Source organism: Rhodanobacter thiooxydans LCS2, from assembly GCF_000264375.1.
Taxonomy (GTDB): Bacteria; Pseudomonadota; Gammaproteobacteria; order Xanthomonadales; family Rhodanobacteraceae; genus Rhodanobacter; species Rhodanobacter thiooxydans.
Map to the genome: position 1 here is coordinate 55116 of NZ_AJXW01000020.1, position 55005 is coordinate 110120.

The 55005-nt window shown below is 67.6% G+C and carries 54 protein-coding genes and 6 tRNA genes (2 of these 60 running past the window's edge); 42 read left to right on the forward strand and 18 right to left on the reverse strand.

From position 1 onward, the window contains the following. The 5 genes from UUA_RS04615 to UUA_RS04635 form a co-directional block, all read right to left on the reverse strand. A protein-coding gene (locus UUA_RS04615) for a glutathione S-transferase family protein (protein ID WP_008434683.1) crosses the window boundary here: on the reverse strand, positions 1-580 show its 5' portion. The gene continues 65 nt to the left of window position 1, outside the view; only the first 580 of its 645 coding nucleotides appear in the window; its start codon is at positions 578-580; the stop codon falls past the left edge of the window. A gap of 84 nt (positions 581-664) precedes the next feature. Further along, the gene (locus UUA_RS04620; RefSeq protein ID WP_008434685.1) at positions 665-1144 is read right to left on the reverse strand and encodes a VOC family protein; all 480 of its coding nucleotides are present in this window, start codon (positions 1142-1144) and stop codon (positions 665-667) included. A gap of 126 nt (positions 1145-1270) precedes the next feature. Beyond that, positions 1271-2185: a hypothetical protein gene (locus UUA_RS04625; protein WP_008434688.1), complete on the reverse strand. Its 915-nt coding sequence runs from the start codon at positions 2183-2185 to the stop codon at positions 1271-1273. 178 nt (positions 2186-2363) lie between these two features. Continuing rightward, the gene (locus UUA_RS04630) at positions 2364-3125 is read right to left on the reverse strand and encodes a metallophosphoesterase (RefSeq protein ID WP_008434689.1); all 762 of its coding nucleotides are present in this window, start codon (positions 3123-3125) and stop codon (positions 2364-2366) included. A 60-nt stretch (positions 3126-3185) separates the two neighbouring features. Beyond that, on the reverse strand, positions 3186-3650 hold the full coding sequence (locus UUA_RS04635; RefSeq protein WP_008434691.1) for a GFA family protein: 465 nt from the start codon (positions 3648-3650) through the stop codon (positions 3186-3188). A gap of 179 nt (positions 3651-3829) precedes the next feature. Here UUA_RS04635 and UUA_RS04640 point away from each other — a divergent pair, with 179 nt between their 5' ends. Then, positions 3830-4123, forward strand: coding sequence for a hypothetical protein (locus UUA_RS04640; protein WP_008434692.1), 294 nt, complete (start codon positions 3830-3832; stop codon positions 4121-4123). A gap of 12 nt (positions 4124-4135) precedes the next feature. Here the strand turns inward: UUA_RS04640 and UUA_RS04645 are convergent, their stop codons facing one another. From UUA_RS04645 to UUA_RS04655, 3 genes are all read right to left on the reverse strand, one after another. Next, positions 4136-4492 (reverse strand): DUF1428 domain-containing protein, encoded by a 357-nt coding sequence (locus UUA_RS04645; protein WP_008434693.1) that lies wholly within the window; start codon positions 4490-4492, stop codon positions 4136-4138. 107 nt (positions 4493-4599) lie between these two features. Continuing rightward, complete coding sequence (locus tag UUA_RS04650) at positions 4600-5046, reverse strand: SRPBCC family protein (protein ID WP_008434695.1); 447 nt, start codon at positions 5044-5046, stop codon at positions 4600-4602. Positions 5047-5123: 77 nt separating this feature from the next. Next, entirely contained in the window at positions 5124-6914 is a 1791-nt protein-coding gene (locus tag UUA_RS04655) for a DUF885 domain-containing protein (protein WP_008434697.1), read from the reverse strand. Between the two features lie 209 nt (positions 6915-7123). Here UUA_RS04655 and UUA_RS04660 point away from each other — a divergent pair, with 209 nt between their 5' ends. After that, on the forward strand, positions 7124-7603 hold the full coding sequence (locus tag UUA_RS04660) for a YybH family protein (RefSeq protein WP_039953577.1): 480 nt from the start codon (positions 7124-7126) through the stop codon (positions 7601-7603). A gap of 9 nt (positions 7604-7612) precedes the next feature. Here UUA_RS04660 and UUA_RS04665 read toward each other — a convergent pair whose 3' ends face one another. Together UUA_RS04665 and UUA_RS04670 are read right to left on the reverse strand one after the other, a co-directional pair. Continuing rightward, the gene (locus tag UUA_RS04665) at positions 7613-7960 is read right to left on the reverse strand and encodes an ArsR/SmtB family transcription factor (RefSeq protein ID WP_008434701.1); all 348 of its coding nucleotides are present in this window, start codon (positions 7958-7960) and stop codon (positions 7613-7615) included. Next, positions 7950-8420, reverse strand: coding sequence for an SRPBCC family protein (locus tag UUA_RS04670; RefSeq protein ID WP_008434703.1), 471 nt, complete (start codon positions 8418-8420; stop codon positions 7950-7952). The genes UUA_RS04665 and UUA_RS04670 overlap by 11 nt, the downstream gene beginning before the upstream one ends. A 150-nt stretch (positions 8421-8570) precedes the next feature. On the opposite strand from UUA_RS04670, the gene UUA_RS04675 reads away from it, so the two are divergent. Further along, entirely contained in the window at positions 8571-9452 is an 882-nt protein-coding gene (locus tag UUA_RS04675; protein ID WP_008434705.1) for a TolB family protein, read from the forward strand. An 8-nt stretch (positions 9453-9460) separates the two neighbouring features. On the opposite strand, the gene UUA_RS04680 is transcribed toward UUA_RS04675, so the two are convergent. Continuing rightward, on the reverse strand, positions 9461-10294 hold the full coding sequence (locus tag UUA_RS04680; RefSeq protein WP_008434707.1) for an NAD-dependent protein deacetylase: 834 nt from the start codon (positions 10292-10294) through the stop codon (positions 9461-9463). A gap of 156 nt (positions 10295-10450) precedes the next feature. Here UUA_RS04680 and UUA_RS04685 point away from each other — a divergent pair, with 156 nt between their 5' ends. The 6 genes from UUA_RS04685 (at position 10451) to UUA_RS04710 (ending at position 15864) form a co-directional block, all read left to right on the forward strand. Next, positions 10451-11947, forward strand: coding sequence for an amidohydrolase family protein (locus UUA_RS04685; RefSeq protein WP_039953578.1), 1497 nt, complete (start codon positions 10451-10453; stop codon positions 11945-11947). A gap of 105 nt (positions 11948-12052) precedes the next feature. Further along, positions 12053-12430 (forward strand): VOC family protein, encoded by a 378-nt coding sequence (locus UUA_RS18510; RefSeq protein WP_008434710.1) that lies wholly within the window; start codon positions 12053-12055, stop codon positions 12428-12430. A 41-nt stretch (positions 12431-12471) separates the two neighbouring features. After that, positions 12472-13182 carry a GNAT family N-acetyltransferase gene (locus UUA_RS04695; RefSeq protein WP_008434711.1) on the forward strand — a complete coding sequence of 237 codons (711 nt, stop codon included), beginning with the start codon at positions 12472-12474 and terminating at the stop codon, positions 13180-13182. Between the two features lie 107 nt (positions 13183-13289). Then, the gene (locus UUA_RS04700) at positions 13290-13994 is read left to right on the forward strand and encodes a glutathione S-transferase N-terminal domain-containing protein (protein WP_008434713.1); all 705 of its coding nucleotides are present in this window, start codon (positions 13290-13292) and stop codon (positions 13992-13994) included. 43 nt (positions 13995-14037) lie between these two features. Continuing rightward, a complete protein-coding gene (locus UUA_RS04705) occupies positions 14038-15084 on the forward strand; it encodes an SDR family oxidoreductase (protein ID WP_008434714.1) in 1047 nt (348 codons plus the stop codon). A gap of 84 nt (positions 15085-15168) precedes the next feature. Then, positions 15169-15864 carry a VIT1/CCC1 transporter family protein gene (locus tag UUA_RS04710; protein WP_008434716.1) on the forward strand — a complete coding sequence of 232 codons (696 nt, stop codon included), beginning with the start codon at positions 15169-15171 and terminating at the stop codon, positions 15862-15864. Positions 15865-15879: 15 nt separating this feature from the next. Here UUA_RS04710 and UUA_RS04715 read toward each other — a convergent pair whose 3' ends face one another. Next, the gene (locus tag UUA_RS04715; protein WP_008434718.1) at positions 15880-18123 is read right to left on the reverse strand and encodes a penicillin acylase family protein; all 2244 of its coding nucleotides are present in this window, start codon (positions 18121-18123) and stop codon (positions 15880-15882) included. Between the two features lie 230 nt (positions 18124-18353). Between UUA_RS04715 and scpC the strand changes: the two genes are divergently transcribed. The 3 genes from scpC to UUA_RS04730 all read left to right on the forward strand — a co-directional run bounded on the left by scpC (position 18354) and on the right by UUA_RS04730 (position 21380). After that, on the forward strand, positions 18354-19862 hold the full coding sequence (scpC, locus tag UUA_RS04720; RefSeq protein WP_008434721.1) for a succinyl-CoA:acetate CoA-transferase ScpC: 1509 nt from the start codon (positions 18354-18356) through the stop codon (positions 19860-19862). 89 nt (positions 19863-19951) lie between these two features. Then, the gene (locus UUA_RS04725) at positions 19952-20380 is read left to right on the forward strand and encodes a VOC family protein (protein WP_008434723.1); all 429 of its coding nucleotides are present in this window, start codon (positions 19952-19954) and stop codon (positions 20378-20380) included. A gap of 112 nt (positions 20381-20492) precedes the next feature. Further along, on the forward strand, positions 20493-21380 hold the full coding sequence (locus UUA_RS04730; protein ID WP_008434725.1) for a patatin-like phospholipase family protein: 888 nt from the start codon (positions 20493-20495) through the stop codon (positions 21378-21380). Between the two features lie 224 nt (positions 21381-21604). Here UUA_RS04730 and UUA_RS04735 read toward each other — a convergent pair whose 3' ends face one another. Beyond that, positions 21605-23902 (reverse strand): nitric-oxide reductase large subunit, encoded by a 2298-nt coding sequence (locus UUA_RS04735; RefSeq protein WP_008434727.1) that lies wholly within the window; start codon positions 23900-23902, stop codon positions 21605-21607. Positions 23903-24300: 398 nt separating this feature from the next. Between UUA_RS04735 and UUA_RS04740 the strand changes: the two genes are divergently transcribed. From UUA_RS04740 to UUA_RS04765, 6 genes are all read left to right on the forward strand, one after another. After that, a complete protein-coding gene (locus UUA_RS04740) occupies positions 24301-25077 on the forward strand; it encodes an iron-containing redox enzyme family protein (protein WP_008434729.1) in 777 nt (258 codons plus the stop codon). 64 nt (positions 25078-25141) lie between these two features. Further along, positions 25142-27898 (forward strand): putative bifunctional diguanylate cyclase/phosphodiesterase, encoded by a 2757-nt coding sequence (locus UUA_RS04745; RefSeq protein ID WP_008434730.1) that lies wholly within the window; start codon positions 25142-25144, stop codon positions 27896-27898. A 107-nt stretch (positions 27899-28005) separates the two neighbouring features. Further along, entirely contained in the window at positions 28006-28983 is a 978-nt protein-coding gene (gene lipA, locus UUA_RS04750; protein ID WP_039953588.1) for a lipoyl synthase, read from the forward strand. 59 nt (positions 28984-29042) lie between these two features. Then, on the forward strand, positions 29043-29252 hold the full coding sequence (locus tag UUA_RS04755) for a hypothetical protein (protein ID WP_008434734.1): 210 nt from the start codon (positions 29043-29045) through the stop codon (positions 29250-29252). Positions 29253-29282: 30 nt separating this feature from the next. Continuing rightward, entirely contained in the window at positions 29283-29633 is a 351-nt protein-coding gene (locus UUA_RS04760; RefSeq protein ID WP_008434735.1) for a carboxymuconolactone decarboxylase family protein, read from the forward strand. A gap of 1 nt (position 29634) precedes the next feature. Then, the gene (locus tag UUA_RS04765) at positions 29635-30585 is read left to right on the forward strand and encodes a PLP-dependent cysteine synthase family protein (RefSeq protein ID WP_008434737.1); all 951 of its coding nucleotides are present in this window, start codon (positions 29635-29637) and stop codon (positions 30583-30585) included. Between the two features lie 178 nt (positions 30586-30763). Here the strand turns inward: UUA_RS04765 and UUA_RS04770 are convergent, their stop codons facing one another. Further along, entirely contained in the window at positions 30764-32563 is a 1800-nt protein-coding gene (locus UUA_RS04770) for an aminopeptidase P family protein (RefSeq protein ID WP_008434738.1), read from the reverse strand. A gap of 207 nt (positions 32564-32770) precedes the next feature. On the opposite strand from UUA_RS04770, the gene pyrG reads away from it, so the two are divergent. The 8 genes from pyrG (at position 32771) to truD (ending at position 40740) form a co-directional block, all read left to right on the forward strand. Beyond that, positions 32771-34441, forward strand: coding sequence for a CTP synthase (gene pyrG / locus UUA_RS04775; protein WP_008434740.1), 1671 nt, complete (start codon positions 32771-32773; stop codon positions 34439-34441). Continuing rightward, entirely contained in the window at positions 34438-35271 is an 834-nt protein-coding gene (gene kdsA, locus UUA_RS04780) for a 3-deoxy-8-phosphooctulonate synthase (RefSeq protein WP_008434743.1), read from the forward strand. The genes pyrG and kdsA overlap by 4 nt, the downstream gene beginning before the upstream one ends. Positions 35272-35403: 132 nt before the next feature. Continuing rightward, a complete protein-coding gene (gene eno / locus UUA_RS04785) occupies positions 35404-36717 on the forward strand; it encodes a phosphopyruvate hydratase (protein ID WP_008434744.1) in 1314 nt (437 codons plus the stop codon). A 10-nt stretch (positions 36718-36727) separates the two neighbouring features. Further along, positions 36728-37063 carry a cell division protein FtsB gene (ftsB, locus tag UUA_RS04790; protein WP_008434746.1) on the forward strand — a complete coding sequence of 112 codons (336 nt, stop codon included), beginning with the start codon at positions 36728-36730 and terminating at the stop codon, positions 37061-37063. Next, positions 37060-37755, forward strand: a complete 696-nt coding sequence (gene ispD, locus UUA_RS04795) for a 2-C-methyl-D-erythritol 4-phosphate cytidylyltransferase (RefSeq protein ID WP_008434748.1) — start codon at positions 37060-37062, stop codon at positions 37753-37755. Before ftsB ends, ispD begins: the two co-directional genes overlap by 4 nt. Further along, on the forward strand, positions 37755-38228 hold the full coding sequence (gene ispF, locus UUA_RS04800) for a 2-C-methyl-D-erythritol 2,4-cyclodiphosphate synthase (protein ID WP_008434750.1): 474 nt from the start codon (positions 37755-37757) through the stop codon (positions 38226-38228). The genes ispD and ispF overlap by 1 nt, the downstream gene beginning before the upstream one ends. After that, positions 38225-39619 (forward strand): magnesium transporter, encoded by a 1395-nt coding sequence (mgtE, locus tag UUA_RS04805; protein ID WP_008434751.1) that lies wholly within the window; start codon positions 38225-38227, stop codon positions 39617-39619. The genes ispF and mgtE overlap by 4 nt, the downstream gene beginning before the upstream one ends. 104 nt (positions 39620-39723) lie before the next feature. After that, positions 39724-40740, forward strand: coding sequence for a tRNA pseudouridine(13) synthase TruD (gene truD / locus UUA_RS04810; RefSeq protein WP_008434753.1), 1017 nt, complete (start codon positions 39724-39726; stop codon positions 40738-40740). Here the strand turns inward: truD and UUA_RS04815 are convergent. Together UUA_RS04815 and UUA_RS04820 are read right to left on the reverse strand one after the other, a co-directional pair. Then, positions 40723-41331 carry a hypothetical protein gene (locus UUA_RS04815; RefSeq protein WP_153022920.1) on the reverse strand — a complete coding sequence of 203 codons (609 nt, stop codon included), beginning with the start codon at positions 41329-41331 and terminating at the stop codon, positions 40723-40725. The genes truD and UUA_RS04815 overlap by 18 nt on opposite strands. Positions 41332-41404: 73 nt before the next feature. Then, positions 41405-41953: a Smr/MutS family protein gene (locus UUA_RS04820; RefSeq protein ID WP_008434755.1), complete on the reverse strand. Its 549-nt coding sequence runs from the start codon at positions 41951-41953 to the stop codon at positions 41405-41407. Positions 41954-42104: 151 nt separating this feature from the next. Here UUA_RS04820 and surE point away from each other — a divergent pair, with 151 nt between their 5' ends. Genes surE through UUA_RS04840 form a run of 4 tightly spaced genes read left to right on the forward strand, consistent with a single transcriptional unit; the run spans position 42105 to position 45240 of the window. Next, complete coding sequence (gene surE, locus UUA_RS04825) at positions 42105-42902, forward strand: 5'/3'-nucleotidase SurE (protein WP_008434757.1); 798 nt, start codon at positions 42105-42107, stop codon at positions 42900-42902. A 3-nt stretch (positions 42903-42905) separates the two neighbouring features. Beyond that, positions 42906-43586 carry a protein-L-isoaspartate(D-aspartate) O-methyltransferase gene (locus UUA_RS04830; RefSeq protein ID WP_008434758.1) on the forward strand — a complete coding sequence of 227 codons (681 nt, stop codon included), beginning with the start codon at positions 42906-42908 and terminating at the stop codon, positions 43584-43586. Beyond that, on the forward strand, positions 43586-44194 hold the full coding sequence (locus tag UUA_RS04835; RefSeq protein ID WP_008434760.1) for a YqaA family protein: 609 nt from the start codon (positions 43586-43588) through the stop codon (positions 44192-44194). The genes UUA_RS04830 and UUA_RS04835 overlap by 1 nt, the downstream gene beginning before the upstream one ends. A gap of 50 nt (positions 44195-44244) precedes the next feature. Continuing rightward, positions 44245-45240: a peptidoglycan DD-metalloendopeptidase family protein gene (locus tag UUA_RS04840; protein ID WP_008434761.1), complete on the forward strand. Its 996-nt coding sequence runs from the start codon at positions 44245-44247 to the stop codon at positions 45238-45240. A gap of 15 nt (positions 45241-45255) precedes the next feature. Here UUA_RS04840 and UUA_RS04845 read toward each other — a convergent pair whose 3' ends face one another. Both UUA_RS04845 and yhbY read right to left on the reverse strand, forming a co-directional pair. Next, positions 45256-45633, reverse strand: a complete 378-nt coding sequence (locus UUA_RS04845; protein ID WP_008434763.1) for an Mth938-like domain-containing protein — start codon at positions 45631-45633, stop codon at positions 45256-45258. After that, positions 45633-45929, reverse strand: a complete 297-nt coding sequence (yhbY, locus tag UUA_RS04850; protein WP_008434765.1) for a ribosome assembly RNA-binding protein YhbY — start codon at positions 45927-45929, stop codon at positions 45633-45635. The genes UUA_RS04845 and yhbY overlap by 1 nt, the downstream gene beginning before the upstream one ends. Positions 45930-46010: 81 nt before the next feature. On the opposite strand from yhbY, the gene rlmE reads away from it, so the two are divergent. From rlmE to lon, 12 genes are all read left to right on the forward strand, one after another. Beyond that, a complete protein-coding gene (gene rlmE, locus UUA_RS04855; RefSeq protein ID WP_039953579.1) occupies positions 46011-46661 on the forward strand; it encodes a 23S rRNA (uridine(2552)-2'-O)-methyltransferase RlmE in 651 nt (216 codons plus the stop codon). Continuing rightward, a complete protein-coding gene (ftsH, locus tag UUA_RS04860; protein WP_193385121.1) occupies positions 46658-48616 on the forward strand; it encodes an ATP-dependent zinc metalloprotease FtsH in 1959 nt (652 codons plus the stop codon). Before rlmE ends, ftsH begins: the two co-directional genes overlap by 4 nt. 269 nt (positions 48617-48885) lie before the next feature. Continuing rightward, positions 48886-48962 (forward strand) — tRNA-Arg (locus tag UUA_RS04865). Positions 48963-49140: 178 nt separating this feature from the next. Beyond that, positions 49141-49217 (forward strand) — tRNA-Pro (locus tag UUA_RS04870). A 25-nt stretch (positions 49218-49242) separates the two neighbouring features. Then, positions 49243-49319 (forward strand) — tRNA-Arg (locus UUA_RS04875). 14 nt (positions 49320-49333) lie between these two features. Continuing rightward, positions 49334-49410 (forward strand) — tRNA-His (locus tag UUA_RS04880). 20 nt (positions 49411-49430) lie between these two features. Further along, positions 49431-49506: transfer RNA gene (locus tag UUA_RS04885), tRNA-Lys, on the forward strand. A gap of 244 nt (positions 49507-49750) precedes the next feature. Further along, positions 49751-49835: transfer RNA gene (locus tag UUA_RS04890), tRNA-Leu, on the forward strand. An 89-nt stretch (positions 49836-49924) separates the two neighbouring features. After that, positions 49925-51217, forward strand: a complete 1293-nt coding sequence (tig, locus tag UUA_RS04895; protein WP_008434770.1) for a trigger factor — start codon at positions 49925-49927, stop codon at positions 51215-51217. Positions 51218-51250: 33 nt separating this feature from the next. Next, positions 51251-51880, forward strand: coding sequence for an ATP-dependent Clp endopeptidase proteolytic subunit ClpP (gene clpP, locus UUA_RS04900; protein WP_008434771.1), 630 nt, complete (start codon positions 51251-51253; stop codon positions 51878-51880). Positions 51881-51988: 108 nt separating this feature from the next. Next, the gene (gene clpX / locus UUA_RS04905) at positions 51989-53281 is read left to right on the forward strand and encodes an ATP-dependent Clp protease ATP-binding subunit ClpX (RefSeq protein ID WP_008434772.1); all 1293 of its coding nucleotides are present in this window, start codon (positions 51989-51991) and stop codon (positions 53279-53281) included. 167 nt (positions 53282-53448) lie between these two features. Continuing rightward, a protein-coding gene (gene lon / locus UUA_RS04910) for an endopeptidase La (RefSeq protein WP_039953580.1) crosses the window boundary here: on the forward strand, positions 53449-55005 show its 5' portion. The gene runs 918 nt beyond the window's last position; 1557 of the gene's 2475 nt are visible here — the first part of the coding sequence; the start codon lies at positions 53449-53451; its stop codon lies off the right edge, out of view.

Consider the following 55005-nt stretch of genomic DNA (forward strand, 5'->3'; position numbering starts at 1 on the left):
CGCCGCGGGCGACGTAGGCGGCAAGGTTCGGGTAGTCGTCCAGCAGACCCGAGGGCTTCAGCCGCTGCAGCGTGTGCACCATCATGAGATCGCCTGCGCTGAACGCGCCGTCGAGCCAGTCGGCCTCGCCCAGGCGCACGGCAAGCTCGCCCAGCCGGGCGCGGATGCGCTGCTTGATGAGCGGCAGGCGTTCGGCGGTCCATGGCTGGTCGGCTTCGGCAAACTTGGCGGTCTGCAGTTCGAGGATCGGCAGCTCCATCGTGTTGAGCGCGGCGAACATCCACATGATGGCGCGCGCCCGGGCATTCGCCTCGACCGGCAGCAGGCCCGCATGGCGCTCGGCGATATGGAACACGATGGCACCGGACTCGAACAGCGCCAGCTCGCCTTCCTCGTAGGTGGGAATCTGCCCGAACGGGTGCAGCGCGCGGTGCGCGGGGCTCTTCATCGCCTTGAACGAGACGAGGCGAACCTCGTAAGGCTGACCCGTTTCTTCCAGCGCCCAGCGCACGCGCATGTCGCGCGCGAGGCCGCGGCCGCGATCGGGCGAGCTTTCAAAGGCGGTGATGGTGGGGATCATGGGTGGCTCCTGGTGGCTTGATGGGCAACGACGCCCGGCTGGCTTGTTCGCTCTCCCCGAGGGAGCGGCCGACGGCGGCCGTCGTCAGCCGCGCCGTGCCGCCTCGATCGCCGCGATGTCGATCTTCGTCATCTCCATCATGGCGTTGAACGCGCGCTTGGCGACGGCGGGGTCCGGGTCGGTGACCGCGGCCATCAGCGCGCGCGGGGTGATCTGCCACGACAGGCCCCACTTGTCCTTGCACCAGCCGCAGGCGCTGGCCTGGCCGCCATGGTCGATGATCGCGTGCCACAGGCGGTCGGTTTCGGCCTGGTCGTCGGTGGCCACCTGGAACGAGAACGCATCGGTGTGCGGGACGCCGGGGCCGCCGTTCATGCCCAGGCAGGGGATGCCCATCACGGTGAACTCCACCATCAGCACGTCGCCCTGCTTGCCCGCCGGATAGTCGCCCGGCGCGCGGTGGACGGCGCCCACGGCGCTGTCCGGAAACGTGCTGGCGTAGAACGTCGCGGCGTCCAGCGCGGTGCCGTCATACCAGAGGCAGATCGTGTTCTTGCTGCGCATGTCGTTACTCCAGGTCCAAGGGCGGTGAGGGTGCCGTTCATGCCTGCGACGAATGGCGAGCGTGTGGATCGACACGCGCCGCGCGGCCGGGGGCGTGTTCCGACGGCGCAGGAGGGCGGTGTCTGCTCAGTAGAACCGGATGCCCGGCCTGAGCACGAGCTGGAAGATCAGCAGCAAGGCCACGACGGCGGCGAACAGGTAGGCGAGCGGCCAGGCGGTCGCCGCGCCGTTGGCCGCGGTCCCGCGCGTGCGCCCGGCCCCCGCCTGGATCCAGGGTATGCCGGGCAGCACCACCAGCAGCGGCACGAGGACGACCTCCAGCCACTCGCGCGGGATGCGGAACGGGATGACCAGCGCGCTGGCGAGCAGGGCGGGCAGCGTCACGGTCCGGAACACGAACCGCGTGCGGGCGCCGGGGCTGGCGATGGCTGCCGGCGAATCCGCGATCGCGAGCGCAGGCTGGCGCAGCAGCAGGGCAACCAGCGGCATCAGACCGAGCGCGAGCAGGCCGGCGCCGAGGCGTGCGCCGGCGTCGAACTGCAGATAGCCCATCGCCATGCCGACGTCGCTGCCCGGGCTGAGCGCTCCGACGACGACCTGCGGCAGGGCCATGAAGCAGCCGCAATAGGCCAGCCAGAACAGCACCAGCCGGGTGCTGCCCGGCCATGGCCGCGGGCGCCGCAGCAGCCACAGGCAGCACAGGCCGACCGTCAGCGTCGCCAGCGCACCGGTGCCCTGGAACAGGGCGGCGAGCGGGTTCGTGCCTTCCCAGCTGTGGTTGTTGTGGTACAGGGTCGGCTGCAGGCCAGGCGTGAGCGCCTTCGGCAGCACCAGGGCCAGTTCCTGTAGGAAGAACGTCAGGTTGAAGGCCAGCACGTAGAGCAGGGTCGAGGCTGCCGTGAGGCGCCAGCCCGGGGCGGAAGTCGCGGGCGCAGCGTGCGGGGCGCGGGCGTAGATGAACCCGGCCAGCCCGAGCGCCAGCGGGCCGGCGACGATCGTCAGCGCGGCGGTGGCGAGTATCCAGGTCGGTCCGGCAGCCATCTTTGCGCGTCTCCTCGAGGATCGGCAGGCATGGTGCCGACCCCTGTCCGCAGTGTCGATAGGCCGGAAGGCCAGGGGCGATTGCCGGTCGGGCCCGTGGCCGCCCAAGGTAAGGCTGCGCGGACGAGGCCCGGAGCAGGCGCTTGTCCGTCGCGAAAAAGGCGCTCTCGGCACGCTTTTACGCGCCGGTCGCCACCTCGATGCACAGGCACGGATCGAACTGTGGGTTCTCGTTCACCCCGCCGACGCTGTAGCCGCGCGGGTTGCATACCACCCGGGTGCCGTTCGCCATGTAGTCGAAACTGTCGTGGGTGTGGCCGTGGACCCACAATACGGCGCGGCCCATCAACGCGCTGCAGTCGGACACGAAGGCGGCGCTGACCGGCGAAGCGGCAAAGCGCGGATGCACGCTGCGCGGGGTTGGCGCATGGTGGGTGATGACCACGGTCGACCCGGCGAACGGCTCTTCCAGCACGGCCGCAAGCCAGGCGTACTGTTCGGCGAACAGCGCGGCGGCGTCGGCGGGGGTGAACACGCTGCCGTCGGCGTTGCGGATGGCGGCGAAGTCGCGCATGAACTGCGCCGACGCCGTCATCGCAAGGTCCTTGCCCTCGGCGCCGAACAGCTCGAAATCCGTCCACAGGGTAGCGCCCACGAAGCGCACGCCGCCGATCGTGCAGGTGCCCTGATCCAGCAGCTGGACGCCGTGCTCGCGGGCGCTGCGGGCCAGCGCCTGGCGCACGTGCGGGATCGCGCCGCCGTAGAACTCGTGGTTGCCAGGGACGTACAGCACCGGGCGACCCAGGCCGGCCGCCCACTGCATCGCCTCGACCGCCGGGCGCCGGATGTCGCCGGCAAGGATCGTCACGTCCGCCATCACTTCGGGCGGCGGCATACCGTGCACGCTCAGGTGCAGGTCGGACAGGATGTGCAGGCGCATGCGGTGCTCCGTTGTCGACTATCGCGGCGCGCCCGGAGCCGGCAGGCTCGGGCGCGTCGATCAGGCATCCGCGGTCTCGGCGGCGTAGGCCTCGACCAGCGGCTGGTAATTCTCCATCGCCAGGAAACCGGCGTAGCTGTGCTTCGCCGGGGTCGATGCCCAGGGCAGCCGGGCATCGGTGCAGGTTTCGATGAACGGCACGAAGTCGGCGTGTGGGTCGAGCACCGAAGGGCGCAGGTTGACCAGCCAGTCGAGCCCGGCCGGGAGGGTCATCACCCACGACTTGCAGAACGCACAGTACAGGTGGCTGTGTTCCTCCTGCAGGCCGCCGCGGACCAGTTCGCCGGCGATTACCTCCACGCCGTCGGCGGGCAGCGCCAGCGACAGCGAGAACGCGCTGCCGGTCATCTTCTGGCAGCCGTGGCAGTGACACGCCATGCTGAGCATGGCCGGCTTGGTGACGCGCAGGCGCACGCGGCCGCAGCGGCAGGTGCCGGTGGCGGGAAGCGCGGACGGATAGGGCATGGCGGATCCTCGACAGGAAGACAGATGCGGGGCCGTGGTGCATGGCTGGCTGGTTCGCCGGGCCATCGTCGCACCGACGGCTGGCGCGCCGGGTGCTGGCTTCGCCCGCGACGCCATCGTCACGCCGCCTTGGCCCGGGCGCACCTAGGCTGACCTGCATCCTGCCATGAGATGCCGCCATGCCGACACTACGCCTGCGCCTGACCGGAAGCGACGATGACGTCCGGGCCGTGACCAACCTGTTGCAGAGTCTGGACGGCATCGAGCGCGTGGAGGAGGTCGCGGACATGATGGATCGCATGGACGACGCGGATTCCAGCTCCGCGGGCCTGAGCGACACCCACGGCCCCGACGCGCACGAGCTGGAGATCGAGGCACCGAACCCTTCCACCGCGCGCAAGGTGCGCGAGGCGGTCGAGGCGCTGGCGTTCGAGCTGGATGCGCTGGTGGAGTTCGAGGAAGAAGAGGAGTGAGCGGCCGCGCGGCTAGGCGGGCAGGCTGACCACCGGCATGAAGCCGCCGAAGATCATGCGTTTACCGTCGAACGGCATCTCGCTGGCGCCCGGCATGCGCGGGTCCTTCATGATCCGTTCCATGCCGGCGTCGCGGCTGGCCTTGTCGGGCCATTCGATCCAGGAGAACACCACCGATTCGCCCGCCCTGGCCTGCACGGCGCGGCGGAAGTCGGTGAGCTTGCCGTCGGGCACGTCGTCGCCCCAGCACTCCACCACCCGGGTGGCGCCGAACTCCAGGAACATGGCGTCGAAGTGGCGGGCGTGCGCGATGAACTGCTCGCGGTTGGCGTCGGGTACGGCAATCACGAAACCATCGACGTAGGACATGGTGGTCTCCTGCGCAAAACGGCGGCCGGCATGGCCGCCTTCCTGCTGACGACGAACAGGCGCATGCGGAATCGACACGGGCCGGCGTCGATCAGCCGCGGCGCCGGTCAGTCCGGAATGTCCGCTTCCACCAACTGGCCCAACAGCAGCACCGATTCCTGCCAGCCCAGGTAGCGCTGCTCTACCGGAATGACCTCCGGCACGCCTTCCTGCACCACCTGCACATCGGTGCCGCAGGACACCGCGCGCAGGGTGATGGTGGTGGTCATCTCGCCGGGCAGGCCGGGGTCGTCGAAGCGTTCGCTGTAGCGGATGCGTTCGCCCGGCACCAGCTCGCGGTAGGTGCCGCCGAAGCTGTGTCCGTGGCCGCTGGAGAAGTTGGTGAAGGTCATCCGGTGCTGGCCGCCGACCCGTGCGTCGAGCTCGTGCACCTTGCAGGTGAAGCCATTCGGCGGCAGCCACTTGGCGATCGCGCCGGCGTCGAGGAAGGCGCGGTAGATCCGCTCGGGCGGGGCGCGCAGCACGCGGTGCAGGCGGAGCGTGTTCGCGGTCATGGTGGTTTTCCGTGGCGGAGGACGGCCCTCACCCTGCACGACAAACGCGCAGGGCGAAGATCGACCGCCGCGTGGCCCTACCTGGAGGTGACCGCTGCCGTCTCCGCCGCCGTCCACAGCCTGGCCTCCGGCTTGCCGCCCAGCATCTGCGCACGCACCAGCGGGACCGGCGGGCCGCCGTAGCTGAGGAACTGGTCGTGGAACGCCTTCAGCGCGTTCGGGCCCGGGTGTGCGGCGATCCAGTCTTGGCGCAGCTGCATGATCATCAGCTTGCCCAGCGTGTAGTTCAGGTAGGCCGGGTCGTAGGTGCCGCGGGCGGCCTGCTGGCGGGCGTTGCCCGGGTCCTGGAAGGCCTTGTCGCGGAACATCTGCTCGGACTGGGCGACGGTCATGCCGCCGGTGTGCAGGCCGATGGCGGAGAGGTAGCGCACGTCGCGCAGCAGGGCGTTGGTGAGCTGGCCGATATGGACCTCCGGCGTGGCGCCGTCCAGCCCGGCGTCGAACATCATCTCCTCGGCGTAGTGCGCCCAGCCTTCGGAGAAGGCGTAGCCGACGAACAGCTGGCCGAATTTCCAGTGCGCGCGGTTGGCGTGCAGGAACTGCAGGAAGTGCCCCGGCCACACTTCGTGCGAAGAGGTGAACAGCAGGTCGGCCTTGCCCGGTATGTAGGCCAACTGGTCGGCCTTGCTCCAGGCCGGGTTTGGCGGGGCGATGTAATACACCGACGGCAGGTTCTTTTCGTACGGGCCGGGGATCTCGATGTAGGCGAAGTTCCAGCGATTGAACGGCGGCGCTTCCTCGACCTTGGCCTGCTCGGGACCGGGAATGGTCACCAGGTCCTTGTCGACGATGAACTGGCGCAGGCCCGCGAGTTGCGCACGTGCGCCTTCCACGGCGCCGCCGGCCGGCTTGTGCGCACCTTCCTTGTCGACGCACGCGCTCAGTGATTGGCCCGGCGCAAACTTGTCGCAGGCGGCCTTGAGCGCGTCGAGGTTGCGCTGCAGGTCCGACTCGCCGATCGCCTTGAGCCGGTCCAGCGGCAGGTCGACCAGCTCGGTGGCGTGCAGCATCCGGGAGAACTTCGCCGCGCCCAGCGCGTAGTCGTGGGTGGCATGGGGCTGCTGCGCCTTCAGCCAGTCGGCGAGATCCTGCGTGGCCTTGATCGCGGCGGCGTTGGACGCCTTGAAGCGGGCCTGCAGGGCGTCATCCTTGACCCCGGCGAAGATCGTCGGGACGTCGTTGCGGAAGAAGCTCGCGAACCCGCCGAAACTGTTCACGCCCAGCTCGATGTACGTCGCCGGCAGCGGCAGTTTGAAGTTCGCCTTGATCTGGGCGATCGCCTTGGGCAGCGCTTCCTGATAGGCGACGAACGCCGCCATGCGTTGCGGCAACGGCGCGTAGGGGCGTGTCAGGTACATGCTGGGCGACAGGTCGCCGGCGTAGAAGGCCGGGTTGCTGTACGGGAAGCCGGAGTCCTCCAGCCAGAACAGCTGGCCGTCGATCACCGCGAGCACGTAGTCGCGGTGGAAGCGGCCGCTCTGGTCGAGCCGGTCGTCGCCGAACGCGGCGAACCGGTTGCGCTCGGCATGCAGCCAGTCGGCATCCGCCTTCAGCGCGGTCGCACTGTAGTCGGGCAGCTTGCCGTCGAACTCGTGCTTGCCGGCGTTGGCGGCAAAGGTGGGGTAGCGCTTGAACATGCCGTCGATGAAGCCGTCGACGGCGGCATCCAGCCTGGCATTGTCGCTGGCCGTTGCCACGCTGGCAGGCGGTGTAGCGGCGGCGGGCGTGCGGGGAGCTTCCCGGTTGCAGCCGGCAACGAGTGCGGCGGTCGCCGCGGCGCACAGCGTGATGAGGTGGATCGGACGCATGCAGGTGGCTCCGTGGTAAGGACTGTCGAGAGTAGGTAGCGCGGTGGTCGAGTGCAACCTGCTTCGCGTCGATGTGCGGGCCTGCCTGGATCGGGTAGCGATGTCGCTTTGGCGGTGGGTGCGCACAAGCCCGCATCGGAAGGGCTGGCGGTTCCTGCCCGCCAACTGGCGGGTGATACTGGGCCATCACACGGTGCAAGGGGCGCGGCATGACGACCAGGCAATGGCTTATCGGGCTCGGAATGTTTCTGGCGGTGGCAGGCCTGGGTGGGACGGTTCCCAGTCACGCGGCCAGCGCCGGTGGCGAGGCCGCGGCGATCCGCCAGGTGATGGCGCAGCAGGCGGCGGCGTGGAACCGCGGCGACGTGGAAGGCTACATGCGCGGCTACAAGGACGCACCCGACACCACCTTCATCGGCAGCAGCGTGCGCAAGGGCTATCGCGGCATTCTCGACAGCTACCGCCAGCACTATGCGACGGCGCAGCAGATGGGCCGGCTCACCTTCTCCGAACTGGACGTGCGCCTGCTGCCAAGCGCCGGCGGCGAGCCGCGCTACGCCGTGGTGACCGGCCGTTTCCACCTCGACCGCGCGACGCACGGCGAGGTGGCGCAGGACGATGGCGTGTTCTCGCTGCTGTGGGAAAAGACCGCCGACGGCTGGAAGATCATTCTCGATCACACCAGCTGACTCGCCAGCTCACTTCTCCACGAAGGATTTCAGCCGCGCCAGCGCGTCGTCCCACTGGCTCGACACCAGATCGATGTAGTCGCGCAATTCGCCGATCGGCTGCGGGTTGAGGGCGTACAGGCTCTCGCGGCCGGCGCGCTCGCTGCGCACGACGCGGGCATCCTCGAGCACGCGCAGGTGCTTGCTGATCGCCTGCCGGGTCAGCGGCTGGCCGTCGCAGAGCTGGGTGATCGAGCGGCGCGACCCGTCGCACAGCCGGGTCACCAGCGCCAGCCGCGTGGGGTCGCCAAGCGCGGCGAACACCATGGCGGCCCGCGGCAGGCGCCGCGCCAGGCGCGAGCGTGCGCTAGCCGGCATGAGCGTCCGCCGCGGTGCCTTCGACGTGCTGGCGGATGTTCTCCATCTGGATGCCCCAGCCGTCGTCGTTCATGCGGAACGCCTCGGCGCGGCGGCTGGCCGGGATGCGCTCGAAGCCCGACTCGACCAGGGTCAGCACGGTGTTCTCGCCGTGCGCTTCGAGGTGCAACTCGACCAGGGTCGGCGGTTCGGCAGCGTAGTCCACGCCCGGCGCGATGGCATAGGGATGCCAGCTGAAGCTGAACAGCCGCTCCGGCTCCATCACCTGCACCACGGCGCGCCAGACGATATGCTCGTAGCCCGGCCAGGTGATGTGGCCGACCGCTTCCCGGCCGGGCTCGAACGGCCCGGACAGGTCGACGCGGAACCATGCGCCGAATTCGCGGTGGTCGGTCAGCGCGCGCCACACGCGCGATACCGGTGCCTTCAGCTCGATGCGCTTCTCGATGCGATCGTTCATGTGCCACCTCCGGGTTGCATGTGAGCTTGCGCCGGCAGATTGGGGAATGCAACTTTCTGGTTGCTTAAGAGAATGGCCTGGTGCCGGGTTGTCATGGCGTTCGGGCAGGGCGATATCATCGCCACCATGTCAAACCGGGGAGGGTGTCCGATGCGCATGAAAGCTGGGTGGCTTGGCCTGCTGTTGCCGGTGGCGGCTCTCGCGGCCGGGCCGTCACCATCGGCGGCGGTGCAGCCATGGGCGCCGCAGGGTGTGTCCAGCGAGCTGTTCGAGTCGCACCCCGCGTTCGACCCGCGCAACGGCGAGTTGTATTTTGTGCGCAGCTCGAAGACGTTCTCCGGCTGGCGCATCCTCACTTCGCGTTGCGACGGCGGGCGCTGGTCGGCGCCGGTGCCGCCGCCGTTCGCCGCGGCAGGCCTCGAGGCCGATCCGTGGTTCACGCCGGATGGCCGCAGCCTGTACTTCATCTCCACCCGCGCCAGCGGCAGCCAGCGCAGCAAGGATCTCGACATCTGGCGCGTGGACCGCGACGCGGGCGGCCGCTGGGGTGCGCCGGTGCGCCTGCCGGCGCCGGTGAATTCCGACGAGGCCGAATGGTTTCCGCGGCTCGCTGCGGACGGCTGGCTGTACTTCGGCTCGAACCGCTCCGGCGGGGCGGGCGGAAACGACATCTGGCGCGCCCGCGAAACCGCGCCCGGCCGGTGGAGGGTGGAGAACGTGGCGGCGCTCAACACCGCGGGCAACGAATACGAGCCGCTGCCGTCGCCAGACGGCAAGCGCATGATCGTGATGGCCGACGGCGGACTCTACCTCTCGCGGCTGGGTCCGCACGGCTGGTCGGCGAAGGAGAAGCTGGGGCCACAGGTCAACGCCAACGGCAGCGAGATCGGCGCGCTGTTCTCGCCCAGCGGAAGATCGCTGCTGTTCGCGCGCGACACCGGCGAGCCGAGGTCGGGCGAGTTCTTCGTGTGGCACCTGGATGGCGACGAGGCGTGGCCGCCGTCGTGCGGCACTACGCGGCAGCGTGGCTGAAGCACGCGCTACTCCAGCGACGCGGCTTCCGGCTGTCTGCTGGCCTGCAGGAAAGCCAGCGCTTCCTGGCAGGGCGCGTCGACCTTCAAGGTGAGCAGCGCGTCGGCACGGGTGCGGCCCAGCGTCACCGCGGCCACCGGCTTGCCGGCACGCGCGGCCGCGTCGACGAAGCGGTAGCCGGAATACACCATCAGCGAGGAACCCACCACCAGCACCGCATCGGCGGCCTGCCAGGCGCGCGTGGCGGCTTCCACGCGCTCGCGCGGCACCGCTTCGCCGAAGAACACCACGTCGGGTTTCACGATGCCGCCGCAGTGCGGGCAGGGCGGCACGTCGAAGCGGGCGAAGTCGTGGCCTTCCAGGTCGGCGTCGCCATCCGGCGCATCGCTGGCGTCGAGTTGCGCCCAGGCCGGATTGCGCTCGACCAGCATCTGCTGGAACGCGTCGCGGGCGAGCCGCCAGTCGCAGCTCATGCAGCGCACCTCGTCGAGGCGGCCATGCAGGTCGAGCACCCGCTCGCTGCCGGCGCGTTGGTGCAGGCGGTCCACGTTCTGCGTCACCAGCAACTCGACCTGTCCGCGCTGCTCCAGTTCGGCCAGCGCGCGATGCGTGGCGTTCGGCAGCGCACGGCCGAAACGCCGCCAGCCGACCATGCTGCGCGCCCAGTAACGCTGGCGCGTGGCCAGCTCATGCATGAAGGCGGCGTAGTTCACCGGCGGCGGGCGCTTCCACTGGCCGTCGCGATCGCGGTAGTCGGGAATGCCCGAGTCGGTACTGCAGCCCGCGCCGGTCAACACGAACAGGCGCGGGCTGGCCTCGATGAATTGCTGCAACGGAGTCATCGGCTGGATATGGGTGCGCGGCGGCTGGAAAACAGGGGCATGAAAACAAGCGAACAAGCGGCTGGATGGGAGGCATCTTCACCCAAAGGGATGCCTCTGGAGTAATTTTGGCCGGTTGGCGGGCCAGTGCCTGCCTTGCCAGGGGGAAATCGGACCATGCCTACGAAAACCCGTCGCCTCACACCTGCGTTGCCGAGGCCCGGCGCTCGCCGGAACATCCTGCTGGCGGTCGCGCTGGCCGGGCTGTGCGTGGTGTCGTCCGCCTTCGCCCAGCCGCCGCAGCTGTCGGCGCAGACGCTGCGGTTCGTGAAGTATGCGCAACCGCTGCTGGCGATTACCCATGTGCGGGTAATCGACGGCAACGGCACGCCGGCGCGGGAAAACCAGACGGTGCTGCTGCGCGACGGCCTGATCGCGGCGGTCGGAAGGCACGTGGCGCTGCCGAAGGGCGCGATCGTGGTCGACGGCAGCGGGCCTACGCTGATCCCCGGCCTGGTCGGCATGCACGACCACATGTTCTATCCGGCGCCGAAGGTGAACCCGGAGGCGAAGGAGGCGATCTACCCCGAGCAGGCATCGAGTTTTCCCAAGCTGTACCTGGCCGGCGGCGTCACCAGCATCCGCACCACCGGCAGCACCGAGCCGTATACCGACCTGGAGCTGAAGAAGGCGATCAACGCCGGCACCATCCCGGGGCCGAAGATGCACACCACCGGGCCATACCTGGAAGGCAAGGGCAGCTTCACGCCGCAGATGCACGAACTGACGGATGCGGCCGACGCCACCGACACGGTCAACTACTGGATCGGCGAAGGCGCCACTTCGTTCAAGGCGTACATGCACATCACCCGCGCCGAGCTGGCCGCGGCGATCGCGGCGGCGCACGCGAAGCACGTGCAGGTGACCGGTCATCTGTGCGCGATCGGTTTCACCGAGGCGGCCGAGCTTGGCATCGACGACCTGGAGCACGGCTTGCCGGTGGACACCGAGTTCAGCGCCGGCAAGCAGCCCGACGTCTGCCCCGACACCAAGGTCGCGCTGGCCCAGCTCGCTACGATGCGCGTGGACGATCCGCGCATCCAGCAGTTGATCAGGACCCTGGTGTCGAAGCACGTGGCAGTCACCTCGACCCTGCCGGTGTTCGAGACCTTCGTGCCTGGCCGCGCGTCGGTGGATCAGCGCGTGCTGGACGCGATGCTGCCGGAAACGCGGGTGGAATACCTGGCGAGCCGCGAGCGCATCGCCGGCATGCACGATTCGCCGTGGCCGAAGGTGTTCAAGCTGGAGCAGGATTTCGAGCATGCATTCGTGCAGCAGGGCGGCACCCTGCTGGCCGGCCTGGACCCCACCGGCTATGGCGGCGTGATCGCCGGCTACGGCGACCAGCGCGAAGTGGAACTGTTGGTCGAGGCCGGCTTCACTCCGCTGCAGGCGATCCAGATCGCCACCCTCAACGGCGCGCGCTTCATGGGCGAGGACCAGCGCATTGGCTCGATCGAGGTGGGCAAGGTCGCCGACCTGGTGCTGCTCGACGGCAACCCGGCGAAGAACATCAAGGACATCGAGCACGTCGCGCTGGTGTTCAAGGACGGTATGGGCTACGACCCGGCCAAGTTGGTGAAGGCGGCAAACGGCACGGTGGGCCTGCGCTAGCGCAGGCCCCTACCGGGTGCAGAGCACTTGAGTTTTTACGTCCCGGCCCGGACGATCGCCTGACTGCCGCGCCCCATGCGGGCGGACTCTTGCCTGAGGTCATGCATGCCAGCCACCACGCCGTTCCTGCGTATCGACACGGTCATCGTGCGCGTGCGCGATCTCGCCCAGGCCTTGCCGTGGTACCAGGGCTTGCTGGCGGTCGAGCCGGTCCATTTCGAAGGTGGCGAAGGATTGGCGGTGCTGCCGCTCGGCGATACCAGCCTCACGTTGTGGCAAAGCGAACTGGAAGACATGGGCCACGCCACGACGGGACGCGCGGGAACCTACCTCATTCTGGCAGTCGCGGATGCCGACGCCGCGCATGCTTTCGTGGCGGCTCACGGCGGGACACCCGAGCCCGTGGGGGCAGGCGCCGGCATGCGTTTTTTCGGCTTCACCGACCCGGACGGCAATTACCTGGAAGCCTGCCAGGTGCTGTGACTGGCGCCGCTGGCGCTGCAGCGGCGCGCTAGCATGGTGGCATGAACCCGGCCGAGCTCGACAACCCGTTCTGGTCCGCCTTGTGCAGCCGGCACCGGGCCATCGCGCTGCGCCACGGCGACGTGGCGCGTTATCCCGCCGCCTTTGCTCCCTTCCTCGGCGTGGCCAGCGCGGAGGCGGACATGACCGGGGCGCTGGCGTCGCTGGTCGAGCCGGGCGAGTCGGTCTACCTGCTGGGCGTGGCGCCGTCGTCGCCGCGCGGCGGGACGCTCGAGGCGTTCGCTCCGTTGGCGCAGATGGTGTGCCCGGCGCCGATGGCGGCCGTCGACGGCCCGCCGGTGATCGAGTTGACCGCGGCGCATCGCGCCGACGTGCTGGCGCTGACTGCGCTGGTGTATCCGCATTACTTCCGCCCGCGCACGATGGAGCTGGGCCGTTACTTCGGCATCTACCAGGACGGCCGGCTGGCGGCGCTGATCGGCGAGCGGCTGGGCATGGAGGCGCAGCAGGAGATCAGCGCAGTATGCACGCACCCCGACTTCATCGGCCGCGGCTACGCGCGCCGGCTGCTGGCGCTGCTGTCGAACGACAACCTCGAACGTGGCCGCCTGCCGTTCCTGCATGTGAGCCATGAGAACCGGCGCGCAGAGTCGATGTACGAGCGGATGGGTTATCGCCACCGGCGCGATATCGGTTTCTGGTCGTGGCACCGGGCACCGGGCGCCGGCGTGATCCGCCGCCTGGCCGCCTGAAACACGGCGCCCGCGGTGGCAGCGTCGGCGTCGCGCCGGCAGCGGCGGGTTGAACTCGCTGGCGGAGCAACTTACCGTGCGGGCTCCCCACCCCGCAGGAGCACCCAGTGACCCGGCTATCCGATTTCCCCGTCAGCACGCGTTGGCCAGCACGACACCCCGAGCGCATCCAGCTCTATTCGCTCAACACGCCGAACGGGGTGAAGGTATCGATCATGCTGGAGGAAACCGGGCTGCCGTACGAGTCGCATCTGGTCGACATCGGCAACGACGAGAGCCATACGCCGGAGTTCCTCGCGCTCAATCCCAACGGCAAGATCCCCGCGATCATCGACCCCGCCGGCCCCGGCGGCGAGCCGCTGGCGTTGTTCGAGTCGGGCGCGATCCTGCTGTACCTGGCGGAGAAGAGCGGCCAGTTCCTGCCCGCCGATCCGGCGCGGCGCTGGGAGACGATCCAGTGGCTGTTCTTCCAGATGGCCTCGATCGGGCCGATGTTCGGCCAGGTGGGCTTCTTCCACAAATACGCCGGCCGCGAGTACGAGGACAAGCGGCCGCTGGCGCGCTACGTCAACGAGTCGAAGCGCCTGCTCGGCGTGCTGGACGGGCGCCTCGCCGGGCGCGAGTGGATCATGGGCGACGAGTACAGCATCGCCGACATCGCCACGCTGGGCTGGGTCAACAACCTGATCACCTGGTACGAGGCGCGTGAGCTGGTCGACTACGACCGCTTCGCCCACGTCGGCGGCTGGCTCGAACGCGGCCTGGCGCGACCGGCGGTACACCGCGGGCTGCAGATTCCCAGCCGCGGCTGAACACGCGGTCCGGCGCGCAAGCGGACACATCGGGAAGGTCGTCATGGGCATGGTACTGGTCACCGGCGGGTCGGGTTTCATCGGCAGCCACTGCATCCTGCAACTGCTGGCTGCGGGGCATCGCGTACGCACCAGCGTACGCAGCCTCGGGCGCGAGGCCACGGTGCGCGCCATGCTGAAGCAAGGCGGGGCGGAGCCGGGCGAGCGGCTGTCCTTCGTCGAGGCCGACCTGGAGCGCGATGTCGGCTGGCCAGCGGCGGTGGCGGGTTGCGACTACGTGCTGCATGTGGCTTCGCCGTTCCCGCCGGACCTTCCGAAACATGAGGACGAACTGATCGTGCCTGCGCGCGAGGGCGCGCTGCGCGTGCTGCGTGCCGCGCGCGACGCCGGCGTGCGGCGCGTGGTGCTGACCTCCTCGTTCGCGGCGGTCGGCTACGGCCATGCGCCGCAAGCGGCGCCGTTCGACGAGACGGACTGGACCGACCTCGACGGCGAAGGCGTGCTGCCCTACGTCAAGTCCAAGACCCTCGCCGAGCGCGCCGCGTGGGATTTCATCGCGCGTGAAGGCGGCGCGCTGGAGTTAGCGGTGGTCAACCCGGTGGGCGTGTTCGGCCCGGTGCTGGGGCCGGACTATTCCACCTCGATCCTGCTGGTGCAGCGGTTGATGGACGGCGCCGTGCCCGGCTGCCCGCAAATGTGTTTCGGTGTGGTCGACGTGCGCGACGTGGCCGAGCTGCACCTGCGTGCGATGACCGACCCGGCCGCCGCGGGCGAGCGCTTCCTCGCCGTTGCGGGGGATTTCATGTGGATTCGCGAGATCGCCCGGACGCTGCGGCAGCGCTTGGGCGCATCGGCGCACCGGGTGCCCGGCCGGCAGTTGCCCAACTGGCTGGTGCGCCTGGCGGCGCTGCGCGACCCGGCGGTGCGGCAGATCCTGCCCGAGCTGGGCATGCACAAGAACGCCAGCGCCGCCAAGGCCAGGCGCGTGCTGGGCTGGTCGCCGCGCGCGCCGCAGGATGCCGTGGTCGCCAGCGCCGAGAGCCTGCTGCGCCTGGGTCTCCTGAAGGGCGGCGTGAAGGCCAGCGCCTAGCGTCGCCTTGCGGGACGAGATGCGTTCGCGCCGCCGCGCGCCAACTTGCGCACAATGCACCATCCGAGCCACGGAATCACCGGCATGCCACGACACCATCACGAACGACACCGTACCGACCGCATCGGCTGGCTGCGCGCCGCGGTGCTGGGCGCGAACGACGGCATCGTCTCGACCGCCAGCCTGGTGCTGGGCGTGGCCGCGGCGCACGCGAGCGGGCAGAACATCCTGGTCGCCGGCGTGGCCGGCTTGGTGGCCGGCGCGATGTCGATGGCGGCCGGTGAATACGTGTCGGTGCATTCGCAGGCCGACAGCGAACGCGCCGAACTGGAGCGCGAACACCACGAGCTGCAGACCCAGACGGAAGCTGAGCACCGCGAGCTGGCGACGATCTACGTCGGCCGCGGGCTCGACCCGCAGCTGGCGCGCCAGGTGGCCGACCAGCTGATGGCGCACGACGCGCTGGATGCCCACGCCCGCGACGAGCTGGGCATCACCGAGGCGCTGAAGGCACGGCCGCTGCAGGCGGCTGGCGCCTCGGCGTTGAGCTTTGCGGTGGGCGCCGCGCTGCCGTTGCTGGTGGTGGCGGTGGCGCCGGTGGCGAGCCTGCTGTGGCTGGTGTTCGCCACCTCGCTGGTATTCCTCGCCGTGCTCGGCGCGGTGGCAGCGTGGGCCGGCGGCGCGAAGATGGGCATCGGCGCCGCGCGCATCACGTTCTGGGGCGCGCTGGCGATGGCGGTCACCACCGGTGTGGGCATGCTGTTCGGCACCGCCGCCTAGCGCGGCGGTGGCCCGTCATTCGGTGGCCTGCTCGCCCGGGTGGTAGACCCGCTCGGTGTGCCCCTTCAGTTGCTCCGGCCAGAAGTACACCGTGCGCAGGTTGCCGGTGGTGTAGCGCTCGGCCTCATCGTTGAAGTGCTTCGAGCCGGGGTGCCCGCTCTCGCCGCCGGCGGTGATCGCGCGGGCGCTGACCTTCGGGCCGAACTCCACCACCGCCACGAAGCTGTTGCCGCTGGTGCCGTAATACTTCTTCGTGCCGGGCCAGCGGTGCGCGCCGAACGAGGCCAGCGAGCCCCAGCGTGAGGAGACGAACGGTACCGGGATGCTCGGTTTGGCGTCGTCGAATTTCTGCACGATGGCACCGTCATTGCGCTGGTAGCGGTTGACCTCGCCCCACGGCACGCCCCAGCTGCCGAAGTCCTGCTCCAGCCGGTCGGAGGCTTCGGCCAGCGTGTCCAGCCGCGTCCGCGCGCCGGCATCGCCGGCCATGTAGTCGTACACCGACTGGTCCTCGGACTCGGCTTCGGCGTGCACCTTGTCCCACAGCATGTCGCCCCAGAACACCGCCAGCGTGGTCGGCATCGAGGCGATACCCCAACGGTAGTCCCAGCTGCGCAGCAGCGCGACCTGGCCGGCCAGGCGGCCCTTGCGCGGGTCGTTGTCGGGCAGCATGTCGTAGTCGTGCACCAGCACCGGCACCAGTCGCGCGAACGCCGGCAGGTAGGAGTCGAATGCGGCGGTGATCAGCGAGGCCTTGCTGAAGTCGCGCACGCGGTCCAGCACGCGGGTGGCGTGGATGCCGCGCGGGTTCTCGCCGAAGGTATCCATGTAGCGCGGGTAGTCCGCCTGTTTCGGGCTGAACGCACCGGCGGCGGAGTACGGCCAGTTGTTGGTGTTCATGATCCAGCCGTTCGGCGGGTTGAGCAGGTGCGGCGCCTCGTCGAGCTTGTGCAGGCCCTGCCAGTCGGTGGCCGCGTCGCTGCCGTCCACCGGCTTGGTGTAGTCGAAGCGGTTGTCGCGCCGCGGGATGAACTGCGGGTGCAGGTACGCGATCTCGCCCTTGTCGTCGGCGAAGATGGTGTTGTTGGACGAGTTGGCCTTGAGCTCGGCCACTTTCAGGTAGCTGGCGTAGTCGCTGGCCTTAGTGCGCAGCCAGCTCTGCTCCAGCGCTTCCATCGGCTTGTTCATCAGCGCGATGGCGATCCACTTGCCGCCAGCCTCGCGCACGATCGGGCCGTGGTGGGTGAAATGCGCCTCGAAGGCGCGCGTGGCCATGCGGCCGTCCTTCGCGCGGTACGCCACGCGGATCGTGCGTGTGGTGACCGGCCGCAGTTCCTTGCCATAGCGGTAGAACAGCTGGCCGCCCTTGTGCACGATGGTTTCGGCGAACTCGTCGACCACGTCGGCGCCGGTGGAGGTGTGCATCCAGCCGATGTGCTGGTTGAAGCCCTGGTAGATGAAGAACTGGCCCCAGGTCACCGCGCCGTAGGCGTCCAGTCCTTCGTCACTGGACATCTGCAATTCGGAGCGGAAGAAGAACGAGGTGTGCGGGTTGATCCACAGCAGGGCATGGCCGTCGGCGGTGAGCTTGGGCGCGATCGCGAAGCCGTTGGAGCCAGTCGGCTCGATCCAGCTGGAGGGCGTATCCGCTTGCGCCAGCGCGGCGGGGTTGCGGCCGTAGAACGCTTCGAGCTGCTTCAGCGACACCCGCTCGATGTCGCCGCCGATGCTGCCCTCGCTGAAGCTGAGCGCCATCCACGGTTCGAAATGCTTGATGACGCGCGGATGCACATCCGGATGCGTGGCGAGGTAATAGTTGAGTCCATCGGCCCAGCTGTTCATCAGTGCCTGCAGCCAGGCCGGGCTCTTCGCGTACAGTGCCTGCAGTTCGGCCGGGTCGATGAACAGCTGCTGGCGCAGGTCGCTCCAGATCGCCGATTCACCCTCGGTCTCGGCCAGCCGGCCCAACGAGTTGAGGTAGTTCGTCTCGACCCGGTTGAAGTCGTCCTCGGCCTGGGCGTAGGCCATGCCGAACACCGCGTCGGCGTCGGTCCTGCTGTGCACATGGGCGATGCCCCAGTCGTCGCGGGTGATGGTGATCGCCTGAGCCTGTCGCTGCCAGCGCGCCTGTTCGGCGGGCGCGGCGCCCTGTGCGCTGGCAACCAGTCCATACGCGAGCAGCGCTGCGGCCAGCAGCAGGCGCAGCAGCTGCCGGCGATGTGTCTTCGGGCATGGATTCTTCGGGATGCGTGTGTGCATCGGTGGGTCGTCCCCTGGTGATGGTTTGTGCCACGGCGTTGCATGAAGTTGACCATCACTGGGCCGCGCTTGCAAAAAAGAGGGTGGCGGTGGCGCTTTGACGCATGCGCCGAAGGTCGTCTTGGCGGCGCGCGCCCGCGCGTCCAGAATACGTTTTTTGACCTGGCTGCAGCCTGCCGGCACACCCGGCGGCGCTTCCCGTGCCAGCCTTTCCGACGAGTCGAAAAACCATGACAGCACGCATTGCACATCCCGCCCTTGCCGAGCGTCGCATGTCGGCGGAACAGGCGGCCGAGCTGATCCTGCCGGGCATGACGGTGGGCATGAGCGGCTTTACCGGCGCCGGCTACCCCAAGGCCGTGCCGCTGGCGCTGGCCACGCGCATCGCCGCGGCGCACGATCGCGGCGACAAGTTCGCGTTGCGCATTCTCACCGGGGCCTCCACCGCGCCGGAACTGGACGGCGCGCTGGCCCGCGTGGGCGGCATCGACTTCCGCCTGCCGTACCAGTCCGACCCCGAGCTGCGCGCGCGCATCAATGCCGGCCAGATCGAGTACATGGACATCCACCTGGGCCAGGTGGCGCAGTACGCGTGGTGCGGCTTCCTCGGCAAGATCGACGTGGCGCTGGTCGAGGTCGCCGGCATCCTGCCGGACGGCCGGCTGGTGCCGTCCACCTCGGTGGGCAACAACAAGACCTGGCTGGACCTGGCCGACAAGGTGATCCTGGAGGTGAACCGGCGCCAGCCCGAAGGGCTCGACGGCATGCACGACATCTATTACGGCACCGCGTTGCCGCCGCACCGCAGGCCGATCCCGCTGCTGCAGCCAGGCGACCGCATCGGTGAGCCGTACCTGCGCTGCGACCTGGACAAGGTGGTCGCGGTGGTGGAGAGCGATGCGCCCGACCGGCTGGGCCGTTTCGCGCCGCCGGACGAGGCCTCGCGGCGCATCGCCGGGCACCTGGTGGAGTTTTTCCGCCACGAGATCGCCGCCGGGCGACTGGGCGAACAGCTGCTGCCGCTGCAGTCGGGCGTGGGCAACATCGCCAATGCGGTGCTGGGCGGCCTGCGCGAGGGCGGCTTCCGCGGCCTGACCGCGTTCACCGAGGTGATCCAGGACGGCATGCTGGAGCTGATCGGCGACGGCACCATCGCGATGGCCTCGGCCACCTCGCTGTCGCTGAGTCCCGAGGGGGTGGAGAAGTTCGTGCGCCGCATCGACTTCTACCGCCAGCACATCGTGCTGCGTCCGCAGGAGATGTCCAACCACGCCGAGCTGGTGCGCCGGCTCGGCTGCATCGCGATGAACGGCATGGTCGAGGCCGACATCTACGGCAACGTCAATTCCACCCACGTCGCCGGCAGCCGCATCATCAACGGCATCGGCGGCTCCGGTGATTTCGCCCGCAACGGTTTCCTGTCCTGCTTCATGAGCCCGAGCACGGCCAAGGGCGGCGCCATCTCGTCGCTCGTGCCGATGGTCAGCCACGTCGACCACACCGAGCACGACGTGGGCCTGGTGGTCACCGAGCAGGGCCTGGCCGACCTGCGCGGGCTGTCGCCGAAGCAGCGGGCGCGGGTGGTGATTGCGCAGTGCGCGCACCCGGACTACCGGCCGATGCTGCAGGACTACTTCGACCGCGCCTGTCGCGACAGCTATGGCAAGCACACCCCGCACCTGCTGAGCGAGGCGCTGTCCTGGCACCAGCGCTATCTGGACAGCGGCAGCATGCGCTGACCTTGTCGATTGGCGGGCGGGCCGTTCGTCGTGTCCCAGTGAGCCGGTGCGCCGGCTCCGCTTTGCCCACCCCACGACGAGGTCACCCCATGCAAATCCAGCCTTACCTGTTCTTCGACGGCCATTGCGAAGAGGCCATCGCGTTCTACCGCAAGGCGATCGCTGCCGAGGTGGTCATGCTGATGCGCTATGCCGACAACCCCGAAACCTCCTTCCAGTGCCCCGACGGCACGCAGCCGCCGGCGGACAAGGTGATGCACGCCTGTCTGCAGATCGGCGCCAGCCAGGTGCTGGTCTCGGACGGTTTCTGCGGCGGCCAGCTCAAGTTCGACGGCTTCTCGCTGGCGCTCACCGCCGATGACGACGTCGCCGCGAGGCGCCTGTTCGATGCGCTGGCCGACGGCGGTCAGGTGCAGCAGCCGCTGATGTCCACCTTCTTCGCCTCCAGCTTCGGCATGCTGGCCGACCGTTTCGGCGTGTCGTGGATGGTGATGGTGCCGAACACACCGGCCGGCTGACGGCGCAACGACAGCCGGATTGCCTGCCGCGGGCCCGCACGAGGAACCTGCTGCCACGGTGTGCATCAGATGACCGGGTGCGCCGTAATATCGGCTCATGCAGGTGGCTGAGATGGCAGAGGCAAAACCGGTCGTCGGGAGTGCGCAGCGGCGTACCGCCTTCGTACTGGCCGGTGGCGGCAGCCTCGGCGCGGTCGAGGTGGGCATGCTGCAGGCGCTGCTTGATTGGGGCGAGGCGCCGGCGTTCCTGGTCGGCGCCTCGGCCGGTGCGATCAACGCGGCGTATTTCGCCGGCGACCCGACTGCCGCCGGTGCGCGCGAACTGGAACGGATCTGGTGCGCGCTGACACGGCGTGAGGTGCTTCCGTTCAACCTGGGCAGCGTGTTCGGCCTGCTGCGCCGGCGTGATCATCTGGTGGATTCGTCCGGCCTGCGGCGCCTGCTTGAGCGCCACCTGCCTTATCGGCAGCTGGAGGATGCGGCCCTGCCGGTCCATCTGGTGGCGTCGGACATGCTGAACGGACGGGAGGTGCTGCTGTCCACGGGGCCGGTGGTCGACGCGGTGCTGGCCAGTGCTGCGATTCCGGGCGTGTATCCGCCGGTGCAGATCGACGGACGCTGGCTGGTCGATGGTGGCGTGGCCAACAACACGCCGATCTCGGTCGCGTTCGGCCTCGGTGCCACGCGCGTGATCGTGCTGCCTACCGGGTTTGCCTGTGCGCTCGAGCGGGCGCCGTCGGGTGCGGTCGCGCGCGCGATGCACGCGCTCAGCCTGCTGGTGGCGCGCCAGCTGGTGCAGGACGCCGATCGCTTTGCAGCGGATGCCACGGTGGAGCTGCGCATCGTGCCGAGCCTGTGCCCGCTCGATGTCTCGCCGTACGACTACTCCGCGGCGGCCCGACTCATCACCCGCGCCAGGACGGAGACTGACCGCTGGCTTGAAGGGGGTGGGCTGGATCGCGCCGGAACACCCCGGCAGTTGCGCGAGCACCACGACTGACCAACTCTGTCCTTGGGCATGCCTGCAGGCCGGCTGGCGTCAGCCATCCATCCCGACTTGCCGCCACTGGTCACCGGGTCGGTGCCATTCGTCACTGGTGGCTCGCGTGCGCGCATCGACGGGAGGGCGCCTGAGCACGCTGCCCCGGCAAACCACGCCGTACCGCGCTGCCCCCGAGTATCCCGGCGGCAGCGTGGTCGATGGCCGTGGAGTCCGACGCATGCTCAGGCAGACGGCGGCGATGCGCGCACGCCCAGCCAACCCTTGATCGCGGCGATGGTCAGCGGGATCGCGCCGAAAATGATGAACACCAGGTCGCCGGGCAGGCGCATCCATTCGATCAGGTGCGAGCGCGGACTGCCGATGTAGTCGAGCGAGCGGGCGTGCCAGTAGCCATGCTGGATCACGTCCCACACCTGCAGCACGCCGCTGGGGAACAGGCTGAACACCACCATCATGGCCAGGCCGATGTTGGTGCCCCAGAAGCCGGTCCGCACGTATTTCTCCATGCCGGCCCAACGCTCGTCGCTGCTGGTCTGGCGCAGCACGAACACCATCAGCGCCAGCGCCAGCATGCCGAACACGCCCATCATCGCCGCGTGGCCGTGGTTCGGCGTGAGCTGGGTGCCGACTTCGTAGTAGCTGACGATCGGCAGGTTGATCAGGAAGCCGAAGATGCCGGCGCCGACGAAGTTCCACACGCCCACCGCGATCAGGAAGTAGAACGTCCAGCGGTGCGGCACCGCCACCGACTTGCCGCAGATGTCGCACTTGCCGCGGGTGGTGCGCACGAAGTCCCACGCGTCCAGCGTGAGCAGGGTCAGCGGCACCACCTCCAGCACCGAGATCATCGCAGACATCGCCATGTTGACGCTGGTCTGCCCGGTGAAATACCAGTGGTGGCCGGTGCCGATCAGGCCGCCGAGGAAGTACAGGATGCCGTCCAGGTAGATCACCCGCAGCGCCACGTTGCGGCGAGTCAGCCCCAGTTGGTAGAAGGTCAGCGCCACGACGGTGGTGGCGAAGAACTCGAAGAAGCCCTCGACCCACAGGTGGATGATCCAGAATCGCCAGGTGTCGACCACGGTGTAGTTCGTCTTGGCGCCGAAGAACAGCGCGGGGATGTAGAACACCGGGATCGCCACCGTGGCGAACAGGAACATCTTCACCAGCGGCTTCGACTCCGGATTGGCCAGCGAACGCGGGCGCACCAGCAGCCACACCATGGCGAACCAGACCAGTAGGCCGACCACCAGCAGCAACTGCCAGAGGCGGCCCAGCTCCAGGAACTCCCAGCCCTGATTGCCCAGCCAGAACCACCACTTGCCGAGCACCTGCGAAATGCCCAGCCACTCGCCGAGCAGGCTGCCGCCGATCACCACCACGAACGCGCCGAACAGCAGGTGCACCCACGGTGCGAACCAGCGCGGCTCGTCGCTGCGCAGCGTGCGGCCGAGGAACAGCGCAGCGGCCACGTAGGCGGTGGCGATCCAGAAGATCGCCGTCTGCAGGTGCCAGGTGCGCATCAGGTTGCTGGGGAAGATCGTTTCCAGCTGGAAGCCGTAGAAGCTGCCCGGGTCGGCGCGATAATGTGCCGCCGCGCCGCCGACCAGGGTCTGCATCAGGAACAGCAGCGCCACCACCACGAAGAACTTCACCAGTGCGCGCTGGCCGGGACCGGTCACGCCCGGCAGCAGGTGCGGGTGGATGTGCTGGCCGCGGCTGATCCAGCCGAGGTAGTCGAACTTGCCGAACATCAGCAGCACCACGGCGATGCCGGCCAGCAGTACGATCAGGCTGAGCGCGCTCCACAGCAGCGCCCCTGGCACCGGTGTGTTGCCGACGGCGGGGTCGTAGGGGAAGTTGTTGGTGTAGGAGTAGTTTTCGCCGGGGCGGTTCGCCACCGAGGCCCAGGCCGCCCACGTCACGAACGCAGTGAACTGGTGCAGTTCGGTCGGGTCGGTGATCAGCCCGGCCTTGAGCCCGCCGTTGCGTTCCGGATGCAGGAAGTAGTCGGTCCAGTGGGGAACCTGCTGGTGGTACGCCGCCACCTCCGGTGCGGTCAGCTGCAGCGTGTCGCTGGCCGGATCGTAGCGATTGGTCTTCAGTTCCACCGCGGTCTCCGCGCGCACCGCCGCCTGCCGGGCCGGCGCCAGTTCGGCCAGCGGCTGGTGATACTGCTGCTGCGCGATGGCGTCGGTAGCGTCCTCGGCGAAGCGGTGCAGCGCCGCGGCCGAGTAGTCCGGACCGAGGTAGGCCCCGTGGCCCCAGATGCTGCCGTTGTCCATCAGGCCGTACTTCAGGAAAACCGCCTGGCCGTCGCGAATGTCGTCGCCGCTGAACAACTGGTTGCCCTGCACGTCCACTACATGGGCAGGAATCGGTGGGGCATTGCGGTAGGCCAGCGTGGTGATCGCGAGCAGCCCGGCGAAGCCCAGCACCATCACTATCAGCACCGTTCGCAGCCACCAGGGGGAGAGTTCCGGATCTTCCGCAGTCAATGGCTGGGCGGCGATGCTCATGGTGCTTCCCCTTCCGCGATGTGTGGGCGAGTATCGGGCGGCATCGGGGACGCAGTCGCCGCCGTGCTGGAGCCGGGTTGTGTCTGCTGCGGATTCACGCTGGATGGCGGCGGCAAGCTTTTTCTTCTTTCCGTGCAAGACGTGTGAAGGCTGTGCCGTACTGGCCAACCATCGGGGGATGGAGCCGGATGTGAAGCACCGCAATGGCCTTTGCACGGCACCGACGGCCACGGCTCCGACCGCGCACACCAGAGGGCGCCGCCACCAGGGTCATGCATCAGAGAGTTTCGGCATCACCGCGATGCCGGATGGCGGTCGGTATCGGAGCTTCTGCCTTCCGAGCCGGCCATCGACGCTGCAGTCCACTGCAGCACCATTGACGACCGAGGAAAAATCACATGCATACCGCTTTTGAGCGCACTGGCCCGTTGACCGAACTGAGCAGCTACCCGCAGTGGGCACAGGACATGGTGGCCGATTGCGCAGCTACCAAGCAGCGCGTCCTGGATCACGATATCTGGCAAATGATGATCGCCCTGCAGCTCGATGCAGAGTCCACCGGCAACTTCATGAGGGGCCTGTGGCCTTTCATCGAGCGGTTCCCGAGCTTCATGGCGCTGAACCTGCTGAAGACTCGCTATGGCCGCAGCCCGGGCGATGACATGGCCCGGCGCTGGCTAGTGCGCAATATCCGGGTGGAGCAGAACCACGCCGAGTATTGGCTGAACTGGGCCGAAGGTGCGGGTGTGCCGCGCGACGATCTGTTGCACCGGGCACCTCCGCATGGCACCGACGGACTTGTCCGCTGGTGCGAGGAGATCAGTGCACGAGGCACCTTGGCGGCCGGCATGGTGGCCACCAACTACGCGATCGAGGGCGTCACCGGGGAGTGGTCCCAGATGATCTACGCCAGCGAGAAATACCGGGAGAGCTTTGATCCTGTGACGAGGGTCTCCAGCCTGCGCTGGCTGCACCTGCATGCCGCCTACGATGACGTTCATCCGTGGGAAGCATTGGATATAGTGTGCACGCTGATGGGCGAAACTCCTCCGCCCGATGACGTGGCACATCTGGCCGAGTGCATCAAGCGGAGCTACATGAGCATGATCCTGCTTGGTGACCGGTGCATCCGGTCGTGTCGCGACCTGTGGGTGGCTAAAGAAGCCGCAGCTTGAGTCGATACCCGGAACAGACTGTACCCATGGACGCAAGCTGCATCATCAATCGAATGGGCGGGCGATGCACTCCAGCGGCAACAGTTTGCAGAAACCTCTGACGCGGCACCTGCTGCCGCTGGCCTACGCGCTGGCAGTGGCGGTCGCGTTGATCATGGCGCTGACCTGGGGGGTGCTCCAGGTCCAGGTCACTCTCGCTGGTTTCCTCAACAGCGAGAGTGTCTGGTCCAAGGCGCAGAAGCAGGCTGTGATCGACCTGGACAACTACGCGCTCAATGGTAGTGCCGCGGACCTGGCCAGCTTCCGGAATCATCACGGGTTGCTCGAGTCCGACCGCTGGGGGCGCGATGCGATCATCGCTGGCAAATACAGCCACGAGGACATCACCCGCGTATTCGAGCGCGGCAACATCATGCCGGCGGCACAACTGGGCATGACTTTCATGCTGCGGCATTTTTCTGGTATGCCGCACATACGCGAGGCGCTTGCGGCCTGGCGTTCCACCGATGCATCGATCACCGAGCTCGGCACGATTGCGAATGAGCTGAATACCGCCTACCGTGCCGGCGGCGTGTCGCCGGCCGAGATCGCGCGGCAACGCGGGCGTATCAAGGCGCTGAACGACTACATGGAGCCGCGCACCGACCTGTTCTCGATCGAGGTCGTGAAGGGGGCCCTGTGGCTGGGTGAGCTGCTGTTCTGGGGCGTGCTGGGAGCGTTCCTGATCGCTGCGCTGCTGTGGCTGCGCATGGCGCGCCGCATCCTGGAAAGCATCCGCGGCAGCGAGGAGCGCTACCGCCTGCTGTTCGACAGCGCCGCCGACGCGATCGTGATGGTCGACGAGGCCAGCGGGCGGATCCTGGACGTCAACCGCACCGCTTCGGTGTGGACCGGACGCAGCCCGGGCGAATTGGTCGGTGACCGCTTCGTGCACCTGTTCATGCAATCCATGGCGGGACAGAAAACCGGGCAGGCCGCTGCCAACGTGCTGCTCGGGGCCAAGGGCCGCACCCGTCCAGTGGAAACGCAGACCAGCCTGGTCAACTGGGGCAGCCAGCCGGTGCGCCAGGCGATCATCCGCGACATCTCCGAGCGGGTGGCGCTGGAACGTGATCGGCGCATCGCTGCCGAGGCACTGGCCAGCATCGCCGAAGGCGTGCTCATCGCCGATGCCACACGGCAGGTGATTTCGGCCAATGCGGCGCATGCCGAGCTGACCGGTTTTACCGCCCAGGCGCTGCAAGGCAAGCGCCTCGACGACACCCGTCGCCTGCCCGGCGGCCAGCCGCTGCCGCCGTCGATCTGGGACAGCGTGGCGGCCGGCCACAACTGGATGGGCGAGGTGCTGAGCACGCGCAGCGACGGCAGCAGCTATCCCGAGCACCTCAGCCTCAGCACGATCCGCGATGCCGATGACCAGGTGGTCTACTACGTCGCCGTGCTCACCGACATCCATGAGGCGAAGGCGAACCAGCACCGGCTGGAACACATGGCGCGGCACGATCCGCTGACCGGCCTGGCCAACCGCGCCGAGTTCGAGCGGCACTGCGCCGAGGCGATCGCGGTGGCCGAACGCGAGCGGCTGGCGGTGGTGGTGCTGTTCATCGATCTGGATGCGTTCAAGATCGTCAACGACAGCTACAGCCATGCGATCGGCGACCGCCTGCTGGTCAAGGTGGCCGAACGGATCCGCCGGCAGCTGTCCGAAGGCGACGTGGCCGGGCGCATCGGCGGCGACGAGTTCACCGTGCTGATCCCGCGGCTGATCCTGCGCGAGGACGGCAGGGCGATCGTCAGCCGGTTGCTCGCCACCTTGTCCGAACCGTTCCTGGTGGACGACTACGAGATCGTGCTGAGCGCCAGCATCGGCGTGGCCGGCTATCCGCTGGACGGCGACAATGCGCTGGCGCTGATCGCGAACGCCGACGCGGCGATGTACGCGGCGAAAACCGAGGAACGCAATGCGTTCCGCTTCTACACGCCAATGATGCACGCCGATACCCGCCGGCGCCTGCAACTGGCCGCCGAGTTGCGCCAGGCGCTGGCGCGCAACGAGTTCCAGCTGGTGTTCCAGCCCAGCGTCGAGCTGCGCAGCGGCCGCATCGTGGCGGTGGAGGCGTTGCTGCGCTGGCAGCATCCGGAGCGCGGCGAGGTGCTGCCGGCGGAGTTCATCCCGGTGGCGGAGAGCCTGGGCCTGATCCGCCGCATCGACGAGTGGGTGATGCAGACTACCTGTGCGCAGATCCAGGCCTGGGACCTGGCCGGCGTGCCGCCGATCCGCGTGGCGGTGAACATTTCGGCGCGTTGGTTCGGCCACCCGGCCTTCGTCGACGGGATCAGCCGCAACCTGCAGTCGCGGCAGCTGGCGCCCCGGCGCCTGCTGCTGGAGATCACCGAGAGCGCGATGCTGCGCCTGGGCGACGACATCGAGCGCACCATGCAGACCCTGGACACGCTCGGCATCGCGGTAGCCATCGACGATTTCGGCACCGGCTATTCCTCCATGGCCTACCTCAAGCTGCCGGCGGTAACCTGCCTGAAGATCGACCGCTCCTTCATCATCGGACTGCCCGGCAACAGCAATGACGCGGCGATTGCCGGCGCGATCCTGGCGATGGCGAAGAGCCTCGGCCTGACCACGATCGCCGAAGGCATCGAGACCGAGGCGCAGCATGATTTCCTGCTGCGCAGCGGCTGCATCGAGGGGCAGGGCTACCTGTACTCCTACCCGCTGCGGCCCGAAGAGGTGCAGCATCTGCTGTGCCCGAACCAGCCACCGGTGCCGACGCGGCTGAAGCTGGTGCCGCCCAGGCGCAGTTGATCGGTGCCCCTGCATGGCGCCGGCCCGGCTGCCTTGATGTGCATCAGGGCAGGCGGCGGCACGGCGCAGGACACTGGCTGCAGTCCCGCCAGCCGCGCATCTTCTTCATGTCCAGCACTCATTCAGTTCCCGACGGCAGCAAATTCATCAGCCCGCAGGGCACCCGCGCGGTGAAGGGCGGGCAGAAGCCCAATACGCACAGCCATGAGCCCGACGTCGGCCGCAAGCCGCCGTGGCTGCGCGTGAAGCTGCCCAGCGGCGCGCACTACGAAGAAGTGGCCGACATCGTGCGCACGCACCAGCTCAACACCGTGTGCGCCGAATCCAAGTGCCCCAATATCGCCGAGTGCTGGGGTCGCGGCACTGCCACGCTGATGCTGATGGGCTCGGTGTGCACGCGTGCGTGCAAGTTCTGCTCGGTCAGCACCGGCAACCCGCAGGGCTGGCTCGATCCGCTGGAGCCGCTGCAGGTGGCCGACGCGGTGGCGCTGATGGGGCTGAAGTACGTGGTGCTGACCTCGGTCGATCGCGACGACCTCGCCGACGGCGGCGCAGCGCACTACGCCGCCTGCGTGCGGGCGATCCACCAGCGCGCGCCGCAGGCGGCGGTGGAGGCGCTGACCCCGGACTTCGCCGGCAACCACGACGCCGTGGCGGCCGTGCTCGACGCCGGCCTGGTCACCTACGCGCAGAACATCGAGACAGTGGAGCGGCTGACCCATGCCGTGCGCGATCCGCGCGCCGGCTATGCGCAGACGCTCGGCGTGCTGGCCTTCGCCAAGCGGCACGCGCCGCAGACGCTGACCAAGACCAGCCTGATGCTGGGCCTGGGCGAGACCGACGCGGAGATCGAGCGCACGCTGGACGATATACGCGGCGCCGACGTCGACGTCGTTACGCTGGGCCAGTACATGCGGCCCAGCCCGCACCACCTGCCGGTACAGCGTTTCGTCACGCCGGACGAGTTCCGCCATTACCGGGAACTGGCCCTCGGCAAGGGTTTCGTGGAGGCGGTCGCCGGACCGCTGGTTCGTTCGAGTTATCGCGCCGAACGCGTGCTGGAGCACAACAACCTGGGACTCTGACCTGGGCGCGACGGGCCGGTCCAATGCTTCGATGTCCACCGACATCAGGAGGTGCCGTCATGTTTACTTCCATTGCACATCGTTTCCCCCACCGCTCGCTGGTCGGGCCGGATTCCGCCGTGGCCGCGTCCGGCCGCAGGCCGCCCACACCGGAAGCCGATGAATCGGCGCTGGCGCGGGAGCGGCGCATCGACGACGAGCTCGCCCAGAGCTTCCCGGCCAGCGATCCGCCGAGCTGGGTGCTGGGCCCGGTGTCGAGGCGGCATTGAGTTTTCACCTGGTTCATCGAGGAGGATGGCATGGACACGACGATGTACCCGCAGTCGACCGCGGAACTGGGGCGCAAGCGGCGCGAACTGGCGCCCGCGCCGCTGGACGCGTTCAAGGCGTTCAGCGCCGCGGTGTTCGCCGACGGCGCGCTGCCGGCCGTCACCAAGCAGCTGATCGCAGTGGCGGTAGCGCATGTCACCCAGTGCCCCTATTGCATCAGGGGGCATACGGCCGGAGCCTTGAAGCAGGGCGCCAGCGAACAGCAGATCATGGAGGCCATCTGGGTGGCCGCCGAGATGCGCGCCGGTGGCGCCTACGCGCACTCGACGCTGGCGCTGGACGTGATGCAGCATGCGCACGACGCGCACGGGGCGGGCTGAAATGGCCGCGCGCTTCAGTACGGTATCGGACAGCATCCTCGATGCGGTGGGCGACACGCCGCTGCTGGAAATCGAGGGCGTCTACGCCAAGATCGAGTTCCTCAATCCCTCGGGTTCGATCAAGGCGCGCATCGCCAAGTACATGATCGAGCGGGCGGAGCAGGAAGGTTTGCTCAAGCCCGGCGACACCATCGTCGAGGCGACCAGCGGCAACACCGGCAATGCGCTGTCGATGGTGGCTGCGGTGAAGGGCTACCGCATGCTGGTGGTGATGCCCGAGGGCATGTCCAGCGAGCGCGTGGCGATCTCGCGGGCGTACGGCGCGGACGTGCTGTTCTGCGGCAACTTCCATGTCAACGAGGCGCTGGTGCGCGCGCAGCGGCTCGGCCAGCAGCCGGGCTATTTTTGCCCGGGCCAGTTCGAGTCGGAGTGGAACGTGGAGGAGAACCGGCTGCTGCTCGGGCCGGAGATCCTCGCCCAGCTACCAGCGGGCCGCTTACCGGATGCGCTGGTGCTGGGCGTGGGCACCGGCGGCACGCTGATCGGTGTGGGCCAGGCGTTCCGCGAGGTCAACCCGAACGTGCGGCTGTTCGCGATGGAGCCGTCAGAGTCGTGCACCATCCTCTGCGGCGAGATCGCCGCGCACACCATCGAGGGCATTTCCGACGGCTTCGTGCCGGGTATCTTCCAGCGTCACGCCACCCTGGTGAACGAGGTGTTGAGCGTGTCCAGCGCCGACGCGGTGCGCGAGATGAAGCGGCTGGCGCGCAGCTATGGTCTGTTCTGCGGGCCAAGCTCTGGCGCGCACCTGCTGGCGGCCAAGCGCGTGCGCGAGAACTTCCCCGAGCTGAAGACGGTGGTCACCGCGTTCTGCGATGAAGGCGAGAAGTATCTGCACGAATACTTCATGCAGCCCGCCGCCGTCGACGTGGGCGCCACGCACTTCCGCTGAAGCGCCGAGTCGGTCACCCGCAACCGGCGGTACGGCGCAGCCGCGTAGGGCGGGCACTGCCCGCCGGCTTTTCGCCACAATGAAAGAGTAAGGCGGCGGCCGGTGCGGCCCTGCGCAGCGGATATCGTCGGGAGCGGCGGGGAGTGCCCGCCCTACGAAACTGCGCCACGGAAAGGCGCTACAGCGGCGCGCAGTGGCGATTCAGCCATTCCAGGTCGGCGTCGTCCAGCAGCGGGCTGAGTGCGGCGCGCACGCTGGCGTGGTAGTCGTCCAGCCAGGCGCGTTCCTCCGGGTTGAGCAGGCCCGGTTCCAGCGCGCGGCGGTCGAACGGGCACATGGTCAGCGTCTCGAAGGCGAGGAATTCGCCGAACTCGGTACGGTCGGCCTCGACCACCACCGCCAGGTTCTCGTGGCGGATGCCGTGCCGGCCGGGCTTGTACAGGCCCGGTTCGATCGAGCTGATCATGCCCGGCTCCAGCGCCACCAGCGCGCCGCCCGTGACCGGCGGGCGGATCGACTGCGGCCCTTCGTGCACGTTCAGGAAGTAGCCCACGCCGTGGCCGGTGCCGTGGCCGTAATCCATGCCCGAAGCCCACAGCGGCGCACGCGCCAGCGCATCCAGCTGCGGGCCGCTGGCGCCCCTGGGGAAGCGCGCGCGCGACAACCCGATCATGCCCTTCAGCACCAGGGTGGCATCGCGGCGCTGCTCGGGCGTGGTCTCGCCCAGCGCCAGCACGCGGGTGATGTCGGTGGTGCCGCCCAGGTACTGGCCGCCGGAGTCGACCAGCAGCAAGCCCTTCGCCTGCAGCGTGCTGTGCGATTCCGGCGTGGCACGGTAATGCGGCAGCGCGCCGTTGGCCTGGTAGCCGGCGATGGTGGCGAAGCTCTCGCCGACCCAGCCGGGCTGGGCCGAGCGTTCCTCATGGAGCAGGGTGTCGACGTCCAGCTCGGTCACCGTCATGCCGGCGGCGAGGCGCTGCTCCAGCCGGCGGAAGGTGCGCACCAGCGCGGCGCCGTCGCGGCGCATCACGTCGCGGATGTGTTCCAGCTCGGCGGCACTCTTGACCGCCTTGAACGCGGTGCTCGGATTGGCTGCCTCGATGCGGGTGACGGTCGGTGCGATGGCGGCGGCGATCGAGCTGACCACCTTGCCGCTGTCCAGCAGCAGGCGGTTGTCCGCACCCAGCTCCTGCAGGGTCGAGGTGATCGCGGCGTAGTCGGCGATGCCGATGCCGTCAGCGGCCAGCTTCGCCACCAGCGCGTCGCTGAGCTTGGTGCGGCTCACGAACAGCATGGCGCGGCCATCGAGCTGCACCAGCAGGTGGGCCAGGAACACCGGATTGCACTCGACGTCGCTGCCGCGCAGGTTGGTCAGCCAGGCGATGTCGTCCAGGCTGGACAGCAGGTGGTGGGTGGCGCCGAGCTTGTGCATCGCCTTGCGCAGGCGGGCGAGCTTGTCGGCGCGCGGGATGCAGGCCCAGGCCAGCTCGTGCTCGACCACCGGCGCCTGCGGCAGCGCCGGGCGGTCCGTCCAGACTGCGCCGGGCAGGTCCAGGTCGATGCGCACCGAGGCGCCGGTGTCGGCAAGCCGGCGTTCGATCTGGTTGCGGGTAGCCACCGCCACGCTGTCGCCGGCCACGGCCAGCACGTCGCCCTCGTGCAGGTGCTGCTGCAGCCATTCGAGGTGTTCGGGCGTGTGCGGCACGCGCAGCTTCATCAGCGCAATGCCGCTGCCGGCCAGCTGCTGCTCGGCCTGCGCGAAATAGCGCGAGTCGGTCCACAGTCCGGCCTGCTCGCGAGCCACGATCAGGGTGCCGGCCGAGCCGGTGAAGCCGGACAGCCATTCGCGTGCGGCCCAGTGGGCGGGCAGGTATTCGGACAGGTGTGGGTCGGCGCTGGGAACAAGCACGGCGGCGACGCCGTGCTGCTGCATGGCCGCGCGCAGGGCGGCGAGACGGGCGAGGACGGGGTTGTTCATGTCCGAAATGCTAGCAGAGGGCGCCGGCGGCGTAGGGCGGGCAATGCCCGCCGCAGCCTGGTCAGCGCAGAGCTGGCGAGCAATGCCGGCCCTGCAGAGCGCTTCGCATCAGCCCGGAAATGAACCAAAGCCGGAGAATTCTTCGTTGCCATCTCGCAGTGCGGCGCTTCTGCAGCTAAAATGCCAATTTCCGCACGGCTGCTTTCCATGACCCCCCTGATTTTCGTCACCGGCGGTGTGGTGTCCTCGCTTGGCAAGGGCATTGCTGCGGCGTCGCTCGCTTCCATTCTCGAAGCGCGGGGCCTCTCGGTCACCATGATGAAGCTCGATCCCTACATCAATGTGGATCCGGGCACGATGAGTCCCTTCCAGCACGGCGAGGTCTACGTGACCGACGACGGCGCCGAAACCGACCTCGACCTCGGCCACTACGAGCGCTTCGTCCACACCCGCCTGACCGGCAAGAACTCGATCACCACCGGCAAGATCTACGAGAGCGTGATCCGCAAGGAACGCCGCGGCGACTACCTGGGCGCCACCGTGCAGGTGATCCCGCACATCACCGACGAAATCAAGCACTGCATCCACGAGGCCACCCGCGGCTTCGACGTGGCGCTGGTGGAGATCGGCGGCACGGTAGGTGACATCGAGTCGCTGCCATTCCTGGAGGCGATCCGCCAGCTGCGCATCGAGCACGGCCCGGAGAAGGTGGTGTTCATGCACCTCACCCTGGTGCCATACATCAAGGCCGCTGGCGAGATCAAGACCAAGCCCACCCAGCACTCGGTGAAGGAACTGCGCTCGATCGGCATCCAGCCGGACATCCTGCTGTGCCGCTGCGAGCAGCCGCTGCCCGAGAGCGAGCGGCGCAAGATCGCGCTGTTCACCAACGTGCCGGAAAACGCGGTGATCAGCGCCGCCGACGTGGACATCATCTACAAGCAGCCGCTGTACCTGCACCAGCAGGGGCTGGACGACATCGTGGTGAAGAAGCTCGGCCTGGACGCCAAGCCGGCGGACCTGTCCGCCTGGCAGCGCACGGTCGACGCGGTGGAGCATCCGAAGAGCGAGGTCACCGTCGCCATCGTCGGCAAGTACGTCGAGCACAAGGACGCCTACAAGTCGCTGGGCGAGGCGCTGCGCCACGGCGGCATCAAGCAGCTGACGCGGGTGAACCTGGACTGGGTCGACTCCGAGCAGGTGGAGGCCGAAGGCGCCGCCAAGGTGCTCGGCAAGGCCGATGCGATCCTGGTGCCCGGCGGCTTCGGCAAGCGCGGCTTCGAGGGCAAGGTGCTGGCGGCGAAATACGCGCGCGAGCACGGCGTGCCGTACTTCGGCATCTGCTACGGCATGCATGCGGCGGTGGTGGATTTCGCCCGCCACGTTGCCGGCCTGGAAGATGCGGACTCAAGCGAGAACGACCGCAACACGCCGAATCCGGTGATCGCGCTGATCACCGAATGGACCACCGCCAGCGGTGAAGTCGAGCAGCGCAGTGACCGCTCCGACTTCGGAGGCACCATGCGCCTGGGCGCGCAGGAGTGCCGCCTCAAGGCCGGCACGCTGGCGCGCGAGCTGTACGGCCAGGACGTGGTGCGCGAGCGTCATCGCCACCGCTACGAGTTCAACAACCGTTACCGCCAGCCGTTCGAGGACCTGGGCCTAGTGATCTCCGGCAAGTCGATGGACGACCTGCTGGTGGAGATCGTGGAGCTGCCGCAGCAGCAACATCCGTGGTTCCTCGGCTGCCAGGCGCACCCGGAGTTCACCTCGACCCCGCGTGACGGCCACCCGCTGTTCATCGGCTTCGTGCGCGCAGCGCGCGAGTTCAAGGCCGTGCGCGACGGCGAGAAGCTGGCGAAGGAGCATGTGGCATGAAGTTGTGCGGCTTCGAGGTCGGCTTGGACCGGCCGCTGTTCCTGATTGCCGGCCCCTGCGTGGTGGAGTCCGAGCAGCTGCAGCTGGACACTGCCGGCACGCTGAAGGAAATCACCGGTCGGCTCGGCGTGAACTTCATCTTCAAGTCCAGCTTCGACAAGGCGAACCGCTCCTCCGGCGACAGCTTCCGCGGGCCGGGCATGGAAGAAGGGTTGCGCATCCTGGGCGAAGTGAGGCGGCAGATCGGCGTGCCGGTGCTCACCGACGTGCACGAGTACACCCCGATGGACGAGGTGGCATCGGTGGTCGACGTGCTGCAGACGCCGGCGTTCCTGTGCCGGCAGACCGATTTCATCCAGAAGGTGGCGCGCGCCGGCAAGCCGGTGAACATCAAGAAGGGCCAGTTCCTGGCGCCGTGGGACATGAAGCACGTGGTGGCCAAGGCGAAAGCCGTCGGCAACGACGACATCATGGTGTGCGAGCGCGGCGCCAGCTTCGGCTACAACAACCTCGTCTCGGACATGCGCTCGCTCAGCGTGATGCGCGAGACCGGCTGCCCGGTGGTGTTCGACGCCACCCATTCGGTGCAGTTGCCGGGCGGGCAGGGCGCCAGCTCCGGCGGCCAGCGCGAGTTCGTGCCGGTGCTGGCGCGTGCCGCGGTCGCGGTGGGCGTGGCCGGGCTGTTCGCCGAGACCCATCCCAACCCCAGCAAGGCGTTGTCCGACGGCCCGAACGCCTGGCCGCTGGACAAGATGGAGGCGCTGCTGGAAATCCTGATGGAGCTGGATGCCGTGACCAAGCGGCACCGCTTCCTCGAACAAGACGTTTAACCACACCTGTAGGAGCGCGCTCGCGGGCGATGCCTTTTTGCCGGGATTTGGGATTCGGAAAAGCCAAGAGCAAAAGCATCGCCCGCGAGCGGGCTCCTACAAGTTCAATTCAATTGCTGACGACGGACCACCATGACCACCACGATCACCCGCATCCACGCCCGTGAAATCCTCGACTCGCGCGGCAACCCTACGCTGGAGGCCGAGGTCACCCTGGCCGGCGGCGGCTTCGGCCGCGCGGCGGTGCCCAGCGGCGCTTCCACCGGTTCGCGCGAGGCGGTCGAGCTGCGCGACGGCGACAAGTCGCGCTACGGCGGCAAGGGCGTGAAGAAGGCGGTGGCCAACGTCAACGGCGCCATCGCCAGCGCGCTGAAGGGTTTCGATGCGGCCAACCAGGGTGGCCTGGACGCCAAGCTGATCAACCTTGACGGCACGCCGAACAAGGGCAAGCTGGGCGCCAATGCGCTGCTTGGCGTCTCGATGGCAGCCGCCCATGCGGTGGCTGCCCAGCGCAAGCAGGCGCTGTGGCAGTACCTGGCAGAGATCAACGGCACGACCGGCAAGCCCGGTGCGCTGCCGGTGCCGATGATGAACATCATCAATGGTGGCGCACACGCCGACAACAACGTCGACGTGCAGGAGTTCATGGTCCTGCCGGTGGGCATGCCGAGCTTTGCCGAAGCGCTGCGTGCCGGCGCGGAGATCTTCCATGCGCTGAAGAGCGTACTGCATGGCCGCGGCCTTGCCACCGCGGTGGGCGACGAGGGCGGCTTCGCGCCGAACCTGCGCTCCAACGTCGAGGCAATCGACACCATCCTCGAAGCCATCCACAAGACCGGCTACAAGGTCGGCAGCGAGATCCTGCTCGGCCTCGACGCGGCCAGCTCGGAGTTCTACCGGAACGGCAAGTATGACCTCGCCGGCGAAGGCAAGCAGTACAGCTCGGCCGAGTTCGTCGATCTGCTGGCCGGCTGGGCGAAGCAGTACCCCATCGTCACCATCGAGGACGGCATGGCCGAAGGCGACTGGGACGGCTGGAAGCTGCTCACCGATGCGATCGGCGATCGCGTGCAGGTGGTCGGCGACGACCTGTTCGTGACCAACCCGGCGATCTTCCGCGAAGGCATCGAGAAGAAGATCGCCAACGCGATCCTGATCAAGGTGAACCAGATCGGCACGCTGTCCGAGACGCTGGAAGCGATCGCGATGGCCGACGCGGCGAAGTACGCGGCGGTGATCTCGCACCGCTCCGGCGAAACCGAGGACACCACCATCGCCGACATTGCCGTGGCCACCACCGCGACCCAGATCAAGACCGGCTCGCTGTGCCGCAGCGACCGCGTGGCGAAGTACAACCAGCTGCTGCGCATCGAGGAGGCGCTGGGCTCCGCCGCGCGCTACGCCGGCCGCGAGGCGTTCCCCAACCTGACCCGACTGCCCGGCTGAACGGTCGCCCATGCTGCGCTGGATCACCCTGGCTCTGCTCCTGCTGCTGATCGGTCTGCAGCTGAAGCTATGGACCGGCAGCGGCAGCATGCATGAGGTGGATGCCCTGCGCGTGGCGGTGAAGAAGCAGGCCGACGAGAACGCGAAGCTGCTGCAGCGCAACCAGGCGGTCGGTGCCGACGTGCTGGACCTGAAGCACGGCGACCAGGCGGTCGAGGCGCGTGCGCGCACCGAGCTGGGCCTGATCAAGCCGGGCGAGGTGTTCTACCAGGTGGTCGAGCAGCCGGCCCGCGCCGGCAGTGCGTTGCCGCCACCGCCGCCCGCCAAGCCTGCCGGGTCGCCATGAGCGCGCCGGCGCTGTGGTGCGTGGTGCCCGCCGCGGGGCGCGGCGCCCGGGTCGGCGGTGACTGCCCGAAACAATACCTGCCGCTGGCCGGGCGGCCATTGATCGCGCACACGCTGGAACGGCTGGCCGCGCATCCGCGGATCGGCGGCCTGCTGGTGACGCTGGCCGCCGGCGACGCGCACTGGCCCGGCATCGACAGGCTCAATGGCAAGCCGGTGCTGACCGCAGTCGGCGGCGCCGAGCGCAGCGATTCGGTACTGGCCGGGATCGATGCCTTGCCGGCATCGGTGGGCGCGGACGACTTCGTGCTGGTGCACGATGCCGCGCGGCCCTGCGTGCGGCTGGCCGACATCGCCAAGCTGATCGAACTGGTCGGCGCCGGTGACGGCGGCCTGCTCGGTGCGCCGCTGCGCGACACGCTGAAGCGGGCGGATGCGGCCGGGTGCAGCGCGCTGACCGAGCCGCGCGATCAGCGCTGGCGTGCCTTCACGCCGCAGATGTTCCGCCGTGGTCAACTGGCGACGGCGTTGCGCGAGGCGGCACGGCGCGGCGTGAACGTCAGCGACGAGGCGATGGCGATGGAGCAGGCCGGTTTTGCGCCGCTGCTGGTCGAAGGTGCCGAGGACAACATCAAGGTGACCACGGCGGCGGATTTCGCGCTGGCCGAGTTCCTGCTTTCCAGGACGACGTGATGCGCATAGGACAGGGTTTCGACGTACATGCATTCGGCGAGGGCGACCACGTCACCCTCGGCGGCGTGCGTGTGCCGCATCGCCGCGGCGTGGTGGCGCACTCGGACGGCGACGTGGTGATCCACGCGCTGTGCGACGCGATCTTCGGCGCGCTGGCGCTGGGCGACATCGGCCAGCACTTCCCGCCCACCGACGAGCGCTGGCGCGGCGCCGACAGCCGCCAGTTCCTGCGCCACGCGGCGATGCTGATGGCGCAGCACGGCTACACGCTGGGCAACGCCGATGTCACCGTGATCGGCGAAGCGCCGAAGGTCGGGCCGCACGCGCAGGCGATGCGCGGGAACCTCGCTGCCGACCTGGAATGCGAAATCGGCCGCATCAGCATCAAGGCCACCACTACCGAGAATCTCGGCTTCTGCGGCCGCGGCGAGGGCATTGCCGCGCAGGCATGCGTCCTGCTGGAACGCCTGTGACCGAGCTGGAAGCCCGCAGCGCCGCAAGCCGGCTGCACGACCAGCTCGAAACCATCGTCGACCTGCTGCACCGGCATGAGGAGGACGGCCGCCTGCCGGCCGAGGTGCTGGCGGACCTGCGCCAGCAGCTGGACGAGCTGCACCCGGCCGACATCGCCTTCATCCTCGAATCGCTGCCGCTGGACGACCGCCTCGCGGTTTGGCAGCTGGTGAAGGCCGACCGCGACGGCGAGATCCTGCTGGAAGTCTCCGACGCGGTGCGCGAGTCGCTGATCGCGGACATGGACCGCCACGAGATCCTCGCCGCGATCGAGCCGCTGGACGCGGACGAGCTGGCCGACCTGGTCGAGGACCTGCCCACCGCGGTGCTGCCGGAGCTGATGGCCAGCCTGGACACGCAGCAGCGCGAGCAGGTGCAGTCGGCGCTGTCCTACGAGGAGGACCAGGTCGGCGCGCTGATGGACTTCGAGATGGTTACCATCCGCGAGGACGTCAGTCTGGAGGTGGTGCTGCGCTACCTGCGGCGCTTCGACGAGCTGCCTGCGCAGACCGACAAGCTGTTCGTGATCAACCACGACAACCTGCTTACCGGCGTGCTGCCGCTGCACTGGCTGCTGGTGAACCCGCCGGAAAAAATGGTCAGCGCGGTGATGGCGCCGGACGTCAACACCTTCCATCCCACCGACGACGCGTACGACGTGGCGCAGGCGTTCGAGCGCTACGACCTGGTGACCGCGCCGGTGGTCGACGAGCGCGGCCACCTGATCGGCCGCATCACCATCGACGCCATGGTCGACGTGATCCGCGAGGAAGGCGAGAGCGAAGCGCTCAGTCGCGGCGGCCTGCGCGAAGAGGAAGATATCTTCGCCTCGGTGTGGGCTTCGCTGAAGAATCGCTGGGCGTGGCTGGCGATCAACCTGGTCACTGCCTTCATCGCCTCGCGCGTGATCGGCCTGTTCGAGGGCTCGATCGAGCGGCTGGTGGCGCTGGCCGCCTTGATGCCGATCGTGGCCGGCATCGGCGGCAACTCCGGCAACCAGACCACCACCATGATCGTGCGCGCGTTGGCGCTGAACCAGATCACCGCCGAGAGCGCGAAGCGGTTGTGGCGCAAGGAGCTGACCGTGTCGCTGCTGAACGGGCTGGTCTGGGGCGGGGTGATCGGTGTTGTCGCGTGGCTGCTGTACGACAGTGTCTCGCTGGGCCTGGTGATGACCGCGGCGATGACGCTGAACCTGCTGCTGGCGGCGTTCGCCGGCGTCGGCATTCCGGTGCTGATGACGAAGTTCGGCCGTGACCCGGCGCTGGGTTCCAGCGTGCTGATCACCGCGATGACCGACAGCGGCGGCTTTTTCATTTTCCTCGGCCTGGCCACGATCTTCCTGATGTAGGAGCCCGCTGGCGGGCGATGCTCTTAGCGGGGCTTCAAAGCAAGAGCATCGCCCGCCAGCGGGCTCCTACCGGAGATGCAGCCGTCCACCCACAGGATTTCGACGTGCAAGAACTTCCCCATGCCTTCGGCGAACCGCCCCTGACTGGCCGCCTGCGCGCCGCCCCCGAGGATTTCCAGGTCGAGGAGATCCTCGGCTACGACGCCGACGGCAGCGGCGAGCACGCCCTGCTGTGGGTGGAGAAGCGCGGCGCGAACACCGACTGGGTGGCGCGGGAGCTGGCGAAGTTCGCTGGCGTGCCGCCGGTCGCGGTGGGCTACGCGGGGCTGAAGGATCGCCACGCGGTGACCCGCCAGACGTTCTCGGTACAGCTGGCGGGCAAGCCCGATCCGGACTGGTCGGCTTTCCCGCATGTCGAAGTGAAGGTGCTGGCGGCGACGCGGCATTCACGCAAGCTCAAGCGCGGCGCGCTGCGCGGCAACCGTTTCGTGCTGGTGCTGCGCGAGGTGACGGGCGACCGCGCCGCGGCCGATCGCGTGCTCGAACAGATCGCCGCGCGCGGCGTACCGAATTATTTCGGCGAGCAGCGCTTTGGTCGCGAAGGCGGCAACGTGGCGCAGGCGCGGGAGATGTTCGCCGGTCGCAGGGTTGATCGCGACAAGCGCAGCTTCCTGCTCTCGGCGGCCCGGTCGCACATCTTCAATGGCGTGCTTGCCGCACGCGTGGAGCAGGGCGCCTGGGACTCGCCACTGGATGGCGAGATATGGTCGCTCGCCGGCTCGCGCTCCTGGTTCGGCCCGGAGCCGTTCAGCGAGGCGTTGGCCGAGCGGCTGGCGCGCGCGGACATCCATCCCTCCGGCCCGCTGTGGGGCCAGGGCGAACCGCCGAGCCAGGGTGAGGCTGGCGCACTGGAACGCGAGATCGCTGCGGGGAACAGCGACCTGACCGCCGGCCTCGCGGCAGCACGCATGGATCAGGAACGCCGCCCGCTGCGGCTGCTGCCGAAGGACCTGCGCTGGCGCTGGCTGCACGACGATGCGCTGGAGCTGTCGTTCGAGTTGCCGGCGGGCGCGTATGCCACGGTGGTGGTGCGCGAGCTGGCCTCATCGACTGCTGCTTGAACCGGTAACCGGCGCGATGCGCTGCATGACCTTGCCGTCACCGTCCAGGAAGGTCAGGCTCGGCGCGCCCGTATCGGGCACCTCCAGCAACAGTCGTTTATGCCCGGCGCCGTCCATCAAGGCGAGCCTGGCGACACCGTCATCATCACGTCCCACCCAGATGCGCCGATATCCTTGTCCGTTTTGCTGGCTGTCCGATACGGCCAGGCCGGCCATGCGGTCCTCGTGGTCGTCCACGCCGAGCAGCTGGACGACCTGGTTGGCGTTGTAGCGGTCGAACGACAGGCTGCCGCCGGAATCCACCACTTCGCCCCTGGCGTTGCGATGCCCGCCGAAGATCAGGCCGCCGGTCTCCGAGCCTTCGTCGTTGTAGAACAGCATGCCCGCCTGCGGGCGGTCGAAGGCTTGTTCGTGACCTTTCACGATGATGCCCGGCAGACGGGCGTGGTTGGAGATCACCATGCGCAGCGTGCCGTCGGGCTCGACGATGTTGATGCGTTGCACGTCCAGCGTGTCGAACTTCGTCCGCGAGACGGCGGCACCCAGGACCGTGGCGGCGAAGACGGCGGTAAGCACGCCGGAATAGATCATCAGGAAACGTTGGCCAGGCGGGCGCATGGGAGATCCTCGTTGGTGGCGCGATGGTCCGGGTGTGCCAGGAAAGTCAGCTCGAACGCAGCAGCACGATCACCGCGCCGGCGCCACCCAGCGCCGGCCGCGCCGAGGCGAACGCGATCACGTCGTCGCGCCGGCGCAGCAGGCGGTCGGTAAGGCCTTTCAACACCGGTCCAGCGGCTTTCGAGCGCAGACCCTTGCCGTGCACGATGCGCACGCAGCGCAGGCCGTGCTGCTTCGCCTCGGCCAGGAAGGCGACGATGCTGGCCTGCGCGGCGGCGGCGTTCATCTGGTGCAGGTCGAGGTCGTCCTGCACGCTGAACTGACCGCGCTTGAGCTGGCGCAGCAGCTTCGGCGGGTAGCCGTCGCGCAGATAACCCAACTCTTCACCTACTTCGAGCAGGGCCGGGTCGAACGCCATGTCCAGCAGTTCGCCGGGCACCGCGGCCTCGTCCGCGTCCAGCATGTGCGGGTGCGGTGCGGGTTTCGCTGCCGCCGGCGGCGCCGGCACCGGAGCCAGCGGGCGCACGTCGCCGATCGCTTCGCGGAACAGGCGGCTGTCGTCGTCATCGACCGGTGCAGATGGGCGGCGCTTCATGTCTGCATGCTAAGTCAAAGCACGTGCGTGGCGGGAAAGCGGATACACGCGATGTGAAACCCACGCCGCGCTCCGGTAAACTCGGCGGTTGTGGCGCGCACCGTGGGGTCATGGACCATGCGTGTCTGCAATCAGCTTTCGACGGAGCATCATGCGAGTTCTGGTCAGCAACGACGATGGCGTGGATGCAACTGGCATCCGCGTGCTTGCCGAACGTCTCGGCGAAGTGGCCCAGGTGACGGTGGTGGCGCCCGACCGCGACCGCTCCGGCGCCAGCAATTCGCTGACCCTCGATGCGCCGCTGCGCGTGCTGCCGATGGGCAACGGCTACTACCGGGTGGCCGGCACGCCCACCGATTGCGTGCACCTGGCGTTGTCCGGCCTGCTGGACGAAGAGCCCGACATGGTCGTCTCCGGCATCAACAATTCGGCCAACCTGGGCGACGATGTGATCTATTCCGGCACGGTGTCGGCGGCGATGGAAGGGCGCTTCCTCGGCTTGCCGGCGGTTGCGGTGTCGCTGGTCAGCCACGACCACAAGGGCGTCCACTACGACTCGGCGGCGAAGGCGGTGTTGCTGCTGATGCAGCGGCTGCTGGTCGATCCGCTGCCGGCCGACACCATCCTCAACGTCAACGTGCCGGACCGGCCGTGGGCGGAAATCGAAGGCTTCGAGGTCACCCGGCTCGGCCGCCGCCATCGTGCGGCGCCGTGCATCGCGCAGACCGATCCGCGCGGGCGGCCGATCTGGTGGATCGGTCCGGCCGGCGAAGTGGACGATGCCGGCCCCGGCACCGATTTCAATGCGGTGCGGCGCGGCTTCGTTTCCGTCACGCCGATCCATGTCGACCTGACCCGCTTCCAGGCGCTGGAAAAAGTCAGCAGCTGGATGCAGCCGCTGGGCGACGCCATGGCGGCAGGCCGCGCCAGCGACGATGAGGCGGCCTGAGCCATGACCACGTATCCATTGTCCGCCGCGGACCTGAAGGGCGAGGGGATGACCTCGCAGCGCGCACGCGATCGCCTGGTGGCGGTGCTGCAGGACAGCGGCATCCGCGATCCGCGGGTGATCGAGGTGATCCGCAACCTGCCGCGCCATCACTTCATCGATCAGGCGCTGCATTCGCGCGCCTATGAGAACGACGCATTGCCGATCGGCCACGGCCAGACCATCTCGCAACCATGGGTGGTGGCGCGCATGACCGAGGCGCTGCTGGAGTTCGGCGTGCCGCAGAAGGTGCTGGAGATCGGTACCGGCTCGGGCTACCAGGCCGCGGTGCTGGCGGCGCTGGTGCCGCAGGTGTTCACCGTGGAGCGGATCGAGGCCCTGCTGCGCCAGGCACGCCGGCGCTTCCGCCAGCTCGGCCTGACCAACCTGCGTTCGCGCTACGACGACGGCAAGCTCGGCTGGCCGGACGAGGCGCCATTCGACGCGATCATCCTCACCGCCGCCGGCGACACCATTCCCACCCGCATACTCGATCAGCTCAGCCCCACCGGCGTGCTGGTGGCACCGGTCGGTTCGCCCAGCCGGCAGACCCTGATCCGCATGCGCGGCGATGGCCACGGCGATTTCATCCAGGAGGAACTGGGCGCGGTCAGTTTCGTACCGCTGCTGGGCGGGATCGGCTGATGCGCCTGTTCGGAGCACTTTATGCGCGTGCGCTGAGCTGGGCACGCGAGCCGAGGGCGCTGTACTACCTGGCCGGGCTGAGCTTCGTCGAATCGTTCATCTTTCCGATTCCGCCGGAAGCGATGCTGGCGCCGATGATGCTGGGCAAGCGCCACAAGGCGTTCTTCTTCGCCAATCTCAGCCTGCTGTTCTCGCTGCTCGGCGCACTGGTGGGCTATATGCTCGGGCATTGGGCGTTCCATGCCCTGCGCCCGGTGCTGGATGCGCTGCACCTGCTGGCGCCGATCGAGCAGGGCGTGGCGACCCTGAGCCGGCAGATGGTCGAGCATCGCTGGGGCATGTACGGCGTGCTGATCCTGGCGGCGTTGCAGCCGGTGGTGCCGATGAAGTTCGTTACCTGGGCCTGCGGCATCATCGGCGTGCCGATCCTGCCGTTCCTGCTCTGCATCGGCCTGGGCCGCGGCAAGCGCGTGTGGCTGCTGGCGCTGCTGATTCGCCTGGTCGGCGAGCGTGCCGAACGGATCCTGCACGAAAACATCGAGCGGATCGGCTGGGCCGCCCTGGTGTTGCTGGCCTTGCTGCTGGGGTGGTGGTTCTGGTTGCACTGAGCCCGCGTGGCACGCAGCGCCGTCGCATGAAAAAGCCTGCCTGCCTCGGTATGCTGGTGCGCATGGACCGATATCTTTCGTGCTGTGCCATCCTCGCTGCGACTCTGCTGCTTGCCGGTTGCGGCACCATGCGCAGCTCGGTCGTGGTGGAGCCGACGGCCGGCGCCTACAGCGTGCACCGTCCCGCCGCTGTTGCCGCGACGCCGGCCCGCGCGCCGGTTCCCGGCAGCAGCTATGCGGTCATGAAGGGCGACACCCTGTATTCGATCGCGTTCCGCCAGGGCGTGGACTTCCGCGATCTGGCGCAATGGAACGGCATCGCCGCGCCGTACACGATCTGGCCCGGTCAGCGGCTGACGCTTTCGCCGCCAGCCAGGGCTGCCGCTGCACCGGTGGCGGTCACGCGCGGCCATGCCGGTGCTGCACCCACGGCGTCAGCGCCGGCGAACTCGGCGCCGGTGTTCGAGCCGATCGCGCCGGGCGCGCCGCCCGCCCGTTCATCCACATCGCCGAGCGCGCCGGTCGCCGCCACGGCGAGCGTGCCGCCGTCGGCAAAGCCGGCCGTGCCCGCCGCGGCGGCGACGTCGGTGGTGCCGGTGGCCGGCGTGCCGATGGCTGCGCCGGCGACCTTGCCGCCGCCGGCGCCTGCGGCAGCGGGCGTTTCACGCGTGACCAGCGGCGTACAGTGGCGCTGGCCCGCGAATGGCAACCTGGTGGGCCGCTTCCAGAGCGGCGATGCGATTCCCGGCATCGAGATCGCCGGCAAGTCCGGCGACGTGGTGCGCGCCGCCGCTGATGGCGTGGTGGTGTACAGCGGCAACGGCCTGGTCGGCTACGGCGAGCTGGTGATCATCAAGCACAATGACAGCTTCCTGTCCGCCTACGGCCACAACCGCAAGCGCCTGGTCAAGGAAGGTCAGCGGGTCAGCATGGGCCAGCAGATTGCCGAGATGGGTTCGACCGGTACCACCCGCGACGAGCTGGGATTCCAGATTCGCAAGGACGGCAATCCGGTCGATCCGCTGGGCTACCTGCCGCCGCGTTGATCGCGGTGGCAGCGGTCAGGCCGCCGGCAGGATGAACCCGGCAATCACCCGCCGCCCTTCACCGGCCAGCAGGTTATAGGTGCGAGCGGCGGCGGCGTTGTCCATCACCTCGATGCCGATGTTCTTGCGCAGGAAACCGGCCAAGAACGCGGCGGCCGGAAACGCCTGGCGCTCGCCGGTGCCCAGTAATACCAGCTCGGGCTGCAGCGCCAGCAGAGCCTCGACATGGCTGGCATCCAGCGCATCGGCCGCGGTAACCGACCAGTTTTCGACGGCGCGGTCGGGCGCCAGCAGGAAACTGCAGGTGATTTCGCGATCGATCACGGTGACGCTGCGCGCACCGACGCGGCGCACGTAGAGAAAGCCCTCGGGGCGTTCGAGTGACAGGTCCATCAGCGTGGCAAGGCGATCTTCGGTTCGTCGGTGTTGCGACGGAACAGCACCACGACATGGCCGATCTGATGGATCTGCTCGGCCCCGGTGCCCCGGGTCAGCGTGTCGATCTGGGCTTGCCGATCCTCCTTGTCGCCGCCGGACAGCTTCACCTTGACCAGCTCGTGGATCTCCAGCGCCAGACCCAGCTCCTTGACCACGGCTTCGCTGGCGCCCTTGTTGCCGAGCAGGACGACCGGGCTCAGGTCATGGGCAAGGCTGCGCAGGTAGCGGATCTGCGAGGGGGAAAGGGCCATGCGGCGGTGCTCGATTCGCGGTCAATGAACGGCAAAGGGTATCATGCGCCCACCCGTTCCCCAATCGGCTACCGTGACGACATGGCCCGCAGCAAGAGCAGCGCAGTCTGGCTGCGTGAACACTTCAACGATGAATACGTGAAGAAGGCCCAGGCCGAGGGTTTGCGTTCGCGTGCGGTGTACAAACTGGAGGAATTGATCGAGCGCGACCGCCTGCTGAAGCCCGGCATCAACGTGGTCGACCTCGGCGCCGCGCCTGGCAGCTGGTCGCAACTGGTGCGCAACCGGCTGGGCGACAGCGGCAAGGTGTTCGCGCTGGACATCCTGCCGATGCAGAGCATCGCCGGGGTGGATTTCCTGCGGGGCGATTTCCGCGAGGAAACCGTGCTGCACGAGCTGGAATCGCGCCTGGAAGGGCTCAAGGTGGATCTTGTGCTGTGCGATATGGCCCCCAATATGAGTGGGGTGGCGCTGGCCGACCAGATCCGGGCCATGGATCTGGCCGAACTGGCGCTGGATTTCAGCCGGCAGTGGCTCAAGCCGGGCGGCTCGTTCCTGATCAAGTTGTTCCAGGGCGTCGGCTTTGACGATTACTTGCGCAGCTTGCGCGCGGACTTCACCCGCGTAACCATGCGTAAACCTAAGGCCTCGCGTGCGCGTTCACGTGAGGTATACGCGCTGGCGATGGGCCGCAAACCCGTCGCGGCGTCACCGGGCGAGAACCGTGCATGAATGAAACAGCGAAAAACGTGTTGCTCTGGGTGATCATTGCGGTGGTCCTGTTCACCGTGTTCCAGAGCTTCAACCCGCGCGGCGCGGCTTCGTCCGACCTGCCTTACAGCTCGTTCGTGCAAAGCGTGGACAACGGCAACGTCGCCACCGCCACGATCAGCGCCGACCAGCCGGCCACCATCAGCGGCAAGCTGAAGGACGGCAGCCCGTTCCGCACGGTCGCGCCGATGCTCGGCTTCTCCACCAACGCGGTGGTCAAGCAGATGCAGGACAAGGGCGTCGAGGTCCGCCAGGATCCGTCCGAAGGCTTCTCGCTGATCGGCCTGCTGATCAGCTGGCTGCCGGTGCTGCTGATCGTGGGTGTGTTCATCTGGTTCATGCGCCAGATGCAGTCCGGCGGCGGCGGTCGCGGCGCGATGAGCTTCGGCCGTTCGCGCGCCAAGCTGCAGGGCGAGGACCAGATCAAGGTCAACTTCAGCGACGTCGCCGGTTGCGACGAGGCGAAGGAAGAGGTCGGCGAGCTGGTCGAGTTCCTGCGCGACCCGGGCCGCTTCCAGAAGCTCGGCGGCAAGATTCCGCGCGGCGTGCTGATGGTGGGCCCGCCCGGTACCGGCAAGACCCTGCTGGCCAAGGCGATCGCCGGCGAGGCGAAGGTGCCGTTCTTCTCGATCTCCGGTTCCGACTTCGTCGAAATGTTCGTGGGCGTGGGCGCCAGCCGCGTGCGCGACATGTTCGAGCAGGCCAAGAAGCACGCGCCGTGCATCATCTTCATCGACGAGATCGACGCGGTCGGTCGTCACCGCGGCGCCGGCCTGGGCGGCGGCCATGACGAGCGCGAGCAGACGCTGAACCAGTTGCTGGTCGAAATGGACGGCTTCGAGGGCACCGAAGGCGTCATCGTGATCGCCGCGACCAACCGTCCCGACGTGCTGGACCCCGCGCTGCTGCGCCCGGGCCGCTTCGACCGCCAGGTGGTGGTGGGCCTACCCGATGTGCGCGGCCGCGAGCAGATTCTCAAGGTGCACATGCGCAAGGTGCCGATCGCCAGCGACGTTGACGCGATGACCATTGCGCGCGGCACGCCCGGCTTCTCCGGCGCCGATCTCGCCAATCTGGTCAACGAGGCGGCGCTGTTCGCCGCGCGCGAGAACGCGCGCGAGGTGCGCATGAGCCATCTGGACAAGGCGCGCGACAAGATCCTGATGGGTACCGAGCGCCGCTCGATGGCGATGAGCGAGGACGAGAAGAGGCTGACCGCCTATCATGAGGCCGGCCATGCCATCGTCGGCCGGCTGGTGCCCGAGCACGACCCGGTCTACAAGGTGACGATCATCCCGCGCGGGCGCGCGCTGGGCGTCACCATGTACCTGCCCGAGGGCGACAAGTACAGCATCAACCGCGTGGCGATCCAGTCGCAGCTGTGCTCCCTGTACGGCGGACGCGTGGCCGAGGAACTGATCTTCGGCAACGACAAGGTCACCACCGGTGCTTCCAACGACATCGAACGGGCCACCAAGATGGCGCGCAACATGGCGACCAAGTGGGGCCTCTCCGACGAGCTGGGTCCGATCACCTACGGCGAGGACGAGGACGAGGTGTTCCTGGGCCGCTCGGTGACCCAGCACAAGAGTATTTCCAACGAGACCGCGAGCAAGATCGACGAAGTGGTGCGCGGCATCCTCGACCGTGCCTATGCGCGCAGCAAGGAGTTGCTGACCGCGAATCTCGACAAGCTGCATGCCATGGCCGATGCGCTGCTGCAATACGAGACGATCGACGCGCACCAGATCGACGACATCATGGCCGGGCGTGTGCCCGGGCCGCCCGCTGACTGGAACAAGGACACCTCGACTGGCGCCACCCCGCCGCCCCCGCCGCCGAAGGGCGGTGCCGGCTCGACCGTCGGCAAGGTCGGCGACCCGGCACCGCAGAGCCGGTCCGGCCTGGATGGCTGACCGCGGTCTGGAAGGCCATACCGATGCAACGAGAGAAGGCGGCCACTGGTCGCCTTCTTCGTGTCCGGGTGGACTCCTCCTGGTGTCGCACGCGGGCGCACGTGAAGGGAGGGCGTGCCACGGGCAGTCGTTCACCGGGCATGGAAAATTCGGTGAAGAAATTTCACGAAAAGGGTTGACGCAGGCGGGCGGAGCCTGAATAATTCCGCTCCTTGCTTCGCGGCCTTGATGTTCAGACATTCCGCCCGCACAGCAAAGATTTTTTCAGTGCGCCCGTAGCTCAGTTGGATAGAGTACCTGGCTACGAACTAGGTGGTCGGGAGTTCGAATCTCTCCGGGCGCACCATTTTTATTCTGCGAGACGGGGTGCTTGCACCCCGTTTTGTTTTCAACCGGAATCTCGCGGTTTCCGGTGAAAACGATGATCGAGAAACGCAAGGTGTGCTTCGATACGGATTGACTGGGCGAGGCGGCACCCGTAACATTTCAAGGCTCCGGCGGCGGCATTGCCGGTGATTCGAAAGCGGGGTATAGCTCAGTCTGGTAGAGCGTTGCGTTTGGGACGCAAAAGTCGGGGGTTCGAATCCCTCTACCCCGACCAGCGAAACGTTCTATCTGCAGCGACTGCGCCTGTAGCTCAACCGGATAGAGCATCGGCCTTCTAAGCCGACGGTTGCAGGTTCGAGTCCTGTCTGGCGCACCAGTATCAGGTCGATGGTGGATGTAGCTCAGCTGGTTAGAGTCCCGGATTGTGATTCCGGTTGTCGTGGGTTCGAATCCCATCATCCACCCCAGTTTCAAACCCAGGTTTCCTGGGCCGTTAGCTCAGTTGGTAGAGCAGTTGACTCTTAATCAATTGGTCGAAGGTTCGAATCCTTCACGGCCCACCAATCCAAAACGCCGATCGCCTGCGATCGGCGTTTTGCTTTCCGCGGTGCGAAAGCTTCGCACCGGCACACTGGCGCCGTTGCTGTGCTTGTGCAGAGGGCTGGTGCAACCGTAGAATGGTCCGCTTTCGTATAAGGGAATCATCGACTTAGGCGAGCGTAGCGGTGGGGCGTCTGCAGGGCACCCCGGCCGGCGACAATCGGTTTCAGAATCCGATGGTTACGCGCGTCTGGCGAGGGTGGCAAGGCGAGAGTGGCGGAATTGGTAGACGCACCAGATTTAGGTTCTGGCGGTTAACCCCGTGGGGGTTCGAGTCCCCCCTTTCGCACCATGCCCCGCTGATTCCTTGGTTTTTCTGGCGGCACGGCCGCCCTGGCGCCGACGACAGGCCCACAACATCAGGTAGTACCAGGAGACGTCATGCAGGTTTCGGTTGAGAACATCGGCACGCTCGAGCGCAAGCTCACGGTGAAATTTCCCGCGGAGCGGTTCGAGACGCAGGTGAGCGCACGCATCGCGGAGATGGGTCGTACGGTGCGCCTGAAGGGCTTCCGTCCGGGCAAGGTGCCGACCACGGTGATCAAGCAGCGTTTCGGCGACCAGGTGCGTGGCGAGGTGCTGTCGGACCTGATCGGCAGCACGCTGCGCGAGGCGGTGGCGCAGGAGAAGCTGCAGCCGATCGCCAACCCCGCGATCGACACCACCGGCCAGCCGGAAAATGGCGAAATCGCCTATACCGCGACGTTCGAGATCATGCCGGAGTTCCCGACGGTCGATGCGAGCGCACTCGAGATCAGCCGCGCGGTGGCGGTGGTGACCGACGCCGACATCGACAAGATGCTGGAGACCCTGCGCCAGCAGCGTCGCAGCTTCGACGAGGTGGATCGTGCCTCGGCCGAAGGCGACTTCGTGATGTTCGAATATTCGGCCGAAGCCGGCGACTACCGTTTCCCGGCCGAAGGCCTGGAGCGTGCCGGCAGCGTGCTGGGCTCGGGCACCCTGTTCAAGGCGCTGGACGAGGCGCTGACCGGCCGCAAGGCGGGCGATGCATTCGAAACCGCGATTGACTTCCCGGAGGACTTCCGCAACGCGGAGTTGGCCGGCAAGACCGCCAAGGTCAGCTTCAGCATCCTGAAAGTGCAGGAGCCGAAGCTGCCCTCGGTCGACGCCGAGTTCGCCAAGTTGTTCGGCATTGTCGACGGCGACCTGGATACGTTCCGCAAGGAAGTCCGTGCGAACCTGGAACGCGAACTGAAGGCAGCACTGATGGCGCGCCTGAAGTCCGAGGTGGCGGAGAAGCTGGCCACGGCGCACGCGGGGTTGGACGTGCCGAAACTGATGGTGCAGTCCGAGGCGCGCAACATGGCCGCCGGCAGCGTGCCGCAGGGCCAGCAGCCGCCACCGCAGCTGATCGAGGCCGCCATGCCGATCGCGCGCCAGCGCGTGATCGCCGGCCTGCTGATGGGCGAGATCGCGCGCAAGCAGGAGATCAAGATCGACCGCAAGCGCGTGGCCGAGCAGCTGGCGGCGATCGCCTCCACCTACGAGGAGCCGGAAAAGGTCATTGAACTCTACAACGGCGACCCCCAATTGATGTCAGGGCTGCAGAACCGCGTGATGGAAGACCAGGTGGCCGAGTGGGTGGCCGAGCACGCCAACACCACCCAGCTGGACCTGAGCTTCGATGACGTGATGCGCCCAGCCAACGCCTGAGCAATCGGGCCCATCGAGCGGAGAGCTGCAAACATGGCCATGGATCCGATCCAGAACCTCAATTTGGTGCCGATGGTCGTCGAGCAGACCGCTCGCGGCGAGCGCTCCTACGACATCTACTCGCGCCTGTTGAAGGAGCGGGTGGTGTTCCTGGTGGGCGAGGTCAACGACCAGGTCGCCAACCTGATCGTCGCGCAGATGCTGTTCCTGGAATCGGAGAATCCGGACAAGGACATCAACTTCTACATCAACAGCCCGGGCGGCGCGGTCACCGCCGGTCTGGCGATCTACGACACCATGCAGTTCATCAAGCCGAACGTCAGCACGATGTGCATCGGCCAGGCCTGCAGCATGGGCTCGTTCCTGTTGATGGCCGGCGCCAAGGGCAAGCGTTTCGCCCTGCCGAACTCGCGCGTGATGATCCATCAGCCTTCCGGCGGCGCGCAGGGCCAGGCCACCGACATCGAGATCCAGGCCCGCGAGATCCTGTATATCCGCGAGCGCCTGAACAAGCTGTATGTCCAGCACACCGGCCAGACGCTGGAGAAGATCGAGGCGGACATGGAGCGCGACCGCTTCATGAGCGCCGCCGACGCCAAGGCCTACGGCCTGATCGACGAGGTGCTCGACAAGCGTGCCGGAGAAACGGTGAAATCGGCCTGATTTCGAGGTTTTAACCAGGGTCGCGGGATGGGCTCTGCGTCTGCCTGCAGACGCGGAGCCCTGTGCTATTCTCGCGGCGCATTCAGATTTACCAGCGGGATCGAAAGTATGAGCGACGACCGGCAGGGGCGTTCCAGCGACAGCGGCAAGATTCTCTATTGCTCGTTCTGCGGCAAGAGCCAGCATGAAGTGCGCAAGCTGATCGCGGGTCCGTCCGTGTTCATCTGCGACGAGTGCGTGGAGCTGTGCAACGACATCATCCGCGAGGAGCTGGAGGAAAAGGCGGCTTCCGGCCGCACGCAGCTGCCCAAGCCCAAGGAGATCCGCGAATCGCTGGATCAGTACGTGGTCGGCCAGACCCGCGCCAAGAAGGCGCTGGCGGTGGCGGTGTACAACCACTACAAGCGGATCGAGTCGCGCCAGAAAAGCGACGATATCGAACTGGGCAAGTCCAACATCCTGCTGATCGGCCCCACCGGTTCCGGCAAGACGCTGCTGGCCGAGACGCTGGCGCGCCTGCTCAACGTGCCGTTCACCATCGCCGATGCCACCACGTTGACCGAGGCTGGCTACGTGGGCGAGGATGTCGAGAACATCATTCAGAAGCTGCTGCAGAAGTGCGACTACGACGTCGAGAAGGCGCAGTCGGGCATCGTCTATATCGACGAGATCGACAAGATCTCGCGCAAGAGCGAGAACCCGTCGATCACCCGCGACGTGTCCGGTGAAGGCGTGCAGCAGGCGCTGCTGAAGCTGATCGAGGGCACGCTGGCCTCGGTGCCGCCGCAGGGCGGGCGCAAGCATCCGCAGCAGGAGTTCCTGCAGGTCGACACCAAGAACATCCTGTTCATCTGCGGCGGTGCGTTCGCCGGGCTGGAAAAAGTGATCCAGCAGCGTTCCGAAAACACCAGCATCGGCTTCTCGGCCGAGGTGCGCAGCAAGGAGCGCACCGAGAACCTGGGCAAGGTGCTGGCCGACGTGGAGCCGGCCGACCTGGTGCGCTTCGGCCTGATCCCGGAGTTCGTCGGGCGCCTGCCGGTGGTGGCCACGCTGGACGAGCTGGACGAGGCGGCGCTGGTGAAGATCCTCACCGAGCCGAAGAACGCAGTCACCAAGCAGTTCAAGCGGCTGTTCGAGATGGAGGAGGTGGAGCTGGAGTTCCGCCCCGAGGCGCTGCAGGCGATCGCGCGCAAGGCGCTCAAGCGCAAGACCGGCGCGCGCGGCCTGCGCACCATCCTGGAACAGGTGCTGCTGGACACGATGTACGAGCTGCCTTCGCTGGAGCATGTCAGCAAGGTGGTGGTGGACGATGCGGTGATCGAAGGCCAGGCCGAGCCCTACCTGATCTATCGCGGCAACCTGCAGCAGCGGGTTGCGAGTGACGGCGGCGACGCCGCCTGATTTCCTGCCTCGGCGGTGCTGACGACGGCTCCGGCGGTTTCGCCGGGGCCGTTTCTGTTTTGATCGCCTGACTTGAGTAGGCTCCCGCCTGCCTCCACTTGACGAGTTGCAAGGCCCGGCGCAGTGTCGGGACGAAACCAGATCCAGATTCGAGGGACCCTTCCTCCATGGCCAAGAACGCCCCCCTTCCTGTTGTGCTGGACGCTCTGCCGGTGTTGCCGTTGCGCGACGTGGTGGTTTATCCGCACATGGTCATCCCGTTGTTTGTCGGTCGCGACAAGTCCATGCGTGCGCTGGAACGCGCGATGGAAGGCGAGCGGCAGATCCTGCTGATTGCGCAGAAGAGTCCGGATATCGACGATCCGGAGATCACCGACCTGCACCAGGTCGGTACGCTCGCGGGCGTGCTGCAACTGCTGAAGCTGCCCGACGGCACGGTCAAGGTGCTGGTCGAAGGCCAGTCGCGTGTGTCGGTGGAAGACTTCAAGGAAGAAGACGGCATGCTCACCGCCCGCTCGCGGGTGATCGAGCCGGTCTACAACGCCAAGGAGCGTGAGCTCGACGTGGTCTCGCGCACGCTGATCTCGCTGTTCGAGCAACTGGTCAAGCAGAGCCGCAAGCTGCCGCCGGAAGTGCTGGCCAGCCTGTCCGGCATCGACGACCCCTCACGCGTGGCCGATTCCATCGCCGCGCACCTGTCCGTGCGCATGGCCGACAAGCAAAAGGTGCTGGAAACCGCCGATGTCGGCCTGCGGCTGGAACTGCTGATCGGCCTGGTCGACGGCGAGATGGACCTGCAGCAGGTCGAGAAGCGCATCCGCGGCCGGGTCAAGTCGCAGATGGAGAAGAGCCAGCGCGAGTACTACCTCAACGAGCAGATGAAGGCGATCCAGAAGGAGCTCGGCGACGGCGAGGATGGCCCCAACGAGATCGAGGAGCTGCAGAAGAAGATCGAAGGCTCCGGCATGCCCAAGGCCGTGCTGACCAAGGCGCGGCAGGAGTTCGGCAAGCTCAAGCAGATGTCGCCGATGTCGGCCGAGGCCACCGTGGTGCGTAACTACCTCGACTGGCTGGTTGGCGTGCCGTGGAAAAAGCGCAGCAAGGTGCGCAAGGACCTTCAGCTGGCGCAGGAGGTGCTCGACGCCGACCACTTCGGCCTGGAAAAGGTCAAGGAGCGCATCCTCGAATACCTCGCCGTGCAGCAGCGCGTGTCGACGATGAAGGGGCCGATCCTGTGCCTGGTCGGCCCGCCCGGCGTGGGCAAGACCTCGCTCGGCCAGTCGATCGCCAAGGCCACCAACCGGAAATTCGTGCGCATGAGCCTCGGTGGCGTGCGTGACGAAGCCGAGATCCGCGGCCATCGGCGCACCTATATCGGCTCGATGCCGGGCCGCATCGTGCAGAACATCAACAAGATCGGCACGAAGAACCCGCTGTTCGTGCTGGACGAGATCGACAAGATGTCGATGGACTTCCGCGGCGACCCGTCGTCGGCGCTGCTGGAAGTGCTCGACCCGGAGCAGAACCACGCGTTCAACGATCATTACCTCGAGGTCGATCTGGACCTTTCCGAGGTGATGTGGGTCGCCACCGCCAATTCGCTGAACATTCCCGGCCCGCTGCTGGACCGCATGGAAGTCATCCGCATCCCCGGCTATACCGAGGACGAGAAACTCGGCATTGCACAGAAATACCTGCTGGCGAAGCAGCTCAAGGCGAACGGT

What these genes read in the sequence shown, in the direction of transcription:
- ftsH (WP_193385121.1), top strand. Translation starts at nt 46,658, where the DNA reads ATGAATGAAACAGCGAAAAACGTGTTGCTCTGGGTGATCATTGCGGTG.
- UUA_RS04705 (WP_008434714.1), top strand. Translation starts at nt 14,038, where the DNA reads ATGGGCATGGTACTGGTCACCGGCGGGTCGGGTTTCATCGGCAGCCAC.
- UUA_RS04630 (WP_008434689.1), bottom strand. Translation starts at nt 3,125, where the DNA reads ATGCGCCTGCACATCCTGTCCGACCTGCACCTGAGCGTGCACGGTATG.
- UUA_RS04845 (WP_008434763.1), bottom strand. Translation starts at nt 45,633, where the DNA reads ATGGACCTGTCACTCGAACGCCCCGAGGGCTTTCTCTACGTGCGCCGC.
- UUA_RS04745 (WP_008434730.1), top strand. Translation starts at nt 25,142, where the DNA reads ATGCACTCCAGCGGCAACAGTTTGCAGAAACCTCTGACGCGGCACCTG.
- ispD (WP_008434748.1), top strand. Translation starts at nt 37,060, where the DNA reads ATGAGCGCGCCGGCGCTGTGGTGCGTGGTGCCCGCCGCGGGGCGCGGC.
- UUA_RS04685 (WP_039953578.1), top strand. Translation starts at nt 10,451, where the DNA reads ATGCCTACGAAAACCCGTCGCCTCACACCTGCGTTGCCGAGGCCCGGC.
- UUA_RS04765 (WP_008434737.1), top strand. Translation starts at nt 29,635, where the DNA reads ATGGCCGCGCGCTTCAGTACGGTATCGGACAGCATCCTCGATGCGGTG.
- UUA_RS04760 (WP_008434735.1), top strand. Translation starts at nt 29,283, where the DNA reads ATGGACACGACGATGTACCCGCAGTCGACCGCGGAACTGGGGCGCAAG.
- UUA_RS04675 (WP_008434705.1), top strand. Translation starts at nt 8,571, where the DNA reads ATGCGCATGAAAGCTGGGTGGCTTGGCCTGCTGTTGCCGGTGGCGGCT.
- UUA_RS04830 (WP_008434758.1), top strand. Translation starts at nt 42,906, where the DNA reads ATGACCACGTATCCATTGTCCGCCGCGGACCTGAAGGGCGAGGGGATG.
- UUA_RS04815 (WP_153022920.1), bottom strand. Translation starts at nt 41,331, where the DNA reads ATGATCTATTCCGGCGTGCTTACCGCCGTCTTCGCCGCCACGGTCCTG.
- tig (WP_008434770.1), top strand. Translation starts at nt 49,925, where the DNA reads ATGCAGGTTTCGGTTGAGAACATCGGCACGCTCGAGCGCAAGCTCACG.
- UUA_RS04835 (WP_008434760.1), top strand. Translation starts at nt 43,586, where the DNA reads ATGCGCCTGTTCGGAGCACTTTATGCGCGTGCGCTGAGCTGGGCACGC.
- clpX (WP_008434772.1), top strand. Translation starts at nt 51,989, where the DNA reads ATGAGCGACGACCGGCAGGGGCGTTCCAGCGACAGCGGCAAGATTCTC.
- UUA_RS04715 (WP_008434718.1), bottom strand. Translation starts at nt 18,123, where the DNA reads ATGCACACACGCATCCCGAAGAATCCATGCCCGAAGACACATCGCCGG.
- UUA_RS04710 (WP_008434716.1), top strand. Translation starts at nt 15,169, where the DNA reads ATGCCACGACACCATCACGAACGACACCGTACCGACCGCATCGGCTGG.
- UUA_RS04725 (WP_008434723.1), top strand. Translation starts at nt 19,952, where the DNA reads ATGCAAATCCAGCCTTACCTGTTCTTCGACGGCCATTGCGAAGAGGCC.
- UUA_RS04695 (WP_008434711.1), top strand. Translation starts at nt 12,472, where the DNA reads ATGAACCCGGCCGAGCTCGACAACCCGTTCTGGTCCGCCTTGTGCAGC.
- clpP (WP_008434771.1), top strand. Translation starts at nt 51,251, where the DNA reads ATGGCCATGGATCCGATCCAGAACCTCAATTTGGTGCCGATGGTCGTC.
- UUA_RS04670 (WP_008434703.1), bottom strand. Translation starts at nt 8,420, where the DNA reads ATGAACGATCGCATCGAGAAGCGCATCGAGCTGAAGGCACCGGTATCG.
- surE (WP_008434757.1), top strand. Translation starts at nt 42,105, where the DNA reads ATGCGAGTTCTGGTCAGCAACGACGATGGCGTGGATGCAACTGGCATC.
- UUA_RS04730 (WP_008434725.1), top strand. Translation starts at nt 20,493, where the DNA reads ATGGCAGAGGCAAAACCGGTCGTCGGGAGTGCGCAGCGGCGTACCGCC.
- UUA_RS04770 (WP_008434738.1), bottom strand. Translation starts at nt 32,563, where the DNA reads ATGAACAACCCCGTCCTCGCCCGTCTCGCCGCCCTGCGCGCGGCCATG.
- UUA_RS04735 (WP_008434727.1), bottom strand. Translation starts at nt 23,902, where the DNA reads ATGAGCATCGCCGCCCAGCCATTGACTGCGGAAGATCCGGAACTCTCC.
- lipA (WP_039953588.1), top strand. Translation starts at nt 28,006, where the DNA reads ATGTCCAGCACTCATTCAGTTCCCGACGGCAGCAAATTCATCAGCCCG.
- ftsB (WP_008434746.1), top strand. Translation starts at nt 36,728, where the DNA reads ATGCTGCGCTGGATCACCCTGGCTCTGCTCCTGCTGCTGATCGGTCTG.
- UUA_RS04820 (WP_008434755.1), bottom strand. Translation starts at nt 41,953, where the DNA reads ATGAAGCGCCGCCCATCTGCACCGGTCGATGACGACGACAGCCGCCTG.
- UUA_RS04660 (WP_039953577.1), top strand. Translation starts at nt 7,124, where the DNA reads ATGACGACCAGGCAATGGCTTATCGGGCTCGGAATGTTTCTGGCGGTG.
- UUA_RS04620 (WP_008434685.1), bottom strand. Translation starts at nt 1,144, where the DNA reads ATGCGCAGCAAGAACACGATCTGCCTCTGGTATGACGGCACCGCGCTG.
- UUA_RS04645 (WP_008434693.1), bottom strand. Translation starts at nt 4,492, where the DNA reads ATGTCCTACGTCGATGGTTTCGTGATTGCCGTACCCGACGCCAACCGC.
- UUA_RS04840 (WP_008434761.1), top strand. Translation starts at nt 44,245, where the DNA reads ATGCTGGTGCGCATGGACCGATATCTTTCGTGCTGTGCCATCCTCGCT.
- UUA_RS18510 (WP_008434710.1), top strand. Translation starts at nt 12,053, where the DNA reads ATGCCAGCCACCACGCCGTTCCTGCGTATCGACACGGTCATCGTGCGC.
- UUA_RS04755 (WP_008434734.1), top strand. Translation starts at nt 29,043, where the DNA reads ATGTTTACTTCCATTGCACATCGTTTCCCCCACCGCTCGCTGGTCGGG.
- UUA_RS04625 (WP_008434688.1), bottom strand. Translation starts at nt 2,185, where the DNA reads ATGGCTGCCGGACCGACCTGGATACTCGCCACCGCCGCGCTGACGATC.
- UUA_RS04635 (WP_008434691.1), bottom strand. Translation starts at nt 3,650, where the DNA reads ATGCCCTATCCGTCCGCGCTTCCCGCCACCGGCACCTGCCGCTGCGGC.
- pyrG (WP_008434740.1), top strand. Translation starts at nt 32,771, where the DNA reads ATGACCCCCCTGATTTTCGTCACCGGCGGTGTGGTGTCCTCGCTTGGC.
- eno (WP_008434744.1), top strand. Translation starts at nt 35,404, where the DNA reads ATGACCACCACGATCACCCGCATCCACGCCCGTGAAATCCTCGACTCG.
- yhbY (WP_008434765.1), bottom strand. Translation starts at nt 45,929, where the DNA reads ATGGCCCTTTCCCCCTCGCAGATCCGCTACCTGCGCAGCCTTGCCCAT.
- UUA_RS04680 (WP_008434707.1), bottom strand. Translation starts at nt 10,294, where the DNA reads ATGACTCCGTTGCAGCAATTCATCGAGGCCAGCCCGCGCCTGTTCGTG.
- kdsA (WP_008434743.1), top strand. Translation starts at nt 34,438, where the DNA reads ATGAAGTTGTGCGGCTTCGAGGTCGGCTTGGACCGGCCGCTGTTCCTG.
- UUA_RS04740 (WP_008434729.1), top strand. Translation starts at nt 24,301, where the DNA reads ATGCATACCGCTTTTGAGCGCACTGGCCCGTTGACCGAACTGAGCAGC.
- ispF (WP_008434750.1), top strand. Translation starts at nt 37,755, where the DNA reads ATGCGCATAGGACAGGGTTTCGACGTACATGCATTCGGCGAGGGCGAC.
- UUA_RS04665 (WP_008434701.1), bottom strand. Translation starts at nt 7,960, where the DNA reads ATGCCGGCTAGCGCACGCTCGCGCCTGGCGCGGCGCCTGCCGCGGGCC.
- rlmE (WP_039953579.1), top strand. Translation starts at nt 46,011, where the DNA reads ATGGCCCGCAGCAAGAGCAGCGCAGTCTGGCTGCGTGAACACTTCAAC.
- UUA_RS04640 (WP_008434692.1), top strand. Translation starts at nt 3,830, where the DNA reads ATGCCGACACTACGCCTGCGCCTGACCGGAAGCGACGATGACGTCCGG.
- UUA_RS04655 (WP_008434697.1), bottom strand. Translation starts at nt 6,914, where the DNA reads ATGCGTCCGATCCACCTCATCACGCTGTGCGCCGCGGCGACCGCCGCA.
- scpC (WP_008434721.1), top strand. Translation starts at nt 18,354, where the DNA reads ATGACAGCACGCATTGCACATCCCGCCCTTGCCGAGCGTCGCATGTCG.
- UUA_RS04650 (WP_008434695.1), bottom strand. Translation starts at nt 5,046, where the DNA reads ATGACCGCGAACACGCTCCGCCTGCACCGCGTGCTGCGCGCCCCGCCC.